Here is a 57671-nt window from a genome sequence, read left to right on the forward strand (position 1 = left end):
CTATTCAGTTCCAGGACCTCCCTTTCAAGGATATTATTGCAAAAGCCAAAAAGGAAAAAAAATTGGTTTTTATTGATGCATATGCTTCTTGGTGTGGCCCCTGTAAAATGATGGAGAAAAATGTTTTTCCTCAGAAATCGGTAAAAGACTATTACAATACCAACTTCATCAATGCAAGATTTGATATGGAGAAAGGAGAAGGAAGAGACATTGCCGCCAAATATGGAGTTCGCTCCTACCCTACTTATCTTTTCCTGAATGGTGAAGGCGAGCTTGTTTCCAGAAATACCGGCTATATGGAGGAAAGTCTATTTGTAGCAATGGCTCAGGATATCAATTCACCAGGGAACAATAAAAATTCTCTAAAAGACCGATTTGCTAAGGGTGAAAAGGATCCTACATTCTTGATCAATATTATGAAACTTAATTCTGATACTGATTATGAATTTGCCAAGAAAGCTTCAGAAAGATATTTTGAAAACAAAAAAAATACTGAAGAGTTTTCGAAAGACGAAATTGGATTTTTATTATTTTTCTTAAAATCAACTGAAGACTCCAATTATAAAACTTTTTCTGCGAGAAAGGCAGACATTGTCAAATTTCTTCCGGAAGAAACTTACAACGAATTTGATGCTCAACTGAAGCTATCAAAAATTGTAGAACAATCCATTGATGATAAAAATAAAAGAATCAATGATGAGTATTTTCTGAAAACGGCAGAACCATTAGTGGGCAAGCAATTAGCTACAGCAAAGCTTAACCAGACTAAACTTAGCTATTACGAACAAAATGCCAATTTTCCTGAGTATGAAAAAGCAGCCTTGGATTATTATAAAAACTCAGATTCATTTAATCCTGATGAGTTGCTAAGAGCGTCATGGGTATTTTTAGATCATGTAAAAAACCCATCCTCATTGAAAAAAGCCACTGAATGGGCAGAAAAATCAGTGATGAGAGGAGAAACCTCTGAAAACACTTATATTCTTGGTAAGCTTTACTTTTTAACTGGCAACAAAGAAATGGCAAAAAATTATGCTGAAATGTCTAGGAATATAGCCACTCAGTCCAATAAGGACTCTAAATTAGCAGAAGAATTATTAAATCAAATAAAATAACACATATTGATGAAGTATAGAGTATTAGCAAGTGTATTAGCTTTCTTGGCTATAGGATCTCTGAATGCACAGGAACAGGAACAAAGTGGGGAAAAGAGTTTATATGTAAAGGGAAATGCTCTTTTTTTACCATTAGGTATTGTTAATCTTGGTGTAGAAAAACAAATCAGTCCCAAATATACTATTCAAGGAGATGTCTTTATTTCTCCATGGAAGTCATTCGCAGGACATGAATTACAATTTTACTCCGCTTCAATTGAAGGAAGATATTATTTCAAGGAAGCTTTCAAACATTGGTATGTAGGTGCCAATCTTTCCTTTGCTGCCTATAATGCACAAAAATGGAATTATTGGAATAATGACACTTCTGTTGCTGATAACGGAGACATTCTTATCAATTCTAATCTTTATCAAAAAGGATTTTCTGTAATGTTGGGTATCACTGGTGGTTATCAGTTTCAATTATCAGACCGTTGGAATCTTGATTTGTATGCTACAGTGGGAACCTCTCAAGGCTTTTATAAAGGCTATGACCGTTCCACAGGAAAGCGCTATGACAACGCTGAAAAATTTAATAAAAGTGGAGAAATTATGCCTTACAGAGGTGGAGTAATGATCTCTTATAAATTTAAATAGAGTAATGAAGTTATTTGGAAAAAACCATATTATCATTTCAGTGATCACTTTTGTGATCCTTTTTTTAATGAACTATCTTGGGAATGATCTTCCTGACAAATTGCAAAGAGCTTTATTGACGGCTTTTGCAGGTGTTGTGGGACTGACTATTGGACTTTTTATATTAAATAGGGGCAAGAACGATAAAACTCCGCCCCAAAATTTTGATTAATCTTCATAAACCACATATCGGATTCTGATCTTTTCAAAATCCTCTAAATCCTTTTTCCATGACGCCTTAATTTCCGGAATTGATTTTCCAGCAATAATCTGCTTTCTGAATTCATCAGTTCCGGACAGGGTATCAAACCATAAGTTCTTTAAAAAGAAATCTAATTGTGGATTCTTATAGTTTTGATAGGCCTTTATTACCCATTCCAAATTAAGTTCTCTTAAATCTTTAGGATAATTAGATAAGTTTTCTCCATAGCAAAGCTTTCCGTTCAAGAAAGGATCTTTTGCGCCATAACTCGGTTTTGGAGTAAATTGATAAGGTAAGCTTTCCGTCCATGGAGAACCATAAATCTGAAAAGGCTGCTCTGTTCCCCTTCCTACAGAAACCTGGGTTCCTTCAAAAAAACATAAACTCGGATACAAGTTAATGGCTTTATCATTAGGTAAATTAGGTGATGGCTTATCTAATATTGGATAACGCTGTTTTTTGTGATAATTTTTCATTGGAATTAAGGTGTATTTCGCCTGAACTTCATTTTTCAGCCACTTTTCACCGTTTACCATTTTTCCGTACTCACCTATTGTCAATCCATAGACTACAGGTACTTCATGCATTCCTACAAAACTTGTCCATTTCTTTTTCAAAACAGGACCATCTGTATATCCATCATGAGGATTCGGACGATCTAGTACCATGACTTCTACATTATTTTCAGCCCCGGCCTCCATTAAATACGTTAAAGTTGAGATGTATGTATAAAACCTCACTCCAACATCCTGAATATCAAATACAACAATATCTATCCCTGCCAGTTGTTCTGGTTTTGGTTTCTTATTGCTCGCATACAAAGAAACAATTGGAATTCCTGTTTTAACGTCTACTCCATTTTTTACTTTAGCTCCTGCATCAGCGTCTCCTCTGAAACCATGCTCAGGCGCAAAAATAGATTTGATCTTAACACCATTTTTAACTAAAAAATCTACCAAATGGGTTTTGTCACTCATCAAGCCTGTTTGATTGGTCACTACACCAATTGTTTTTCCTTTTAATAAGGGTAAATAAAGCTCAGGTTGGTCCGCACCGGTTTTAAAATCCGATTGAACTTGGGTTTGAGAATAATATTGGTTGAATACTCCTAAAAAAATTAGGCAAATCAGAAGTAAATTTTTAATTTTGAAATCTAAATTCATAAGCTTGAAGTTTCCTTTATATTTCTCTAGAAAAATAGCATTTTCCAAAGATAACAAAAATAACCTATCACGGGTTATCATCTTCATTGGCAGGCTTTCTGTAGCTCTTGGAATCATTGTTTCCCTGATTACTGTGGCCACCGGATTAGGTTCCAAAAAGGCTATTAAGGAGAGACTTGCAGATTTCAGCGGACATATTACAGTAAGATCTACCCGATCCAATTCCTCATACAATACTTCAGTACTGGATAATCAGGGATTAAATATCTCGAAAATAAAAGAGCTTCCTGATGTGGAAACGGTTCAAAAGTATGCAACCGTAACAGGTATTATGCGTAATGAACATAATTTTGCAGGAATCATTTTTAAAGGAATAGGAAAGGATTTTGACAGCTTAAGGTTTAAAAAATTTCTTCTCGCCGGTACTACACCAAAGGTTACTGAAGTAGGATTCAATAATGATGTTGCCATTTCACAAAAAGTAGCCAATGATCTTCACCTAAAGGTAAATGACAGCATTGTTACTGTATTTTTAAAGACTGATCAAAAGCCAATCTACCGAAAATTCAAAATTATCGGAATCTATAGAACTGATATTAAAATGATTGATGAGCAGTTCGTTATTGGAGGGATTAATCATGTAAGAAAAATTCTGGATATGAAAGGCGACGAGATTGGAGGTATTGATATTTTCCTGAAAAACGTCAATGATATCGACAAGGATTTTCCTGAAATTGAAAAACTGATCGGCTATAAAAACTATGCTGAAAAAGCCACTGAAAAGTTTCCACAGATCAATGACTGGATCAGTATTTTTGACACCAATATTGCACTGATTATCATCATCATGCTGATTGTGGTGGTTATCAATATTATCATGGTTCTTCTAATTCTTATTATTGAAAGAACAAATTCCATCGGGTTGCTAAAGACATTAGGAGCCAGTAATGCACAGATCAGAGCTACCTTTATCAACTATACGCTTATCATTATGATTCCGGGGCTTTTGTATGGAAACGCTATTGGATTAGGATTAATTCTAATTCAGAAATTCTTTGGGGTTATCAAGTTGAATCCGGAAAACTATTATGTAAGTACAGTTCCGGTGGACCTCAACCCTATTGCCATTGTTTCCATTTCATTAGGGATTCTGGCTATCTCAGCACTTGCTTTAATTATTCCGAGTTATCTAATCAGTAAGATCTCTCCGGTGAAAGCAATTAAGTACAATTAATTATTAAAAGCTGGTGGGCACTGATCATTGAAACTCCTTTCAATGTTTCAGTTTCGTCTGCCAATCATACAGGGCAAAGATAATTTTAAAAGCATTATCTTTGCACCGCATATAAAACATTTATGAAATACGCAAAAAATATCCTTGAAACGATAGGTAATACACCGCTGGTAAAACTTAACAAAGTGTTAGGTGAAGACTTTCCAGCACTAGTTTTAGCAAAAGTTGAGACATTCAATCCCGGAAACTCCGTAAAAGACAGAATGGCTCTTAAAATGATAGAAGATGCCGAAAAAGACGGCAGATTAAAACCTGGAGGAACCATCATTGAGGGAACTTCCGGAAATACTGGAATGGGGCTGGCACTTGCTGCCATCATCAAAGGCTACAAATGTATTTTTGTAACCAATTCTAAACAGTCTAAGGAAAAGTGTGACATTCTTCGTGCTGTAGGAGCAGAAGTAATTGTTTGTCCTACAGACGTAAAACCTACTGACCCACGTTCTTATTACTCAGTTTCAAAAAGACTGGCTAAGGAAACTGAAAACGGATGGTATGTAAACCAATATGATAACTTATCCAACAGAACTGCTCACTATGAATCTACAGCTCCTGAGATCTGGGAACAGACTGAAGGTAAACTGACTCACTTTGTAGCAGGTGCAGGAACAGGAGGTACTATTACAGGATGCGGAACATTCTTCAAAGAAAAGAACAAAGACATCAAGATCATTGGTGTGGATACTTACGGATCTATTCTTAAAGAATTTCACGAAACCGGAGAATTACACTACGACCATGCTTATACTTACATTACAGAAGGTATTGGGGAAGATATCATTCCTGAGAACTATGACATGGCTGTAATTGACCATTTTGAAAAGGTAACAGATAAAGACGGTGCCATCTATGCAAGAAAACTGGCTAAGGAAGAAGGTATTTTCTGTGGATACTCTGCGGGAAGTGCAATTGCTTCATTAATTCAAATGAAAGATCAGTTTACGAAAGATGATGTCATTGTAGTTTTACTTCACGACCATGGTTCAAGATATGTAGGAAAAATCTACAATGACGAGTGGATGAAAGAAATGGGCTGGTTAGAATAAGTAACTTTCCTTTTACTACTTTTAATATAAAATAAAAATCAGAGCGTTTGCTCTGATTTTTTTATTGTTTGTTGATATTTTCCTTTAAGATTTTCTTTAGCAAATTATACTCTTTCTCACTCATAGATCTCTGTGGAAACATATAATTATATTTACCCTCTAGAGAGATGAATTCATTATTACTGTCAAAATATTCAAAATCTTTCCATTCACTGGTTTCCTTTTCTCCATCAATATTCACTGTGAAAAAATTCTGATCAAATCTGATCTCATATATCTTACATTTTTCAAGCACGCTTAAATAATGATTGACCTGTTTTTTCCATCTTGAAACCTTGTTAATGCTTACAGACAAGAAAACGGCACAAAGCAGGAATATAAAACTCAAAAAGTATAAAATTCCTTTACTGTTCTCACTTAAGCTATCTTTCAAAAAAAATACAATGACTAAGATAACAGCAGCTGCAATGGTTGTTATTGTTTTACTCTTAGTTGTAGGTGAAAAAAGCAGACTACCCTGGTTACCACTAAAATAAATATCCTCAAAATTCTTTCTGTCAGTTCTTAATGTAATAACCTTTTCCTCACTCATAATACATGGTTTGTTTTAAAAAGCTACAAAACTAAGCTAAATATCTTCATATTGGTCACTTATTGCAGAAAGTTTGTTCATCAAATCCCTGTTTCTACGCTTTAAAGCTTCCAGTTTGTTCAGCATATTATGAATAACTTCCAAACCTGGCAGATTGATTTCAAGATCATAGTGCCAATTGGTAAACTTTTCCAAATCAGGCAGATCTTCATACATCAGATAGTGAATATTGTCTTCCACCTGTATATTCAATAAACCATATTCTACAAGGTCATCAAAAAATGTGATTTCTATATTGTATATTCTTACGAGTTCTTCCCGTGATATTCTTTCACTCATAGCCTAGGAATTTTTAAGTTGTTCAAAAAGTTCTTTCTGCTTCTCTGTAAGATTGGTAGGCAGTTTCACTTCGTAGGTTACAAAAAGATCGCCGTGTTCGTTCTCTTTTTTGTAGACAGGAAATCCTTTTCCTTTCAATCTTACGGTAGTTCCGGTTTGCGTTTCCGGTTTCACTTTTAGGTTTACACTTCCATCCAGGGTATTTACCTTTACATCACCCCCTAAAACCGCAGTGTACATATCAATAGTCACCTTTGTTTTAAGATCATCACCAATTCTTTCAAAATCAGGATCCTCAGGAATATTGAATGTAATATACAAATCTCCGCTTGGTCCTCCGTTTACTCCCGGATTCCCATGTCCTTTCAGTTTAATCTGCTGCCCGTCATAAACTCCGGCCGGAATGGTGATTCTTACCTTCTTCCCATTGATTTCAAAAGTTTGTGGATGTGTTATTGCAGCATCTCTTAAATTTAGATTCAGCTCAGCCTGTACATCTTTTCCTTTGAACTTACCTGATGCTCTTCCTCTTGAGCTTCTGCCAGTGCCTCCTGCACCACCAAACATATTTTGGAAGAAATCTGAAAAATCCTCGCCCTCTCCAAAGTCAGCACCTGAGAAGCCTCCGCCTCCGTAGTTTTGTTGCTGATATTGTTTTTGCTGTTGCTGTTGGGCTTTTTCGTATTCCTCACCATGCTTCCAGTTTTCACCGTATTTATCATATTTGGTACGGTTTTCAGGATTACTGAGTACTTCATTAGCTTCATTCAGCTCTTTGAATTTTTTTTCAGACTCCTTGTCATCGGGGTTCAGATCAGGATGCAGTTTTCTAGCCAATTTTCGGTAGGCTTTTTTAATGTCATCTTGTGTTGCGTTTTTATCTACGCCTAGAATTTTATAGTAATCTATATAAGCCATAGAAACGAAGTTTACCCAAATTTATGAAATTTAGGCTTGAAAATTGCATAGCAGAGTGTTAAAAATAAACTTATCTTTGATAAAAAGCGCCACATGAAAGAGGTATTAAAAAACTACTCAGGAATCATATTTTTACTTTTAGGAATCACTATTGGAAGCATTATAGGAATTGTAGCTCCTGGGGTTGTGGAATACATAAAACCATTGGGAGACATTTTTCTTAATCTTCTTTTCGTGAGTGTAGTACCCTTGGTATTTTTTGCAGTATCGAATTCCATTGCCTCTTTAGAACAACAATCAAGGTTCGGAAGAATCATTCTTGTGATGGCACTTACCTTTTTATTCTTTATTTTGACAGCGGCTATTTTTACGATCTGTGTAGTGTATCTTTTTCCTGTTTCAGGAGTTTCCGGAAGTTCAGAGATCGTAACTGAAGCGGCTAGCGATGAAACTTGGGGAAATAGAATTGTGAGCTTTTTCACTGTGGGAGAATTTACCGCACTCTTTTCAAGACAAAATATGCTTGCACTGCTTATTTTTGCGTTCTTGACAGGTTTTGCAGCCAGAAAAACTGGAGAAAGTGGACAGCCATTCAGAGTTTTTATTGCATCAGGATATGAAGTAATGAAAGAACTTCTTTTATTGGTTATGAAGCTGGCTCCCATTGGCCTAGGGGCTTATTTCGCCTATCAGGTAGCAACGTTAGGACCACAGCTTTTTGGATTTTATGCTAAACCTTTAGGGTTGTATTATGTGGCAGGAATTATCTATTTCCTTGTCTTCTTTTCCATCTATGCATTCATGGCGAGTGGAAAAAATGGGGTTAAAAGTTTCTGGACGAATGCCATTTATCCTACTCTTACAGCAATAAGTACCTGCAGCAGCTTTGCAACTATGCCAGCGAATCTACAGGCAGCTTCCAAGATTGGAATTCCCAATTCTATTGCTAACCTGGTGATTCCTATTGGTACTACCTTGCATAAAAATGGATCCTCAATGTCTTCTATTATTAAGATCTATGTAGCTTTTTTAATTATTGGAAAAGATTTCTTTGATCCTGCCAATTTACTTCTGGCTTTAGGAATTACGGTTTTTGTGAGTATTGTAGCCGGAGGAATTCCTAACGGTGGATATATTGGTGAAATGCTGATGATCTCTGTCTATAAACTACCTCAGGAAGCTATTCCTGCTGTAATGATTATCGGAACCCTTGTAGATCCTTTAGCAACAGTTCTTAATTCTGTAGGAGATATCGTTGCAGCCATGTTTGTGAATCGGTTTGTAAAAGTCACCTGATTAAAAGTTGACCATTAATCCAATGTACAAATGCCTTTATTCTAAAAGAGATCTACCCTATTCACTTCGCTGTACAGGTTCAAGGTTTTCATATTCTTCGGGAGTGAAAAGCCTGTAATGAACTTTAAATGTTTTCCCCAAAGGGGTTTCCAATGAAAATCCACCAGGTCCGAAACCATCTGTAACATCGAGTGTAAAGTGGGAATATTTCCAGTATTCAAAGAGGTCGCGGTCTATCCAGAACTCATATCCGTTAATGGTTCCTATCATGGCATCATTCATCCTTGGAAAGAATCCTCCTTTTTCGAAGCATTGTGGTTGTGTTCCCTCACAACATCCCCCTGCCTGATAAAACATGAGTGCCCCATACTTATTTTCAAGTTCATGAATGACTTCAAGCGCCTTTTCTGTTGCAGAAAGCCTTGTTATTTTTCTTTCCATTATTTTATTTTTTCAAATTTAACAATTGAATCTTGTTATCTGAATAAAGAGGCTCGGCAAAAGTATTTGCCGAGCCTGCAGCTCATTGTTTAGTTTGAGTTTGCAATATCCAACACAATCCGTCCATCAATCTGTCCTTTTTTCATTTTATCAAAGACATCATTAATATCTTCGAGTTTGGCTGCAGTTACTGTTGCTTTCACCAGTCCTTCATTGGCAAAATCCAAAGCTTCCTGCATATCTTTTCTGGTTCCTACAATAGAACCTCTAACGGTTATTCTTTTTAAAACAGTTTCAAAAATAGGAAGCTCAAAAGATCCGGGAGGCAATCCATTCAAAGCAATGGTTCCTTTTCTTCTCAGAACATCTATTCCCTGTTTAAAAGCAATAGGCGAAACAGCTGTAATTAATGCACCATGCATACCGCCAACTTCTTTATGCAAATATTCTCCGGGGTCTGTATTTTTTGCATTCACTACAAGATCTGCACCCAGTTTTTTAGCCAGTTCCAATTTATCATCTGCTACATCAATGGCAGCAACATGCATCCCCATCGCTTTTGCATACTGAACCGCTACGTGGCCCAATCCTCCGATTCCTGAAATAGCTACCCATTCTCCGGGTTTTGTTTCTGTTTCTTTGAGTCCTTTGTAAACGGTTACTCCTGCACATAAAATTGGAGCAATCTCCAGAAAGTTAACATTGGACTTCAGATGTCCCACATACCTGGAATCTGCAATAACGTATTCTGCAAAACCTCCGTCTACACTGTATCCGCCATTTTTTTGAGCCTCACAAAGTGTTTCCCATCCTGTAATACAATAATCACAACACCCACAGGCACTATATAACCATGGAACTCCTACTGCATCTCCTTCTTTAACAAAGGCTTCAGGTCCGCAAGCCACCACTATACCTACACCCTCATGTCCCGGAATAAGGGGCATTTTAGGTTTGGCAGGCCAGTCTCCATCTACAGCATGCAGGTCTGTATGACAAACGCCACAGGCCATTACTTTTACAAGAACTTCATATCTGCCAGGGGCTCTTACGGGTACTTCTTCTATTTTCAGGGGCTGTCCGTAGCCTTGAACTACGGCAGCTTTCATTGTTTTTGGAATCATATTTTATTTTTTTGAATTGAGTTTTTACTGGTTAATAGTTTCCTACTCATCCGAAAAATTCCGGATAAGAAAGGTAATATTTGCGTGAGGGATAGTAAGGGCGGCGAGGAACGAGCCGGTGCGGAATGGAATGGAGCACCGAAATGAAATGAAGCCCTGCATAGCCCGACCGTTTTGCCCTGGATAAAGCCAAGGCAATCGGGCACGTCCTAAAATTAATATTAAAAGAAACCTAACTTGTTTTTATTATAGGAGATCAACATATTTTTGGTCTGACGGTAATGATCAAGCATCATTTTATGATTTTCTCTTCCTATTCCAGACTGCTTGTAGCCTCCAAAAGGTGCTCCTGCCGGATATGAATGATATTGGTTTACCCAAACTCTTCCTGCCTCAATCTGGCGCGGAATATTGTATAACTGATGGGCATCTCTCGTCCAAACTCCTGCTCCCAATCCGTAGATGGTATCATTGGCTATTTTTATGGCTTCTTCTTCGTCTTTAAAGGTTGTAAATGCCAGCACAGGGCCAAAGATTTCTTCCTGGAAAATTCTCATTTTATTATTTCCCTTGAAAATAGTAGGCTGGATGTAGTACCCATCTTCAAGATCTTCTCCTAGGTTATTTACATTGCCTCCTACCAAAACTTCTGCTCCTTCTTCTACTCCTAGCTGAATATAAGACAATATTTTATCTTTCTGAATCTGAGAAGCCTGTGCCCCCATCATGACGGTTTTATCCAATGGGTTTCCTACCTTAATGGCCTTTACTCTTTCAACGACTCTTTCAATAAAGGCATCTGCAATTCCTTCTTGAACGAGTAACCTTGACGGACATGTACAAATTTCACCTTGGTTAAGAGCGAAAAGTACAGCACCTTCAATGGCTTTATCTAAAAATTCATCGTCTGCATCCATTACAGAATTGAAAAATACGTTGGGCGATTTTCCACCTAATTCTAATGTCACAGGAATGATATTTTCTGTTGCATACTGCATTACTAAACGGCCTGTAGCTGTGGATCCTGTAAATGCAGCCTTGGCAACTTTAGGATTTGTAACCAAAGCTCTTCCTAGTTCTGCTCCAAAGCCATTAACAATATTGATGACTCCGGCTGGTAATAAATCTCCAATGAGTTCCATTAAAACCATAATAGACACGGGTGTGCTTTCTGCAGGTTTTAAAACGACACAGTTTCCTGCCGCCAATGCCGGAGCTAACTTCCATACTGCCATCAATATTGGGAAATTCCAAGGGATGATTTGTGCGATTACTCCAAGTGGTTCGTGTACAATTAAGGATACAGTGTCTTTATCCAATTCGTTATGCGAGCCTTCATCTGCCCGAATTACGGATGCAAAATATCTGAAATGATCTATTGCAAGTGGCATATCCGCCGCCAAAGTTTCTCTTACAGCCTTACCGTTATCAATGGTTTCTACTGTAGCAAGATATTCCAGGTTTTGTTCTATTCTGTCTGCAATCTTGTTGAGAATAATACTTCGCTCTGTAGATGATGTATTTTTCCAGGTTTGGAATGCTTTTTCTGCTGCATCTACAGCCAAATCCAAATCTTCCTTGGATGAGTGGGCTACCTGAGTGAATTTTTTACCATCCACCGGTGAAACTACATCAAAATATTGTCCTTTAACCGGTGGTGTAAATTTACCTCCAATATAGTTATCGTATCTGTCTTTAAATTCTGGACGCTGTAAAAGAGTCGTTGATTTTGGTTCTGTAATTGTGCTCATATTAGTATTGTTTATATTTTTTCGATGATGCCAAATTACATGTACAACCCAAAAAAAACATAGCACAATCGTATAAAAAAGGTGCAGAATAGTGTTAGGCCTATAATTTTATCATTTTATTAACAACAACATAGGTTCATATTTTATATATTTGGAATACCAGTTTTCAAAAAATATTTAGAAATGAATAACAATAGCAAGTTTTTATTAAACACTCCTGAATTAACTCAGGAGAGGCATCTATTGAGTCTTGTTGAAAACCAGACCACATTCAATCTAAACAATTGTGAATTCAGTATATATGAAACCCATCAAGCAGCTTTTGGGGTAAAGCTTCACTTTGAAAACATTGCATTTACAGCTATGTTAAGAGGGAAAAAGCATATGAAACTGGATAATAAGACTAATTATTTTGATTATTTTCCGGGAGAAAGCATTCTGGTTGCTCCAGGGGAAACTATGGTAATTGATTTTCCTGAAGCTGATGAAACAGCTACACAATGCATCTCCTTAAGTTTAAATCCTGATTTTATAGAAGATTCTCTCAATTATTTAAATTATCACCTGCCAAAGGTAGATGAGTCTTCACAATGGAATATTCAACTGGACGAATATTTTCTTTTTAATAATCAGGCATTGGCTTCTGCAACCAATAACATCATGAGGATTGCCATGGATGATAATTCTCAAAAGGATATTATGGCTGATTTTGCACTGAAAGAGCTTCTGATAAGGCTTATGCAAACACAGGCAAGAAGTCTGGTAGAAAAAAATATTGTAAAAAACAGATCAAGAATGGGGTTTGTGGTGGATTATATTAAAAGAAATCTACACCAGAAATTGTCTATTGACAGTATTGCTAAACTTGCGTATGTGAGTAAATCCAATTTCTTTAAAATGTTTAGGGATGAACTGGGAGTCTCCCCGAATGATTTTATTCTACAGGAAAGAATCAGCAAGGCAAAAGAATTATTAGCGGGACAAAACAGCATTAAAGAAACTGCTTTTCAGACCGGTTTTTCTGATACCAACTATTTCACAAGGGTATTTAAGCAACTTGTAGGAGTTACTCCAAAGAGTTATCAGAATGGAAAATTATTCTCCAGATAATTGTTCATGATAATTTGTAATTCTTAAAGTTTATTGATAAAAAAAAGCCCCTGAAGTAAAAACTTCAGGGGTATTTTTATAATGATTAATATTTATCATTTTGTAAAACATTCGGGTTTGCCGAAGTTTCCTTAATAGGAATAGGTAAAGTATACCTATAATCACCATTAGCAAGATTCTTAACCGGAATGATGTCATCTGTAGGGTTTCTGTCCATTTCTACATTTGCCAATACTGCAAGTCTTTTCAGATCGACATAACGGTGCCCTTCAAGTGCTAATTCAACTCTACGTTCTTTCAAGATGTCAGCGTAAGCAAACTGTGCACCTGTATAGCTAGGTGTTACAGCAGAACCAAGGTAATTTCTAGCCTCTCTTACTTTCTGAATTAAGTCATGAGCTGCTGAAAGATTACCTGCAGCTACTTCAGCTTCAGCAATAATGAAATACATTTCTGACAATCTGAAGACTTTAACATCATTTCTTGTAGATGCACTTAATTTCCCTGGGTATTTATCAATTACCAATCCATCATTTCTGGTATTACCTGCAGATGCAGAAGCATAGTTATCGTTTGGTTTTGATGAAGGATCTACGTAAGCATATTTTCTGATGTCTCCTGGAGTATTTTTAAATATGTTATATAAGTTTCTTCCCCAGAACCACATTGGAGATCCACCAAGGTTAGATTGGTTTGTATTCCATTTTCCACCGATAGCAGCACCTGCTCCCAATGGAAGTCTATTAAGAGTAAATATAGCCTCTCCATTATCAGTATCAGCCCACATTCTTCTATATGGATTGAAAGAACCTCCTACAATACCATTTCCAGTCTTCTCATCAATTCCTCCATAGAATGCGATATTCCATTTGTCAACTGGTGGCTCATTGAAAGGCCCAGATTGGAACACAGAACCATCAGCTTCAGTAACAAGAACCTGAGAATTCGTTCCTGTCATTGGCGTTGCCTTTGTAAGTGATAAACCAGATCCGTTGATTACTAATTCTGCATTTTTCTTAGCTAGTGTCATTTCACCTCTATAAAGGTTAAAACGAGCAGCAACAGCATTTACAAAATTCTTATCTACCTGATATCTTCTTGGATTTGTAGAGTTTCCTAAAATATCTCTGGCGTAGTCTAAATCAGCATTAATGAAATCATACACATCCTGATTTTTAGCTCTTGGCAATTGAGCTTCCGTAGAAGGAACATCCTTCAGAAGAATAACTCCCAGAGCGTTAGGATTTTTCATATCACTAGAGAAATAAGCCTCTAGCTGTACATAGCAATATGCTCTGATTGCTCTAGCCTGTGCAAGAATTGCATTATATGAATTCTTCTCTTCAATAGAAACTGGTGTAATTTTCTTTGCCCCTTCAAGAAGTCTGTTAACTCTGTTGATTACTTTATAGTTATTCATCCAGATCCCATCACTAGCAATGGTACCTACTGTTCCTCCTGTAATAACAGAACTAGACGGATCAAGGAAATGTCTGTGTAGTGAATATTCTTGTCCTCCACTACCAGATCCTGGTTTTACTTCGTCTGTAAATACTGCTGTGAAGTAAATCTCATCAATTGGATCTAACTGAGCGTATACAGATCCATTTAAAACTTCATTAAGGTTAGCAACACTTGTAAACAGGTCTTGTTCTTGTAACTCTCCTGCTTGTTTTATATCTAGTGCATCCTGACAGCTGTTCAGCGTAAATGCTGCAGATGATAGGGTTGCTATAACTAATATTGTATTTATAATTCTTTTCATAATTTTTCTCTATTAAAAATCAACATTTAAACCTACCGATACGGTTTTTGGGTTAGGGTAAACATTTAGTGAAAATGAAGTAATCGGCTCCGGATCAAATCCTTTCCAATCTGTCCAGGTATAAAGGTTTTCTGCCTGAACAAATACTTTGATTCCTCTTACTGGCAGTTTACCTAACTGACTTTTGCTAAAGTTATATCCTAGAGTAATATTCTTAAGTCTGATAAAGTCTGATCTGTGTAAAAATCTGTCTGAAGAACCCAAAGTTAGGTTGCTTGCTTTTAAAGCTGGAACATCTGTATCTCTATTTTGAGGAGTCCATGCGTTTAACAAGTCTGCAGAAAGGTTTCTGTTAGCAGCTGCACTTGGATCAAATACCCAAGACTGTAAGTTATCATAGATCCATCCTCCTTGTTGGAAAGAGAATAAGGAATCAAAGAACCATCCTTTGTGTTGGAAGTTAAATCCGAAACCTCCTGTAAACTTAGCATATCTTGATTTTCCTGTCAATACTCTGTCTGCAGATGTAGGAGCTTCAGTGATGCTTCCATTTTTGTCAAGGAACTGTAAGTTTCCGTTATCACGATTTACACCAACGTATGAATATAATTGATATTGACCAGCAGGTCCACCAATAGCATTTACTACATCTCCTGCAAGGTTTTCGCTATTCATAGAAACAATCTTGTTAGAGTTATATGCTGCGTTTGCGAAAACGGATAATCTTGTATTTTCGTTTCTGATCACGTTATATTTGATCATCCCTTCAATACCTTTGTTATCAAGAACTCCGTCGTTACCTCTGATTGAGTAATAACCCGTAACTGCTGATTTTTGAAGATCGTTGAACATTCTTGATGTTCTTTTCTGATAGTAATCAACACTACCTTCGATTAATCCTTTAAAGTTAAAGTCTAATCCGATGTTACTTTGTTTTACCTGCTCCCACTCTAAGTACGGGTTTGATAAGTTAACAAAGTTATATCCTAATAAATTCTGATATCCTGAAATACCGTTATACAAATCAAGGAAGTTATTTGGAAGTAATGCTAATGGGTTAGAATTATCAGTAGCAATTCCTAAATTCTGGTTACCTGTAGTACCGATTGAAGCTCTTAGTTTCAATAATCTGAATCCTGAATTAGCCATGAAATCTTCTTTGTCGATATTCCATCTTGCTGCAACTGACCAGAAAGTCTCCCATCTGTTTGTAGGAAGGAAACGATAAGATCCGTCTCTTCTTACAACTCCACTTACACCATATTTATCTTTGTAATCATAATCTAATGTTCCAAAATAAGCTAAGGTACCTGCTGTTACTTTTGAAGCCGTTACAGAAGGTCTGTAAAAGTTAGGAGTATCAGGGTTGAAAGGAATATAACCAGTTCCTGCACCAAACTCCCACTGTAATGGGTTTAGACCATTTTGTCTTTGAAAATTATTACTTACATGTGCTTTGATATAGTCCATATAGGCACCAGCACTAATTGTATGATCTCCAAAAGACTTATTGAATGAAATATTGGTAATACTGTTGAAAGTTAAATCTCTTGTTGTAGAAAACTCTTCACTACCTCCGTATTTAGCCTGATCTCCGTTTGCCACACTAATAGCAAGGTATCCTAGTGGTGATCTCGCGAAAGTTCTTTCGTATTGCTTATATTCAATACCTGTTCTGTTTCCAATGCTAAGGAAATCTGTAATCTTATAATTTACATTGGCATTCGCAGAAATACTTAGTTCTGCAAACCTGTTTCTGATTCCTCCGTTGATGTTATCCTGAAGAATCCATTGTCTGTTGTTAGAAGCATCACCTTTGATAGCATTATATAACTCTTGTCCATTCGCATATGGAGAAGGGTCAATATATGGTCTTGAAAGTACTCCTCCAAATAATGGGTTTTGAAGAGTGTTGCTGGAAATTGTAGTATTCGTTTCATCATCCAACTGATTTCTTTTGGAATATCCTAAACCGATGATAGAACCAAAAGTCAACTTTCCATTTTTAGATTTACCGTTAAGATTATTTCTCATTGTAAATCTCTTGAAGTCTGTAGATCTCACAGTTCCTTCACTTTCTAAATATCCAAGGGAGAAGAAATTATTGATATTTTCTCCACCTCCGGTAATAGACAAGTTATGCTGCTGAGAAATACCGACATGGGTAAATTGCTTATTCCAATCTGTATCTGTTCCCCAGTTATTGATCTGGTCGTTCGTTAAAGATTTTCCTTTACCTGTTTCTAAATTTTTCTGAATATATAACAATTGCTGAGCATTTGCCATATTATAGTTTGTTTGAGGCAGCTGGCTGAAAGAAGTTAATGCATCATAGGAAACCTTTAACCCTGAGTTAAACTTCCCTCCTTTTGTAGTAATTACAACAACTCCATTTGCAGCTCTGTTACCATAGATTGCCGTTGCTTGGGCATCTTTCAGGATACTGAATGTTTCAATATCATAAGAGTTCAAGTTTCTGAACTGAGAACCTGAAGTAATTACCCCATCTACCACGTATAAAGGATCCGTAGAACCATTAAGTGAGCTTGTTCCTCTAATCAGAATATTGAATTTCCCAGAACCTGGAGAACCAGAGGCCGAGTTAACAACAATACCGGGAGCAGTTCCCTGAATTGAACTTAATACTGAGATGTTAGGTCTGTTTTCCAAAGTTTCGGCACCTACTGTCACCGAAGAGCTGGTAGTTTTAGCTTTGGTAGCTGTTTTACTATATCCTAAAACAACTACTTCCTCAATTTTAGTCTCTTTGTCCTTACTGTTCTTAGATTCTTTTTCTTGAGCAAATACAGCTTGGCCTGTGAAAAACAAGACCCCGGCTGTCAAAACACGCAATTTCATATTCATATTAACAGATTTTAATATATTCAAGGGACAAATATGTTAATAAATATTAACAACATCAATTTATCAAACCTTGAAAACCCTTTACCAGAACAGGGTTATCCGCATCAATCTCTAAAAAACACTAAAGAAAAAATTTAATTGCTTTTAAAATTTTAACAAAAAACAAAGCATTTTAAACAATGAGGGAATTTTAATAAAAAATGAAATAAAAATCAAAGTACATCATTTCACATAATAAAAAGAAAAATATAAACACAAAATATTAAAATCGACGAAAAATATAAAATACATTTTACCTAAATTTTAAACAAAACGGAGAAAAACAAGTACTACTTTTCATCAATTTATCTTAAAAACAACCTTATAAAAAACAGGGAGACCACCTTAAAAGGCAGTCTCCCTACAGTTAAAATTAAAAATTTGTTAATATATACGATTTAAAAATCGGTTCAAATTGATAGGTATTTTAGAAATATTTTCATGCTTCTTTTTACCATTTAAAAAATTATATTTTTTGCAAAATAACTTTTATCCTTTTTCAACAAACCTTTAATATGTTTGTTTTACCACTGTGGATTTTGCTGAGCCGCAAGCGTTGGATTGTTCACGATCTCGTCATTTGGAATAGGCCATAATATTCTGAAATCTGTTTTTGGAATCATAGCAACACCTAACGGTCCTGTATATGGAGTACCCAATGTAAAGGCAGATCCCGGAGGTGTAGAATTGGCTACCTTAGCAGGAATACCAGGCGTAGGTACCAAGTCATCATAAAGTAATCTATGAATATCACCCCATCTCATTCCTTCTCCTAGGAACTCAATTCTTCTTTCTGTAATAATGGCATCTACAAGATCTGTTGCATTCGCAAATGAAGCAGCAGTATATTGTTGAGTAGCCGGAGTTGCCAATGATCTGTTTCTCACCATATTCAGATACGTAATAGCTGAAGCCGTATTCCCCTGTCTTGCATAAGCTTCTGCCATGGACAAGATTACTTCCGCATATCTCATGATTGGAGAACCATCTGATAAGTTGGTAACATCTTTATATTTATTTACATATTTTACTCCTGCAGTAGAAGTTCTTACCATTGCTGTTTCAGCTCTTCTCTTATCATCCAACAACCATCTTGGGTTTCTCCAGATAATAGGACTGATACATACCAATGATCTATCTCTATACATAGACGCTAATCCAGCATTAGTACCAGGGTTGGTATTGGCTGAATTCTCAATGGAGAAAACAGATTCAGAATTGTTGTAGTTATTAGCCAAAATGAATGGTACATCTGGAGTAGCAGTAAGCGTATAAGCAGAACTTAATTTTGCTCCTTCTGTAAGTACTTTTGTCCAATCTCTCATATTTAGGTAAGCTCTCACCTTCAAAGCAATTGCAGCTTCTTTAGTTGCTCTGGTAATTCTTGCATTACCTGATCTTGTAGATTTACTTGCCGTTAGTAATTCCGCTTGGTCCAAATCAGCAAGAATCTTAGTATAGGCTTCTGCTACAGTTCCTCTTCCTACCTTAAGCCCCTCTTCAATAGCAGCAGGGCTGGTAATTGCGGTAGTACGGTAAGGGATTCCCGGATGACTTGCATTGGCTGTAAAATTATATGGACGAGAGAAATGCTTTAATAATTCCAAGTGAGCTAATGCTCTTAAGAAGTACATTTCACCTAAATAATTATCACGTACCGCAGGGGTAATTACTCCTGTTTCGCCTGCTTTTTTCAGACCATCTATTGTAATATTTGCTTTATTAACCAACCCATAGCCATTCATCCAATAATGTGAATTATTAGGAGAACCACCATCATAAGTTGCCGTATATGTTAACTGGTAAAAAGTAGCTGTATTAACCATATCTTCACCGCGCACGTCATTTTGCTCAACATAAGCAGCCCCAAACACATATCCTCTAGGAGTGTTGGCAGCATCCGGCGCCGTTTTATAAATACCATTCTGCGCCGCATTGTAAACCCCCATCACAGCCAAGTCCACATTCACTGCAGAAGTAAAGGCAATATCCTCATAGAGGTTATTATAAGGTTGTAAATCTAAGGTCTCTCTGTCTGAGCAAGAACTCACCATCGCTATTAATAATGATACCGATAAAACAGACAACCCCCTTCTTATTATATTATTATTTTTCATTGTTATTTTATTTTATAGTGAAACATTAAAGCCCATACTGAATACTCTTTGACGAGGAGTTCCATTAAAGTCTACCCCGGCATTCTCCATTTCAGGATCAAGGCCTTTATATTTAGTAATGATGAATGCGTTCTGAGCCTGGAAGTAAATCCTTAGATTTCTCACCCCAATAGACTTAAGAACATCTTTAGGGAAAGTATATCCTAAACTAATCACATCAAACTTAATGAAGCTTCCATCTTCCAAGAATCTTGAAGTAGCATTACTTGTTTGGTTACTCAATGTGTTATCTCCAAAGATCAACCTAGGTGTCAATCCATCTCCTGGATTTGAAGGGCTCTGCCATCTTCCTAAAATTTCCGTTGAGTTGTTGTTGAAATTCAAGGTCATCAAATCTCTTCTAGTAGCATTGAATACCTTGTTACCACCACTGAACCTAACCGTTGTACCTAAGTCAAAGTCATAGAATCTGAATTTAATACCAAGCGCTCCAAAATATTTCGGTAATGTATTCCCCAATACTTTTTTATCTGATAAGCCTAATGTGGAAGATTTACTTACATCATTAGGATTCGAAGGATCGAAAACCGCATAGGACCCTTGTCCTACAAGTCCTTGAACCAAGCTTCCATCAGCTTTATAATAAACTGGGTTACCATTAGCTGCATTCACTCCCCAATAATCAAATCCGTAGATTGATCTTAAAGACTCTCCTACACGGATAATATTGTTTGCACTGGAGAAAATATCAGCATTATTATTAGCAAGAGCCAATACCTTGTTGCTCATTAATGTAAGGTTGGCATTCACATCCAATCCGAATCTCTCAGTATTAAGAACATTGTAGTCCACTGAAAATTCAAATCCTTTGTTCTTCATATCTCCAATATTCTTGAAAATACTATTGTTAGGAACTCCCAATGATGGAGCCAACGGAGCTTCAATAATCATGTCCGTAACTTTGTTCTCAAAATAATCAAAAGTAAATTTCAATCTATTACTGAACAAAGCCAGGTCAACCCCTAAATCGTATTTGTTACTTGTTTCCCATTTTAGATCTGGGTTATAAATTTGTGAATAAGCCACCCCAGTGTAATCTGCATATTTGTAATTGCTAAACAATCCTAAATATGGATAATTACCAATATCTGTATTTCCAACTTTAGCATAAGAAGCTCTTACTTTAAAATCAGAAACTACATTACTGATCTTTTCCATGAAGTTTTCCTTACTTATCGTCCATCCCACAGATACTCCTGGGAAATTACCCCACTTGTTGTTCATTGGTAATGAAGAAAGTCCGTCTCTTCTTATGGAAGCCTGTAAGAAATATTTACCTGCATAGTTATAGTTAAATCTTCCAGCATATGATAATATTCCCTGCTCTGTAATTCCTCCTCCTGACTGAGGCGTACCCACGGAGTTGGAAATAATTCCATTATTAAAGAAAGGAGTGGACAGGTTTGTTCCACCGCCATAGAAGCTTTGCAATTTCTGCTTTTGATACTCATATACTGCTACAGCACCAATATTATGCTTTTCTCCAAAAGTCTTATTGAATGTCAAGATATTTTGGATGTTGCCTCTTAGATAATCTGAAAAGTCATTTCTGATATATCCATTAGATCCACGTCCATCACCATGTATAGGGTTCCAATATACAAACCCTTTGGTTTGAGACTGGTCAACACTTACCTGGAATCTGTAAGATAAATAAGGTAAAAATCTAATATCTGAATAAAGAGACCCGATCAATCTATTTACACTTGATCTCATTTTATTGTTATTAAGGGCATATACGATGTTCGTAATATTATCCCCTGCAAGCAATAAATTCTGCCATCTACCTACTACCCTTGGATCAGTCGCGTCAATGTTATATCCGGTTGGGCTTTTTGGGTCAAAGATTGGCGTATTTGGCAATTGCTTAATAGCATTGTAAATATTCCCTGAAAGTGATGATGCACCCGTATTTAGTCCTACATAATCTGTTTTTGTAAAGCTAAGATTTGTTCCAATCTTCATCCATTCAAATGCCTGATGATCAACATTAGCTCTTGTAGAGAATCTCTGCATTTCGTTAGGAATAGCAACCCCTTCCTGTTTGGTATACCCTATGGAAGTATAATAGCTTGATTTTCCGAATGAACCTGAAGCTGATAATGTATTATCTGTTTGGAATGCAGCAGATCTTAGAACTGCTTTCTGCCAGTCAGTATTATATTCTGTACCGAACGCGATTGCCGTTTGGCCTGCATTCGATCTTTTCTCATTAGAAATAGCAATAAAGTCAGGAGTTTGAAGTAAATTATACAAGCCTACTGGCATTGCATATCCTGCGTAATTGCTAAAGTTAAGGCTTAGTTTCCCTCCTTTTCCTTTTTTAGTGGTTATCAAGATCACCCCATTCGCAGCTCTTGAACCATAGATTGCTGTTGCAGCACCATCTTTCAAGACTTCAAAGGATTCAATGTCATTAGGATTAATATCCCCCAAACCATTGGTAGCAGTTTGACCTCCTACATCTCCGGAAAAGATAGGAATACCATCTACAATATACAACGGTGATGTACCTGAAGTAATAGATGCAATTCCTCTAATTCTTACTCTTGGAGCTTCCCCCAAAATACCGGTTGTACTGGTAATCTGAACACCGGCTGCTTTACCTGCCAACTGCTGTTCAAAACTTGGAGCAGCAATACTGGCTACATCAGCAGCTTTAATAGATGTAACAGCACCTGTAACTTCTTTTTTCTTCTGGGTTCCATACCCCACCACCAAGACTTCTTCAATTTCTTTTGTGGAAACCGTGTCTTTTTTCACCTTTTGTGCCATCACGCCTTGCCCTATAAAAAACAGGACTCCAGCACTTAGCACTGATAATTTTCCATTCATATTAACAAATTTTAAGATATTCCGATGACAAATATGTTAATAAGAAAGAATAGATTCAAATGAAAATATCCTATCAAACAATCGATTGAAGTGAAAAATATTAATTAAAAATAGTAATTAAATTAATAATTATAGTTAAATTCAAACAATTATTGCAATTAATTAAAAACAATTTAACTTTAACAAAATATTAACAACAATTAAAAAAAATACTATGTTACATTAAAATTAAAAAACTAGTGTAAAATTTTCATTAAAACAATAATTTAAATGAAAAATATTCAATATTTAAAATAATGATTTGTTATAATTTTAAGAAAAATCATAACAAATTGATAATAAAATTTCCCAAAAACATACAAAAAAGTAAAGCATCTCAATATTTGAGATGCTTTTTATAATTTTATACTACTAAATATTATTTCTTATAGCTATAGTATCTTGCCCCATTCAAAACAGGATTCTCCTCTTCAATAGAATCAAGGCCAAATCCATTGTAGCCTGCATTTACAGATTCATTTAACCGTTTTCTGTGGAGTTTTTCGTAAGTTTCAAAATCAATAGCTGTTCTATTATTAAGGTTGTCGAATAGATTCCACTTATCCACAACTTTTTTCCAGTTTTCAGAGACTTTACCAGCAAAAACTTTCGACTTAGATCCACTGCCATAGCCAAAGAACCCAATCTCCTTTCCAGATAAATCTTCGTTTTCGTTAAAAGAAGTTTGTAAACCGGAAAGGAATGCCATAAAAATAGAAGCTGTATACATATTTCCTATTTCGGAAGAAGCTCTTTGAGTCTTTTCTATCTTTTGATTAATTAATTGTACATAATCCTCAGATTTCGCAACTGCTTTCTGCTGATCCGGTGTTTCATAAGAAAATCCGTTTTCAATACTATAGATCTCTGTAAATATTCTTTTTCCATGGAAAGCATAAGGAAGATGAAAAACAATATACTTCCAATCCTGATAAGGTTTTTCTTTACCAGTAACATCTTTATAATGTTGATATGCTTCTCTTATTCTATCCTGATAACACTGATTGGAATACTGGCCATCAAAAACCGGCTCATCTGTAAAAATTTCAATTTTATCAGGATAAACATCAGGAGCGCCTATTAGGTCTTTCTTTTTATACTGTCTTCTTGGTTTGAAAAAATCAAAAACACTTTCTGTAGCAACTCCCCAGTGATTGTCAATTTCCAATAGATCCGGCTTTGCAGAGATTAAAAGTGAAACTGCACCACCTCCTTGTGTATATTCTCCGGAGGAAGCCAATTCATATTTTGCATAGTCGCTGGCAATCACCACTGCTTTTTTATCAGGATTTACCCTTACAAAATCTAAAGCATTATGAAGAGCATCTACCCCACCTACACAGGCAAAAGTCATGTCTACAACATCACAATTCCTGAAAACCCTTTCACCAAAATCCGCCTCCAACACTCGCTCAACCATCTGCATCGCATAGGAAGCCGTTGGCTTAGCAGCATCCAATGCACTTTCTGTTCCCAGATAAATTCTTGCAATATCTTTGGGATTGATACTATAATCTTTAATTAACTTTAATAGCGCTTCAGCTGCAAAAGTTGCAGCATCTTCATGTACGTCGGGAAGCCCCATTTTATGAAGTCCTAACCCTTTCTCCAATTTGGCAGGTTCTATACCTCTTTTTTCAGCTAAATCTTTAATTTCCAAATACAAAGAAGGTACATAGTAGCTTGCCGCCTCAATTCCAAAACTCATAATTTTCTAAATTTTAAACGAATTTATGAAAGATAACGCAAAAAACAGCGGTAAAAACCACTGTTTTTTATAACATTAATAAGAAAAGCCGACAAATTCTGTCGGCTTAATATTTTACTTATAATTTTCTATTGCTTTATTCAAGGCATCAATCTGCTTATTGATACTAACTGAATTCTGTGGATTTTGTTTTAATAGTTCCATCTTTTTACTCAAACCATCTTTCAGCATTTGAACCATCATCATTTTAGCTTGTGGGTTATCTGTCATTTGATTTTTGGCGTACCCTGCTATTTTAGTAATGCTTTCAGTTGCCGCTAGGTTATCTGAAGTCATGATCCAGTTGAAGCCATCTTCCGCAGCTTTTCCTAATTCCGGGTTCTGGAATTTAATAAACGGATAAAATACTGCAATTCGAGCAATATTTGACATTTGGGAAGTCACCTTATTCTTTACAATAATTGGAAGCAATTGTGCCTGTAATTCCTCTGAAGCTCCTTCAAGATCAATTTTGTCTGCAAAATTATTTGCTTTTGATGGATCTACGGCAAGAATAGCACCTAGAGAGTTTCCTTTTACAGCATTTGAAACAGCACTCATTCCTTTTTCAAACATTGGAAGATATTTTTTATCTTTCGTTTTTGCTAAAGCAGCAATAGCAGCAGCCTGCGTTAATGTTTTAGGATCATTAGAAGCTAATTTTTCTACATCAGCACCTAAAGCTTTCATTTGTTCAGGACTTGAAAGATCCATTAATTGTAAAGCCTGAATTCTCACTCTAAAGAATGGATCCTTAAGAGCTGCAGACAATAATTTTATAGCAGCAGGGCTTTTTAACTGGTCTTTTATTCCTGCTAAAGCATTATATTTATTTTTAAACTCCTTGGAGTTTGTAAACTGCATCAGGTTCTGCTCGGGAGTCTTCGTGTCCGTAATCTCTGCCAGTAGAACTCCATCTGCATTGATATTTACCAAATCCGGAGTTTTGGAAACATCAAAACTGAACGTATTCTTTGCTTCAGCATTTACCCAAACATTGTATCTCTTCGGTTTTCCGTTATCATATACATCAATTGCCAGAGGAAACTCAAAAAGTGGATCCTGAGTCTGATTAATCGTAACAGACACTTGTTTTTTTACAGGTTCAAAAGTAAATGAATAGTTGATCTTCGGGTTACCGTTTGCAAAATACCATTGGTTAAAGAACCAGTTCAGGTCTTTTCCTGACACTTTTTCAAAGGAAAGTCTCAGTTGATGAGCTTCTGCATTCTGATATTCATAGGTTTTCAGGTAATCATTCATTCCGGCAAAGAAAGCATCATCTCCAAGATAGTTTCTCAACATATTTAAGATCCCTCCTCCTTTCTGGTAGGTTACCAAATCAAAAACATCTTCACGAGATTCATAATTGAACCTCACAAGGTTCTTCTTAAAGTCAGATGGATTATGGATATATCTGTTCACATCAGTCATCAGGTGATAGTCAGCCTGATCTTTCCCGTATTTATATTCGTTCCAAAGGTATTCGGAATAGTTAGCAAAAGATTCATTTACGGTAAGGTTACTCCAGCTTTCTGCTGTAACCAGGTCTCCAAACCAATGGTGGAATAATTCATGAGCAATGGTGTCTTCCCATGTATTTTCATCGATAAGCTGTCCCGGTTTTTGAAGAATATCACTTCCGTGGAGTGTTGCGGTAGTATTTTCCATCGCACCACTTACATAATTTCTACCGGAAATTTGTGCATATTTTGCCCAAGGATAATCATAGTTCAGTTTTTTGGAGAAAAACTCGATCATTTCAGGTGTATTTCCGTAAATCTGCTTGGCATAAGGTTCATATTCCTTTTCAATGTAGTAATCCACAGGAATATTTCTCCATTTATCTTTTACGATGGCATATTCACCTACTCCCATAAAGAAAAGATAGGTAGAGTGTCTTTTATCCATTACCCAATGATCTGTTCTGAGTCCATTGGCTTCTTTCTGAGAATTTTTTAAAACTCCGTTTGAAAGTGTCACATATTTATCAGGAACCGTCATATAGATTTCCTGTGTGGTCTTTTGGTTGGATTTATCAATTGTTGGGAACCATGCTGAAGAAGATTCAGTTTCTCCCTGAGTCCAGATCTGTGTAGGCATATCCGGTTCTGTTCCTTGTGCATTAATGAAATAAAGTCCTTTTGCATCATTAATAGCCATACTTCCCTGCTGTTTTACTTCGTTTGGACGGGATGTATATTTGATGTAAACTGTATAATCCTGATTTTTCTGATAGGTTTTATCCAAAGTAATTTTCAGGACATCATCTTTATAATCGTATTTTAAAGGAGCTTTTTTACCGTTGTTATCAAGGGCAACTTCATGAATTAGCATTCCCTTTGCATCAAGTACCAGTTCATTAGTAGCGTAGAAGTATGGTGAAGCAGTAAGCCATTCCTCTCCATTCATCTGTTCTTTCTGATAATCGAAGTTTACCTTCAGTTTGGTATGTTTAAGTTCCGTTACTTTGGTATGGGTAGCCCTGTACACTTTTTCTCTTCCTGAAGTTTCAGTTTGTGCTGATACATTGGTGGAAAATAAAATTCCAAGTACAGCAATTGATAAAATGGCCTTTCTCATCTGTCTACTTTATTATTATTTAGAATTATTTTTTTATTATGATGTCAAAAATATCATTAACAAGAGTTTCGTAATCCCCTGTTTTCAGTTGTTCCTTTGTTTTGGCAAAGGCTTTTTTCAGTTCACTTTCCGGGTTTTCATCATCTACTACTTCTGCTGAAGTAACTCCTTTCAATTGAAGTATTGCATTCTTAAGGACTTCCGGATCTACATTCTCTTCAATATTTATTTTTAAATACTTCATGATTTATATTTGTAATTAGATATACTACTAATCCCCTTTTTAAAAGGAATTATAATCCGTTATGGATCTTCTTTCAAATTTAAAACTTATTTTAGAAACAATATACCTGTTTTAGGCATTTTAAGTATTTAAAAACAAGGCTGAAATCATTTCACCCTGTTTATTTTTCCGTTTTGGTAAAGAAATACGGTTGTACAATCCATTTTTCTTTCCACGTTATAAACATGGATTTTTTTGGAATCTATGCCATTCATTTCAGATAGCATTGGACTTTCCCAGTTATTGTAGAAAATAGGTTCTCTAAAAGTAAAGTGCGGATTGGTCTTTAATTCATTTGATATATCATATTTCAAACAGATTTCTCCATTTTCAATATGGTTTCCCTTAAGAGCAATGTTTAATTTGCTGAATAATTCATTGTTAAACCGGCTTGCATAAATCCATGAATTTTTAACACTGATATCTGTGATCATAAGAAGAAAGGCAAGGGTTGCAAAACATACGCTGATTATCTTATTTCCTAATTTCAGCTTAACCAATACATATACAATTCCTGTAATCACAAATAGCGTATAGAAAAGCCTTATGGCTCCAAGGTTTCGATTATCAAATCCAAAAACAGTAGGAATATAGGATGAGAAAAGAAAGATACTTAATCCCAGCAGTATTGAAATCAGGGAAATGATTCCTAAGTTTTTAAAACGATGTAATTGACTTTTAAAATCATAAACAGAAAATACCTTATAAACGACTGAAGACACAATCAATGCGGATATTATTTCTACAATATGAATATTTCTAAGGTTCAGTAATCCTTTATACATTCCCACAAAAAGATCCTTGAAAAACAGTTTAACGGAATAAACAGCTACCTGTACAACTCTTTTAAATTCAAAAATTCTTCCTACTTCATCTCTTTGATAGGAATTAGCAAATAACTCCGGCTGGATAACCTTTCTGAAAAGGACGATGGTACCTGACGTAAGCAGTAAGAATAAGATTCTTTTTTTATTATTCTTGATTAAAAATAAATTCAAAAGAATCAGCGGAAGAAAAATTTCGTAGCTTAAAATGGAGGCAATAAAAAACAGTGAGCTAAGTATTATATTTTTGCGAACGTAGATAAAGTAAATGCTTAATGAGAAAAAGATAGTTGCCAGATTCGAGTTAAGCATAATGGAAGAAAATTGAATACTTGTCCCAATTAAAGAACATGAATATAGTAAAGTAACCAAACTAGCTAATTCTTTGGACAAAATATTTTTGGCAACCCAATAAATGACAATTAGAGAAAGAGGAAAAAAAAGTACACCTAAAAGATAGATGTATTCATTAGACTTGGAAAAAAAAATCAAGGTTCCCGTGACAAAGCCAGACACAGGTCTTGCAGCCATGGTTGTGGAGTCCAGAAAAGAATAAATGTAACTGAAATACGACTCAGAAATTTGCTTTGATTCGTAAAGTTTACTCAGGTCGTCTGAGACTATTATTTTCTCTTTAAAAACAGCCAGGCATATATAAAGATTGTAAACAATTATTAAGATATTCAGAAATATCAGATAACTATTGTTTAATTTTTTTTCCATATTATTTTTCAAAATTTGTGGTGAAAACTACATTTTCACAAGCGTCAAAAATAATGGAAATATACCAATTACAAAAGGATATTAAAAATATCCGGTGACATATTAAATTGCTACCGGAGCTTTGATGCCCGGATGTGGATCATAGTTTTCTAAAGTAAAGTCTTCGAAATCGAAATCAAAGATATCTTTAACGTCAGGATTCAGCTTCATAGTCGGAAGTGCTCTGGTTTCTCTTGAAAGCTGCCTGTTTACCTGCTCAAAATGGTTGTTGTAAATGTGAACATCTCCAAAACTGTGAACATAATCTCCTACTTCCAAATCACAAACCTGCGCTACCATCATCAATAATAGTGCATAACTTGCAATATTGAAAGGAACACCAAGGAAAACATCTGCACTTCTCTGATAAAGCTGAAGAGACAATTTCCCATCTGCTACATAAAACTGGAATAATGCATGACAAGGGGCCAATGCCATATTTGGAATTTCTGCTACATTCCATGCAGAAACGATTAATCTTCGGGAATCCGGATTTTTTTTGATCTGATCAATAACCTCAGTGATCTGATCTACAACTTTACCATCAGCTCCATTCCAGCTTCTCCATTGCGCTCCGTAAACGGGTCCAAGATCACCATTCTCATTTGCCCATTCGTCCCAGATGCTTACCCCGTTATCTTTAAGGTACTTGATATTGGTTTCTCCTTTCAAAAACCAAAGCAATTCGTAGATAATGGACTTCAAATGCACTTTTTTAGTGGTTACCAAAGGAAAGCCTTTTGACAGATCATATCTCAGCTGATATCCGAACACACTCCTTGTTCCGGTGCCTGTTCTATCGGTTTTATCAGTTCCGTTGTCTAAAATATGTTGTAAAAGATCCAGGTAATTTTGCATTTTGAAAGGAATTTTATGGTTCAAATTTACTAAAAAAGCATTCAATATTTGAATGCTTTTTAAAATAGATGCTCACGTTTTTTAGTAAACATTTGTATATCTGTTATCTACAAGTTATTGAAATAATCTATATCATGTTATGGAACTACAATACGGAAACACTAATTTTTTCACTGTTTCCATTGATGGATTTCAGCAGTCCATAACTGTGTTTATCTATAAATCTATCATCAGAGTAATCCAGATTTACAGGACCGAATTTTATAAGTTTCTGAAATTTACTCTGGTCGATAATATCCTTTGTTCCATAATCGATGGAAATATCGCCTATTTTTTTCAACTTACCCATTCTGCTGTTATCGATGACATCATCGGGCCAATAATCTACGTTAAGGTCTCCTATTTTCTTTACTTTACCTGCTTTTTCTCTGGTAAAGGCAGAATCATCCCAATAGTCTACAGAAATATTTCCTATACTTTTCAGTTTACCGTTTTTGGCACTATCCCAGCCCAATTCATCCCAATAATCTATTTTGACACTGCCAATACTTTTAAGCTTTCCATATTTAATCTTATCGAAAGTCTTATCATTATAGTATTCAATTTTACCATTCAGCTCCGGAGCATTAAAATCGGAAATTAACCCCTCAGAATCAAGGGTAATAACAAAATCGTTTACCGTAATTTTTACAGATTCCAGATCATAGGTCTTCCCTGAAACAATGGCTCTCATCTGTGCATTAATCGCTAAACTGCCCAATAAAAAAGCAAGGAGAAGTACATTTTTAAATTTCATAATAGTAAAGATTGATCTACCAGATGTTTTCAATATTCTGATTGATATTGTTGATGGTAAATGTTTCTCCCATTTTCTTGCCAAACATTGCTTTCACTAGAGGAGATTCTGATGAAACTGTCATCATTTTCTGATTTTCAAAAATAATTTCTCCCATTGAAGCCGCCACATAGAACAACCCTTTATTGGTTTTCACCAAAGCTCCGTTCTGAACTTTTTCAGAAAGATCAGCTGTCATTTTTTGTAGAACAGCCTGTTGATTCAGGACTTCATTAAGCTGACGCTGCAGATTATTAATTTCCTGCTGAAGCATTTCTCTACCCGTTTCGTATTTATCTCCCATCGAACTTTTTGTGTCGTTATTAGAGGCACGTGTTTCATTGATCAGGTTTTCGAAATACTGAATCTTATCTGTTAATTTGGCTTTGAGTATGTTTATTATTTCCTGTTTGTTCATTGTAATGATATTGTTTGGTTGTGAGAGGTAAAAACCACTCATCAAAATCATAAATTTTAATTCCCCTCCGACAGAGGGGAATATGGTGCACTTAAAATTCTGTAATTAGGATTTTATAATTTCAGCCAGAATTTCAATGGCCTTAATTTTCATTTTTCAAATACAGCATAATCTGAAACCTTGAAATTGAAATCTTTACTTTCATCAAAGTTTCTTTTAGTTTTTTCAAAAACGTTTCTGAATGTTCCTGATATATTTCCATCTTCAATGGTAAAGTTGACAGGTTCTTTTGACATATTTAAAATGACCAGCACTTCATCTTTTCCATTTTTTCTTACGTAGGCCAGAATCTTGTCATTGGCAGTTGTATTGAGAAGATAGGTGGTAACATTTGAATCTCCGCCTCTCAAAGCAGGATTGGATGCTTTTAAATCTAATAGTGTTTTATAGAAGTCTGCAACCTGGTAAGTTTTACTCCACTTGATGACATCTTTCTCAAAAAACTCCAGCCTTTTCATGTTGGGAAGCTCCTGCCCAGAGTATAATAGTGGAACCCCATTCCATGTTGCTGAAAATACGGCCATAGGTTTTGCAATGACTGCATATTTTTCATATTCTGTTCCGTTCCATGAGTTTTCATCATGATTAGCTGTAAACCAAGCCCTCATTGACTTATCGCCAATATTGGAATATTGTACCAATAAATCTTTCAATTCCTGAAGAGGTTCATTTTTTTTGTAATAATCTGCGGATTTATGCATCCACTTCCAGGAATAGCTTGCATCAAATACCTTTCCGTACTCAGGACTTTCCAGCTCATCAAATTCTCCTAACCAAAAGAGAGGTTTTACTTTTTCTACTTCAGGACGTGCCTGTTCCCAGAAATCAACTTCTACCCATGAAGCGAGATCACATCTGAAACCATCAATATTGGTTTCTGTTACCCAGAACTTCATGGCTTCAATCATTGCCTGACGCATTTCCTGATTTTTATAATCCAGCTCAATGATATCATCCATTCCTGATGCAATATGAAATTTTCCGTCAGGATCTTTTAAATAAAATTCAGGATGTGTTTTTGTCCAAACATGATCCCACCCTGTATGATTGGCTACCCAGTCTATGATCACCTTGAAGCCAAGTCTGTGTGCTTCGTTCACCATATCCTTGAAATCTTGCAGTGTCCCGAATTCCGGATTAATGGAGGTATAATCTGCCGCTGCATAAGGACTTCCCAGACTTCCTTTTTTATTTTGCTGTGCAATTGGGGTAATAGGCATAAACCAAAGTGTTTTTACTCCCATTGATTTCAGTCGGGGCATTTCTTTTGCAAATGCTTTAAAAGTTCCTTCCTGAGTATATTGTCTTATGTTTACTTCGTAGATATTAGTGTTATGTTTCCAGTCTTTTGGCAAATCTGTCATCTTCCCTGTATTTTTTTGAGTGGTACAGGAAACAATTCCCAGACCAATTATGGCTAATAAAATTAATTTTTTCATTAATCTATTTTTAACAAAAGTAAGAATTTTGGTCAGGAAAAGGGTAAAGAAGCGGAGAAAGGCGAAAAGATAAAATCAAGTTGCCCATTTTCAATAAAAAAGCCCCAGATTAAAAATCCGGGGCATATATCTTGTATGTTCTTACATCTTATCTTTCATCATCATTGTCATCTTCATCTTCAAAGACATCATCGTTGTAGTCTTCTTCTTCGTCATCATCGAAGTTGTCATCTTCATCTGAGAAGTTTCCTCCTGATCCAAAATCGTCATCAAAGCTAAAATCATCGTCCATAAGAGGCATTGCTGATTTCTTTTTAGATCCTCCAGCGTTTCCGCTTTTGCTAGGAGCTTTTAAAGGAACATTTCCAAACCTGAAAACGGTAATTGGATAGGTAACTCCTTTTTTATCCTCAATACTCTCTACAAGTTCACAATAAAACTCCCAAAGATCCAGTAGCCCATATTGGAATTGTGCTTTGTCTCCAGCATTTTCAAAAGCCTCATCAATGTACACATCTGACATAATCTCGCCATCACCATCATCACTCATATCTTCGAGTGGGACACTTTTTACGATTGTTCCATCACTCTCTAACAGATTAAAAGCAGAAAGCTCTTCTCCTTGCAGATTGAACGCACTTTTAATTCCTAAATGTAAATTCCATAACGTTTGTTTTCCTTTAACTTCAATATCACGGAAAATATCCTCTTTCGCATCTAATATTACGCGGATTTTGTAAACCATATCAGTTTCTTAAATTACTTTTTTGCCTTTATAATTATGATAAATCTCTGGTGCAAATATATAATAAATGACATGTGACAAAAAAATATTTCAGGATTTTTTAAATTATTTTTTTTTCTTACATTTTGACGAAATTATTTACTTTTTTCGAGCATAAAACTAAACTTTGTTCCCTCGAGATAAACACTTTCTACTGTAATATTTTCATTATGAGCTTCAAGGATATGCTTTACAATAGCTAATCCTAATCCTGAACCTCCTTCTCTTCTGCTTCTGCTGGTTTCTACACGGTAGAATCTTTCAAAAATCCTTGGGAGAATTTCAGATTTGATTCCCATTCCGTTGTCTATCACTTCTATCAGCACCTTATTTTTCAAGACACTTGTCTTTACTATAACCCTTGCTTCCTGCCTGTTCGCATAATGAATGGCATTTGAAATAAGGTTAATAAAGACTTGAGAAATCTTTTGTTTATCAGCTTCCACAAAGATTTGTGGATGAAGAGTCTGAATCTGTAAGGTTGTATTATGTTTTTCTGCTTCAAGATCAAGTAGATCAAAAATCTCTTTGATAAGAAGATTGACGTCAAATTTTGAAACTGTAAGATTAATTTCTCCGGCTTCAAGCCTGTTGATCATATCAAGGTCTGTAACAATGGCAATAAGCCTTTCTACAGATTTATCGATTCTTTCCAGGTATTTATCACGAATGGTAAGATTATCTACTCCTCCGTCTCTTAATGTTTCTACATAGCCCTGGATGGAAAATAGCGGCGTTTTAAGTTCATGGGAAACGTTTCCGATGTATTCTTTACGGTAGCTTTCCATCTCTTTCATCATGTCAATTTCTGTCACTTTCTGCTGATTCAGGTCTGAAAACCTTTCTCCCAGTTCCTTGATGGTAATATTTTCATCATGGTCGTGCACAATCTCCTGAGGAAGAATCCCGGAAAGTCCTTTTACCTGCTTCCTACCGTAATAATTGAACAAAAGCTCCAATACGACGCAATTGACAATAAAGATCAGGATAACACAGATTAAAAGCCCTGTTTTAAACAAAGGGGTTTCGTAATAGATGTCTTTAAGTGAATCGAAAACGACCACCAAAAAGAGCATTACCAGAGTCAAAAGACTGGAGGCAACAAGTGTAAGTCTGTAAAATTTCAATTTTACAAAGTTTTAATGATTGAACGTAAAGTTAAGGTTTCTAATTGATTAAACGATTAGTTTATATCCAATTCCTTTTAAAGTCTGAATGGTATTGATTCCTAACTTTTCTCTTAATCTTCTGATGTGAACGTCAATAGTTCTTTCTCCTACGATAACATCGTTCCCCCAAACTTTTTCCAGAATTTCTTCTCTTTTGAAAACTTTTTCTGTATTGGAAGCCAAAAGATAAAGTAAATCAAATTCTTTTTTAGGAAGCAGAAACTGCTGTCCGCTTTTGGAAACCCTGAAATTATCTTTATCAATAATAAGATCACCTATTTCGATCAGTTTTGCATTATCAGAAACCTGAGAGGTTAATTGTAGTAATGCGTTTACTTTAGAAATAAGAATTTTTGGTTTGATTAGTTTTACGACATAATCGTTGGCACCTGCCTGAAAACCGGCTAATTGAGAAAACTCTTCACTTCTTGCAGAAAGGAAAACAATCAATGTTTTTTGAAGTTCTTTCACTTTACGAAGTTCCTGACAAGTTTCAATGCCATCTTTTTCGGGCATCATTACATCTAGGAGGATCAGATCCGGAATTATTTCTTTTGCTTTTTCTATACCTTCGTTACCATTGGTAGCTGTATAAATATCATAACCTTCCTTTTCCAAATTGTAAGACAGAATCTCTAAAATGTCCAGTTCATCGTCTATTAAAAGAATTTTTTTGCTCATCTTCTAGTTTAAGAATTCCCACAAAAGTAACTATTTTCCGTGGTCTTCCTTATTTATGTTATGTTAACTAATTATTAAAAAACATATCATCAGTTTTGAATTTCAAAATCGATAATAAAAACAGTAAATAAATACATATAAATCAAATATACGAAACTATTATTATAATAAACAAAAAAAATATAATTATAAAAAACAAACATCAACAATAAAAAACAACCATCATCTATTAATACAAACTTCACAATTAATTAAGATTCTCCTAAACTTTTCCTGAAAAGTTAGCCCTTATTTTGCCCCTGAAAAAGAAGTAAAATGAAAAAACAACTCCAAAAGAGTATTACGCTACTTGCTTTGTTTTCTGCGGGCCTTGCTTTTGCACAGAGCCAAGTGTTAGAAGGCAGGGTATTGGATGAGAAAGACAACACTCCTATAGAGGGTGTAAAAGTAAAGGTGAATGATCAGGAAGTAACTACTGATATTGCCGGATATTACTCAATCAATCTATCCCCTGGTACCAATTACATTATAACGGTAAGCTCTAACGGATACAACAGAAAGGAAATAAGTGAAGTTATTGTAAAAAATGATGGTAACACTCACCTTGATATTGTTTTAGATAAGCCCACTACTAAGGAGAAAGAAATTGAGGGAGTTGTAATAAAATCAAATGCAAGAAAAGAAACCATAGCTTCTACCATCGGTTTACAGAAAAATTCTGGTGTAGTTTCTCAGGTTATTGGTGTTGAAGCTATTAAAAGAAGTCCGGATAGAAACACAGGAGAGGTTCTGAAAAGAGTTTCCGGTGTGAGTTTATTTGATGGAAAATATATTGTAGTAAGAGGTTTATCAGACCGTTATAATCAGGCCATGTTAAATGGTATTCAGTTATCCAGTACGGAGCCTGACAGAAAGACATTTTCTTTTGACCTTTTCCCGGCCAACGTTATTGAAACCCTGGTCATTAACAAAACCTTTATTCCTGAATATACGGGAGAATGGGGAGGCGCATTGATCCAGGTAAATACTAAGGATATTCCTAATAAGAATTTCTTTAATGCACAAATAGGTGTAGGAGGAAACTCTATCACGATGGGGCAAGAGTTCCATATGCAAAAAGGTGGAAAATGGGACTTTCTAGGAATTGATGACGGTTACAGAAAGCTTCCAACCAATATGCCTGCAAAAAATGCATTCACGATCTTAACTGAAGCTCAGAAAACAGAAATAGGTAAAGGATATACCAAGAACATGGGCTACAATAGTGTAGGTTATCCTGAAAACATAAGTTTACAGTTAGACGGAGGTTTCAATTCTAAGTTATTTGGAAAGGATCTGGGAGTAATTGCAGTATTAAATTACAGCAACAATAAGAGAAGAACTGAATCTACCAACCGTTTCTTTACCATCAACAATCAACTTGCTGATACCAACTTTGATTATTTCACTGAAAAATACAGCAATGATGTTACCTTGGGTGGAATGTTGAATTTTACTTTAAAACTTAACAACAACAATAAAATTTCCATCAAGAACATTATCACCAATAACTCGGTGAATCATATGTCTTTCAGATCTGGAAAGGATTTTGAATTTGATCCTATCAACGGAACGAATATCATAGCCAGAGAGACAGGATTTAAAAATACAACATTCTATAATTCTACTCTTACCGGAACTCATAAAATAGATGCCCTTGGCGGATTTACCGTAAACTGGTACGGAAGCTTCGGGATCCTAGACCAATACATTCCATTGCTACAGCGTTTGCAGTATAACCAATATACCAATATGGAGGGAAGTCCTTATCTGGCATTGATTTCTAATGGTCTTTCTCAAAAATCAGGAAGTGTTTTCTATTCTACACTAAGCGATTATTTATACAATGCTGGTGGTGATATTTCTAAGACATTTACTTTATTTGGACAAAAGCAAACCATCAAAGGAGGATATTTATTCCAGGTAAAAGACAGAATATACAATTCAAGACCATTCTCTGTAAGGCTTGAAAGATACAATCAAGGATTACTTTCTCAGCCTTTTGAAACTATCTTTAATCAGGAAAACTTTGGAACTGACGGTAGATTTACATTCGATGAAATTGCCGGAAATCAGTACAGATATATTGCCAATACAATTCTTAATGCAGGATATTTACAGTTTGACAACAACTTTACGCCTTGGTTAAGAGCCGTATGGGGATTAAGAGTTGAGAACTTTGACCAATTAGTAGGAAGCACGAAAAAAAGCGATGATCGTTTTGTAAACACTCGTGTAACAGACTTTTTACCTGCGCTTAACTTGACATTCAAAGTAAATCCTAAAATGAATGTACGTCTTGCCGGTTCACAAACTGTTGTAAGACCTGAGTTTAGAGAGGTTTCTCCTTTGGCTTATTATGATTTCGACTTGGGAGCTACTGTAATTGGTAGTAAAAATATTGAAAGAACTAAAATTACCAGTGCGGATCTTCGTTGGGAATATTACCCAAGAAACGGTGAGATCTTCTCTGTGGCAGGTTTCTATAAAAACTTCAAAAAGCCGATCGAGCTTTACTTCAACCAATCCGGGGTAGGAACAAGTAACACGTTCAACTACCTTAACGTAGACAAAGCTGATGCGTATGGGATAGAGGTTGAATTCAGAAAGAAACTTGATTTCATTTCTGCACTTAGAAACTTTACACTAGGTGGAAATGCTTCCAGAATCTGGAACAGAGTAACGGATGAAACTACGAAAATTGACAGACCGATGCAGGGACAATCTCCTTACACGATCAATGCCAGTCTTCAGTACGATACTGAAAAATCAGGATGGTCTTCTACGGTACTTTTCAACATGATCGGAAGAAGAATTCTTTATGTAGGAAATGATCAGGTTCCACCAATCTGGGAAGCTCCAAGACCCCTTTTAGACTTCCAGATTGCTAAAAAAATATGGAAAGATAAAGGAGAGCTAAAACTGAATGTTTCAGACATCCTGAACCGTCGTGCTAAGTTCTACCATGATCTTAATGACAATGGTAAATATGACAAAACAGATGCTCTTGCTATAGAAAGAGTAACAGGGACCAATATCAGTTTAACACTGGGGTACAAATTTTAATATATCCAATAAATAATCTAATAAAAATAATTTAATTCTTTATAACATGAAAAAGTTCGTTTTATATTCTTTAATGCTTAGCGCTCTAGTATCAACTACCGCTTGTAGAAATATAGAAGAAGATGGACCTACCATCGTTCAAGGTGGTGGCAACGGAAACGGAGAGACTGAAAACCTTATTCTTTCAGGAAAAATCACATCAAGTCTTACCCTTAAAGCTAATAAAATCTATAAGCTAAGAGGATTAGTATACGTAACTAACGGAGCTACTTTAACCATCGAGCCAGGTACAAAAATTGTAGGTGAAGCTGATAAAAACGGAGCTTTAATTATTACTAAAGGAAGTAAAATAATGGCAGAAGGTACTGCTGCTAACCCTATTATCTTCACTTCAGAAAAACCAAGTCCGAAAAGAGGAGACTGGGCAGGTGTTGTTATCTTAGGAAATGCACCTACTAACGCATCTTTCGGTGGTGCTAACGGAGTAGGAGAAATTGAAGGAGGTATCAATAACTCTGAAGGTCTTGGACTTTATGGTGGAACTAATGCTGCTGACAACAGTGGTATCTTAAAATATGTAAGAATTGAATATGCAGGATATGCTTTCTTACCAGACAAAGAGGTTAACGGACTTACATTCGGAGGTGTAGGTAACGGTACTACAGTAGATTACGTAGAAGTTGCTTATGCTAATGATGATAGTTTTGAGTGGTTCGGAGGAACGGTAAACTGTTCTCACCTTATTTCTTACAAAGGTCTTGATGACGATTTCGATACTGATAACGGTTTCTCAGGAAATATTCAGTTCGGTATTGCAGTAAGAGATCCTCAGGTAGCTGACGTTTCCGGTTCTAACGCATTTGAATCTGATAATGATGCTAATGGTTCTCCTCTAACACCTCAAACATCTGCTACATTCTCTAATATGACGATCATTGGGCCAATCAATTCTTCAAGCCCAGGTTCAATCAACTCATTATTCCAGAATGCATTGCAGATCAGAAGAAACTCTTCTATCTCAGTATTTAACTCTGTTTTCACAGGATTCCCGGTTGGTTTATTCGTTGATGCAACTAAAGGAACTCCAACAGATAATAATATTGTAGGTAATAAACTGTTTTTCGAAAATAACATTATAGCAGGAAGTACAACTCCTTTAAAATTCGGAGCTTCAACTTCTACCCCAACAAGTTATACATTGAACGACCTTACAACGTGGTTTAACGCTAAAGGAAATACAATCTTAGCTTCTACTGCTGATGTAAAACTTGCCGGTGCATGGGCTCCTGCAGGAACTACACCAAACTTTACTCCAGCTGCTGGTTCTCCACTATTAACAGGAGGAACATTTACAAATCCTAAAGTAGCTACTTGGTTTACTCAGGTAACTTACAGAGGTGCTGTGAAAGATGCCAATGATACTTGGTATGCAGGATGGACAAACTTCAATTTATAGAACAATATAGTAATTAGATTTTATTCAATAAAAAGCCTTCGGAAAGATTTTTCCGAAGGCTTTTTTTTACTCGATTTTCAAAAATGATCAACAATAGCCATATTGAATGTTAAAACGTGTTAACATTGAAAATTCAAATTCTTATAATTCCAGAGAGATAAAATAACTCCACCTTCCCATATTTGACTTAATTTTCAAGGTTTGCTTTAAAATCGGAATAATCTGGTGTATTTATTTGTCTGAACAAAATAAATTTCATTCTTATTAAATACAACAATATAGGAACATAACTCATAAAAAAGCCACCGGAAAATTCCGATGGCATTCACAAAAAACAAGTGTATAAAAAATATATATACATTTCATTTAACTTCTCCAAAACAGATTCCCATCATGCATCAGGGCTTCTATTTTAGAGATTCTGGAAACAGCTTCTGCAGAACATGAAGCATCTGTAAGCACAATGGCGGCTTCATCACCAGTCTTAGGCCATTGCTGATTTCCTTTTTCATCCAATGGAAGAATACTTTGAGTCGCAAATTGCAAAGCTCTTGACAATGCATATTCTGTAGCATATCCGTACAATTCTGCAATAAGATTGGCTTTCTGCAACATATTTCCGGACCCGAAAGTACTCCAGTAGTCCTGAACATTATCATTTCCAATCAGCACATTTACGCCATATTTCTTTAGCGTTGGAATCGGCATTATTGTTCCTTTAAAAGGTACAGAAGAAGCAATTCCTACCTTTCCTGCTGCCAGTCTTTCTGCAATCTGCTCAGCTTCTTTTGGAGAAAGATGTGCCAGTGCAAACGCGTGGCTAACAAAAGTTTTTCCCTGAAGTGCTGGATTTTCAATCGCCTTATCAATCAGATAATTGATTGTTTTCATTCCGGACTCTCCTACTTCATGAAGATGAATATCAATTCCTTTATGATGATCAAGAGCAAGTTGTACTGTAAAATCCATGACTTTTTCAATACTTCCGTCTATACTCAATGGATCTAATCCTCCTATAAAACCAACACTTTTTAGCTTGGCAGCTTCTTTCATTAAAGGAGCCGAGGCTGTATAATACACACCATGCTGTGGAAAGGCAACCAACTCTGCTTTAAAGGAATCTTTTTTATTTTCGAGAGCCTGTTCCAAATGCTCAAGAGATTGTAATCCTGAGGTAGGATCAATATTAAAGTGTGTTCTCGCAAAATGAGTTCCATAGTGCTGTTGAAGATTAATCAACTGCTCTGCCCTGTCCACTGAAGTTTTTAGCAATTCCGGAATGATTTCCTGTTCATAGGCAATCATATCCTTTACTGTTCTTCTTTTCGGAGAAAGAGCCTGCCATGGAAGACCATACAATGTTTTATCCAAATGGATGTGCATATCCCTAAAAGCAGGGAGCATTAAATATCCCTTGGCGTCTATTGCATCAGAAGCAGGATCATTTGCTTTTACAGTCTTGATCTTTCCCTCTTCAATTTCAATACTGAAAAGGTTTGTTTTTGTTCCGATTACTTCTTCATTTTCATATTCAAAACCTGTTTCCAGGCGGACATTTTTCAGGGAATATTTTCCTTTTGCAGTTAATTGATAGGGAAATTGCATTATTTAATATTTTAACACTACAAAATTACACCGGCTTCTGTTGAAAACCGGTGTATCAATTATGTCTTGTTTTGTATAAATTATTCCTTGAATTGAGAAGGTGTCATTCCGGTCTGAGCCTTAAAGAACTTAGAAAAACTGGCATGATCATAAAAACCAAGGTCGTAAACAATATCTTTTACAGACATTTCTGAAACTTTTAAAAGGCGCTTTGCTTCCAGTAGAATACGATCCTGAATAAGGGATGACGCGGAAGCATTGAGATTCTTTTTACAGACGATATTAAGATAATTAGCAGAAATATTCAGTTTATCTGCATAAAAAGAAACCGACCTTTCTGTCCTGAAATGTTCATCAATCAGATGCAGGAATTTTGAAATGATCGGGTTTGAATTATAAACTTCAAAATCCTTAAAGGCTCCCTCCATGGATTGGCTTACCAATAAACCGATCAACTCACTTCTCTTTTGAATAAGTTCCCAAAAGATGTTTTCTCCAGATAATTCTTTTTGAATAGCCTGAAATTCATATAAAAAAGTCAGAAAAACCTCTTTGGAAAGATTGATGACCGGATGGTTCTGATAATAAGAAGCTGAAAAGCGCAATGAAGGCAAAAAACTTTCAAACCAATCTCTGCTGATCATCAACTGGTAGCCTATTGTTTCTTTTTCGATCACCCATTGATGTACCTGATCAGGAAAAACAAGATGAATCTGATGATCTCCTACCTTATATTCCGTAAAATCTATAGTATGTGAACCTACTCCATGGTCGAAAAGGTTAATGATAAAAAAATCATGCTTGTGGGGATCATCAATGGAACGTGCGCCGTAAAGTTCATTAAACAGCAAATTACAGCCCTTAAGCTGGTTCTCACTAAACTCCTGAATTCCTAAAATGGGAAAATGATCTGTATGATAACTCACGCTACCTGAATTTCTCTTAAAATTAATAAAATTTATGAGAGAAAAAATTAAAATAGCCACAAAAGATACAATGCACCCTTTGTGGCCAAAAAACACTAACTAAATTATATATCTAAATTTTTAATTAGCAGACCATTACATACTGCTAACAATATTTTTTAATCTTATTTAGACTAAGAATTTAAAAAACAACATTCCCCTGATGCACCAACGATTCTACATCTGATATTCTTGATACTGCTTCTGCAGAACAGCTTGCATTCAACAAAACAAAATCTGCCTTATCACCTGTTTTAGGCCATTGTTGAGTCCCTTTATCATCCAAAGGAAGTACATTTCCCGTTGCCAGCTTTAAGCTTCTTGATAATAAAAACTCGGTTGAATATCCATACAGCTGTGCCATCAGGTTAGCTTTCTGAAGTACACTTCCGGTCCCGAAAGTATTCCAGTGATCCACAATACTGTCATTTCCTGTTAATACCGTTACATTATGTTTGTATAATGTTGGAATAGGCATAATCATTCTTCCAAAAGGAATAGTAGAAACAACCCCAATTTGTGCTTCGGCAAGTTTTTCGGCTACTTCTTCCTGTTTGGCGGCTTCTAGTTTAGCTAAGACAAAACAGTGGCTTAGGTAAGTTTTTCCCTTTAAAGATGGATTTTCATTTACTTTTTTAATAAGGTATTCAACCGTTTTCAATCCGGAATCTCCTGTTTCATGCAAATGAATATCTATTCCCTTTTTATTATCCAAAGCCAATTGAACCGTGAAGTCCATCACTTTTTCAATGTCTCCGTCTACATTAAATGGATCTACACCACCAATGAAGTCAATATCCATCTTTGCTGCCTCTTTCAGGTAAGGAGCTGAGTCTGTATAAAACACTCCATGCTGTGGAAATGCCACCAATTCAGCACCGAAGCCTTTCTTTTTATTCTCTAAAGCTTTTTGCAGATTTTTTAAAGACTGAAGCTTTGAAGTTGGTTCAATATTTACATGGCTTCTCGCGAATGAGGTTCCTTTCGATTGTAATAATTCAATCATTTTTTCAGCTTTAAATGTTGAATTCTTAAGCATCTCAGGAAGCATTTTCTGTTCAAGTTCAATCATTCCTTTCACCCCTCCTGTTCTCTTTCTTACAGCCTGCCAGTGATCTCCATAAAAAGTTTTATCCAAATGAATGTGCATATCTTTAAATGCAGGAAGCATTAATAATCCCTTGGCATCTATAGCTTTTGCATTAGCTTGATTGGGAGCAATCTTGATGATCTTTCCGTTTTCAACTTCTATGTAAAACAGATCAGTCTTGGTAGCAGAAACTTCTCCCTCGTCATATTCAAAACCGATTTCTAAACGAACATTTTTAAGGCTCAGTTTTCCCTTTGCTGAAATATTTTTCTCATCAAAAAAAGGTGATGCCGTCATAATATTAGGTATTAAGGTTAATCCCGCCATTGCCAATGCTGAATTTCTTATAAAATCCTTTCGGGAGATATTATTGTCTGAAGTCTTCATTTCCAATCTATTTATGACAAAAATAAAAAGAACTGTCCTGAACAAAGTGTATGGTTTATTACAAAATCTGTATGATTTATACTTTCTTGATTTTATACTAATACCATTGCAATATTTTTGGATTAGCAGATGGAAATAATTAATAAATCTGTTTAAACTTAACCATAAAAGTCACAAAAGTTTTTATTTTTTAAACACTTGAGTACACTTTAGAAAGTATAAGGAAATACTGCACAATTAAGTTCACATAAGATGAAAATCTTTAGTGTACTTCTTATACACAAAGTGTATCACTTAAATAACTTACGTGTTTAAAAAGCTTTTGTATTTCCTTTGTGGTTTAATAAAAAATTTAAACAGATTTAATATAAGAATTCTACCAATTAAGCATCATTCCATAACTTTCTTCTTATTTTTGAAAAAAAATTATATGAAAAAAATTATAAGCATTATTTCGGTATCTGCATCAATCTTTGTAACCGCACAAACAGGGATTAACACCCCAAATCCAAAAGCTACTCTTGATGTGACTGCAAAAAAAGAAATCTTAACCATTGATGGGCTATTGCCTCCCAGATTAACACGTGCAGAACTTACAGAAAAAGGAAACACTTTATATGGAATAGAACAGGATGGTGCCATTATATATATTACCAATCCTTCCGGAGGAGATAATTCAAGCCAAAGAGAATATATTGAAAGTAAAGGACTCTATATCTTTGATGCCGAGGCTGCCAATAAAGAAGGAAGATGGATGTGCTTATTCTGCTATGGTATTGTATAAAAAAACTTAATTACTCATAAAAAATACAAAAAGAGACTGCCTTGTAGGACAGTCTCTTTATATTTATAAATTAGAATATTCAAATTTTCTTACTGCTTCCAGTGTCATGTCAATTTCTTTATCCTTGATTGCATCACTGATGAAGTAAGTTTCATAACCACTTGGTGGAAGATACACTCCATTCTGAAGCATCTGGTGGAAGAAGTTATTGAACAATGAATGATTAGCTTCCTGTGCTTCATCAAAGTTGGAAACTCTATTGATGTGGAAGAACACAGACATCATTGATCCTTTTCTGTTGATTTTATGGGCAATTCCTTTTTCATTTAAAATCTTTCCGATCTCAAAATCTAAGGTTTCTGTTGTTTTATTTAATCTGTTGAAAAATTCTGAATCGTTTTTAATCAGTTGAAGAGTTTTTAATCCGGCTCTCATTGCCAAAGGATTTCCACTTAATGTACCTGCCTGATATACTCCTCCTTTCGGTGCCAGGTGGTCCATAATTTCGTTTCTTCCTGCAAAGGCTCCCACTGGAAGTCCGCCTCCGATTACTTTTCCATAGGTTACCAAATCTGCCTTAACATTGAAAAGCTCCTGCGCTCCTCCAAATGCTAATCTGAAACCAGTCATTACCTCATCAAAGATCAGTAAAGCTCCATTTTCATCACAGATTTTTCTAAGGTTTTGTAGGAAATTATTTTCCGGCAATACGCATCCCATGTTTCCGGCAACCGGTTCAATAATCACCGCTGCAATTTCTCCCTGATTATGACGGAATAAATCTTCAACCTGCTCAAAATCATTGTAACGAGCCAGTAATGTATCTTTAGCTGTACCAGCTGTTACACCCGGAGAATTTGGATTTCCAAAAGTTGCAGCTCCACTTCCCGCTTTAATCAGAAATGAATCTGAATGACCGTGGTAACAACCTTCAAATTTTACAATTTTATCTCTTTTAGTATACCCTCTTGCTAGTCTGACAGCACTCATACAAGCTTCCGTTCCCGAAGAAACCATTCTGATCTGGTCTATATTAGGAACGTTTTCAATGATGAATTTTGCAATCTCCGTTTCAAGTTCTGTAGGAGCACCGAATGAGAATCCTTTTTCTGCCTGAATTTTCAGTTCTTCCAATACTTCAGGGTGGGTGTGCCCTAAAATAGCCGGCCCCCATGAATTGATGTAATCGATATACGTATTATCATCTGCATCGGTAAGGTAAGCCCCCTTTGCCGATTTCATGAAAACGGGAACTCCGCCCACAGATTTGAATGCTCTTACCGGAGAATTTACTCCTCCCGGAATGTATTTATAGGCTTCATCAAATAAAGCCGAACTTCTTTGGTACTTCATATATTTGTTGCTGGCTGACGGTTCTTGATTGACGCGTAAATTTTACTGTCAATGATAAACCATCAACACAAATTAGTTTCTTGGTTTTTTATCGATCAAATAAATCAGCTGCCCTGCAGATGGCTGTTGTCCTTCATCCATTCTGTTTTTGGCATATAACTTATGTAATTTGATCCCGAATTTCTGGGCGATATCATGCATATCTTCACCTGATTCTGCCTTGTAGGTAGCCGTATTTCCTGCAGAGTTTTTAGATTCAAGGAAAACAATATCGTTTTTCTTCAATTCTTCATTCTCCAGCTCATTCCACTTCATCAGTCTGCTTTCGCTTACTTTAAATTTATTGGCAATGAATTGAACATTGGTATCTTCAGGAATGATGATATATTTCAAACCGTCATTCGGGTGGCTTTTGATAAGAATAGAATTAAGAATCTCAGCTTTTGTCTTGATTCTTTCTACTCTTTTTTGCTGTTGTGCATAGGAAGTCTGTTTGTACGGAACTTCTACGGTAACCGGTTCCTTGGCTTTCTTGATTGCCTTTCCAGGTTCCAACTGAGCCATAAATGTTCTGTCGTCTTTCAGATCCGGATACATTTTAAGGACAGCATACAACACTTCTTTAGAATTGGTGTTGTCGTATTCGTATAATTTATACTTTTCAATTTTCGTGATCAGGATTGAAGCATATCGTGGATTGGTTGCATATCCAGCTTTTTTTAAACCGGTAGCCCACGCTCTGTAATCCTTCATATCAAGCTTGAAAAGATTAGCGTAATATTTTCTAGTGGATAAAAATATGGAATGATCTTCATAAGATTGTCTTGGATCATCATACACACGGAAACATTCGTTGGGAGCATCGTCCGTATGTTTCATTGTTTTACCTGTCCAATCTTCTTTACATTTTATTCCGAAGTGATTCTTACCCTGTTGTGCTAATCTGCTTTGCCCACCTCCGGTTTCCAGGAGTCCCTGAGCAAGAGTAATAGAAGCCGGAATTTTATATTTTTCCATCTCCTCTACTGCATATTTAGCAAAATTCTGAATGTACTGATCTTCGGTTGCCCAGCCCTGGGCAGAAAGTTTTGATAAAACTAAAAGGCTTATTGATAGGAAAAGTCTTTTCATGTTTTTCAATTTTACTTATATAATTAAATTTCTATTCTGTTTTTCTAAAAGCAAATTTGCTCCCTCAATTCCCTGCAATCCACCTGTATGAAAGCACAAAATTCTACTGTTTTCAGGAAAATACTCTTCATCAATCAGTTCAAATATCTTCTGCATCATCTTTCCTGTATAAATCGGTTCTAAAGGAATTTCATATTTTTCTTTGAAATCATTGATAAAACGGATATTTTCATCACTTATTTTACCATAACCTCCAAAACATGAATCTATTAGATTAAAATTATGTTTCAAAGTTAATTCAAAAATTTTATTTTCCAGTGAAGCATCGTCAACAACCTTACATCCTATAACTTTCTGATTATCTTCACAAAATTTTGAAATTCCGGCAATGGTTCCTCCGGTTCCAACTGCGGTGCAAAGGTAATCAAAATCTTTTGTTTGCTCATTGAGCATCATTTTTACGCCTGCCACAGCCTCTTCATTGGTTCCTCCTTCGGGAACAATCAGTGCTTCAGGAAACTCATGTTGCAGAAATTCAGTTAGCTTTTCTTTATGTCGATATTCTTCGCGGGTGACAAATTTCAGGTTCATCCCGTTTCTTTTAGCAAAAAGCAATGTTGGATTATCACGCCATTTGTGCTCCAATTCTTCTCCTCTTATGATACCCAATGTAGGAATACCTGCCAAATTCCCTACTGCTGAAACAGCAGCAATGTGATTGGAAAAAGCACCACCAAAAGTAATAACATAGGGCTTTTCCGGATTCTTTTCCAGGTAATGATTGACATTGTAAAATAGCTTCCAGTATTTATTTCCTGAAATCTGTGGATGAATAAGATCTTCTCTTTTTATGAAAAGTCTTACATTTTTATGAATTGAAATTTCCTGAATGGGAATCTGTTCTGTCGGGAATTTTAATAGCATTTTAGTTTTTTGTACTATTCATGGGTTATTATTGCAAAAATAGGAAAAGATTTAATTTTAAATAACCACACTGCTGATGCCTGTAAGTATTAAGTTTTGGCTAAAGCCAGATGAATTTTAATTTATTCATTGGTTAAAGCGGATTAAAGCCCACCCAAATTGAATATTATGACAGCTATTGATATTTAGTAATAAGATCCATCGTCATTCTAAAGATATTTTCTAAAGTTCCAGAGTTTCCTCTTTTTAAGATAATTCAAATTGTGTTCATTAGCGTAGGCTTCTCTTTCGAATGATATTCTTTTATAGGCCTGGTATCCATCTTTTAGTTTAAAGAACCAATAATAATATTCAATAACATAGAAAATATAGAAGAATATAATGAGCATTTCCAACTGTTGTCTAAGATGGATCTTTTCGTGATTGATAAGTACATTATTTTCCTTATCTTCGGGTTTCCTAATGAAGATAAAGGGAAAAAGAGCAATGCCATTAATTTTTAACTTTTTTAGTGGCTTTTGGCATACAATTATCATAGTAACAAATATAAAAAGTTTTTTGACTTGCTTTTAACTTATGGCCCATTATGACATCAAAGAAGGTGAAGACTTCTACTATAATGAACAGGGATACAAGGTTTTTACAGAAAAATTCCATTTAAAAAGGGGACATTGCTGTAAAAGCGGCTGCAGACACTGTCCTTACGGGTACGATAAAAAGACTGATACATTCATTAAAAATGATAAAAAAAATAAATAAAATGAAAAAATATATTTTTATTTTGTTGGCATCGGCTACATTGGGATTAACTTCATGTAGTCCTTTTCAGGTACGTTCGGATTATGCTGAAACAGCCAATTTCAATTCTTTTAAAACGTATAAGATAAGAATTGATGATTTAAAATTGAATGATATTGATAAAGACAGGGTTTTGAATGAACTTTCAAGACAACTTCAAAGCAAAGGGCTTCAGTCCGGAGAAAATCCAGATCTGATTGTCAATGTAAAAGCTAACCATAAGAAAGTTACGGATATCAATAGTTCTTCTCCTTACGGAATGTGGGGATGGGGCGGACCATTCGGATGGGGTGTTGGAATGAACAGAACATGGACAACCAATTATAATGAAGGAGCGCTGATTGTTGACCTCATCGATTCAAAGACGAATAAATTGGTTTGGCAGGGTATCGGAAGCGGAATTTCTGTAGATTCTCCAAAATCTAAGCAAAGACAAATTCCTGAAATTCTGGCTGAGATCATGAAAAACTATCCGCCACAGAGAAAATAAGATGTAATTTTATTATTATATATTACCAGCACTTTTTGTGCTGGTTTTTTTATGAGAAACTGTGTATTTACTATCCGTAAAGCCTGTCTTAATTCTTTGGTAATACACCTGTATTTAAAGCCGAATGCGGTACATTCAAAATTAACAATTATGTAATTTTTTATTCATAAAAATGTAGTATTCTTGTTTAAAATTATATTATATGAAAAAAATTATCTTATTCTCTGTATTTTCGGGGCTTGCCTACGCACAGGCACCTTCGGGATATTATAACTCAGCCAACGGACTCAATGGCGCTGCATTGAAAACGGAATTAAGCAGCATCATTAGTAACGGGCATCAGGACAAAGGCTACGGCGGACTGTGGACTGCTTATAAAACTACAGATATTGATAAGGACTATGAAAATGACGGTTCTATTCTTGATATCTACTCAGAAAAGCCTGTAGGAACTGATCCATACAAATATACTCCGGGTTCTAACCAGTGTGGAACTTATTCTACGGAAGGAAACTGCTATAACAGGGAACACATTGTTCCTCAAAGTTTATTTAATCAGTCTTCACCAATGGTATCTGATGTTCACTTCATCAGAGCTACAGATGGAAAAGTAAACGGAATGAGAAGCAACTATCCATTTGGAAAGGTGGGAAGTGCTACTTTTACTTCTCAAAACGGATCAAAGCTTGGAAGTTCCATTTCTTCAGGATATGCGGGAACGGTTTTTGAGCCGATAGATGAATTTAAGGGTGATGTTGCGCGTATGATCTTTTATTTTGTAACGCGTTATCAAAGTAAACTTTCTTCTTTTTCTTCAGGAAATATGTTGGGAAGTTCTACATTCCCGGGACTTCAAACGTGGGAGCTGAATGTTCTTCTTGCATGGCACAATCAGGATCCGGTTTCACAGGCGGAGATTAAAAGAAATAATGCTTCTTACAGCTATCAGGGGAACAGAAACCCTTTTATTGATAATCCAAGCTATGTTAATCTTATCTGGGGTTCTCAACAACCGACTGGTGATACTCAGGCTCCAACAACGGCTACAGGTTTAAATGTTTCCGGAAAAACAGCTAACAGTATTTCTCTTGCATGGAATGCTTCTACGGATAATGTAGGGGTAACGGGTTATACTATTTATATGGATGGAAATCTGAAAACAACGGTAAGCTCTACTTCTGCTACAATTTCAGGATTGAATCCTTCCACTACCTACAATTTTTATGTGGTAGCTAAGGACGCTGCAGGAAATTCTTCTTCTAACAGCTCTACGGTTTCCGGAACAACAAATTCAGGAGGGACTACAATTCCAACTACGGACTGTGTAAATGAAAATTTTGAAGCTATTCCGGCAGCCAGCTCTACTTACACTTCTAAAACATGGAGCAATAATGGTGTTTCCTGGACAGCTACAGATTCAAGAACTGATCAAACAATCAACAACAAAGCGATTACGATAAGAAATGGTTCTTTAACGTCTAACAGTTCATCTAATGGTGGTATTGGATCTTTAACGGTCACTACACAAATGAAGTTCTCAGGAACCAATGGGACTTTTGATGTGAAAGTAAACGGTACAAGTGTAGGAACTATTCCTTACAGTACAACAGCGACAACAACTACTATTAACGATATTAATATTACAGGAAACGTAACGGTAAGTTTGGTCAATAATTCTGCAAGTAACAGAGTGGCTATTGATGATCTTAAATGGACGTGTTATTCTGGTGCTGCGGGAAGACAGGCGAAAAGTATTGCTCCAAGCTATAAGATCTCTCCCAATCCAATTACCAATCAGGAAATTTTTGTAAGCGGCGATGTTCAGAATATCAAGAAAGCTGAAATCTACACATTACAGGGAAAGGTTCTTCAGACTATTGACAGTCCTTTTAGAAATGGAAATTCAATCAAGACCAGAAATCTTGGTCAGGGTGTATATATTTTGAAGCTGGATGGTTCTACGATACAGTTTTTGGTAAAATAACTCAGGTATATTTATTATAAAAGGCCGGTCTCTTTTGAGACCGGCCTTTGTTTTTTATCATTCAAATTATTTTTATTGGTCTTTTCTGACCGGATCTAAGGTAGGGTCCCAAAGTCCTAATTTGTATTTTTTATTGAGGTATTTCACAGTGCTGTTGCGTGATACTAAAAATTCTCTGGCTATAGCATATTCATCAAAGTTGATGGCGAAATGTTCTCTGTACTTTTTTATTTGAGGAGTAATAATAAGACTGTCAAAAGTTTCTTGCGCCGTTTCATTCTGATGGAAACTCAAAGAATCCCAAAGTTTTTTTTGGGCTTTAAAGCATGAATCTTCTATCTGATATTCATATTTATTAATGAAGATACCGGCCTCGGTATTTTTATCATCCAGTTTTTTAAGAAAGGAATTTACATACTTCAGGGTATCTCCTGTAGGTTTATAATTTGCAATTACAGTTCTAAGTTCATCGTTTGCTTTTGTCTCTTTTTTCTGATTTTGAGAACAGGACAGAAGCAATATACACCAGGCTCCTATTAATGCTATATTCTTTACCATATCAAAGATTTCACTTAGTAAACTTTAAATTCTTTTTCTCCTTGTGGGATATAAAAATATCGGTTGATGAACATTCCTCTCATCCCTCCATCATAATCAACTTTTGCCCACAAGGCAGTGTTTCCTCTTAATTGATTGTCTGTGGTATCAAGCATTAATGCCGCCAATTTACCTCCTGCAAAAAACTGTAGCTTATATTTTTCTATAGGCTGCATCTTAAAAGTAGAAGATGTATATGCTTGGTTAAGCTCTTTCCAATTATTTTCAATTTCGTTTTTATTACTGTATCCGGATACAAACAAATCTTTGAAACTATCATACTCAAGCTTCGCAATATTATCCAGTTCTTTGTTCTGATAAATACTCCAGATCTCTTTATATTTCTTCAGTAATTTTGCTTCCAACTCTTTTTTATCCATTTTTTGAAGATCCTGTGCATTCTCAAAAGCTGAATGTAATTGATAGGGAACCTCTACTTTGACATCAAAACTTCCTTCATAATAATTTTTCCCTGCGCCTACAAATTTTTGATTAGAATAATTATCAACTATTTTTACTTCTGTTGAAGGAGTTTTAAATTCTTGTACTACAACATCTCCCTGGCTTTCATTTTTCATATCAAAAGATTCCAGATTCAACGTTAAAGAAGTCTCTTCAGATAAAACAGCTGAATTGACCGGATATAATTTATAAGTTATTTTTTGAGTACCATTTTTAAAAATAAAAGGATTTATCTCAAAGGCAGAACTCGTTGGCTTTTTAAATTGTTTAAAAGCTGGAAAGTCATTAATAAATACTTCAAAATAACATTGATTATTCTCATACCTGAAACCATAATTAGGTTCGATAGGATAATTCTTTACCTGCTTTGATATTTCTGTGACAATATTATCTGCTGTAATATTGGGATTTTGCATAGTCTTATTTTTTTCTTGTGAACAGCTTTGTAAACTGATTAATGTTAAAAGTATTGGAATAAATCTTTTCATTTTATTTAAGGTTTAAATAATTGAATCTCATACATTGGCATTTCAAAAGGTTCTATTAATGTAAACGGAGCCGGTTTTCCTTTATTGGTAGATGCATCAAAAACATCGGTAAATCTATTTTTAATTTTAAGCTCTCCCAAGTATGTTCCTTCAATACCAGAACAATATAATGTTTTTTTAACAAAGAGTCCTTTTCCGCCTTTATTATCAACTCCATATCTCAATCGGGATCCGCATGAACCTTGAATTGTTATATTGAGTTTTCCTTGTATTGAGGTTTGTAATGGATCAAATTCAAACTCATATTTGTATGACCCTAATACCGTTGCCGTGAATTTTATCTGGTCTTTAAGCAGGACTTCGTCTTTTGCTGTAAAAATACCATTCTTTAGCTTATCAATTATGGAGTATGTATTGGTAAGAAGGCTATATTTCACATTATGTTCAAACATTATATCGCCTTTTACCTCTATAATTCCTTTTATCTCAGGTACTCCTTTATTTTTGAAATATTCTGCAATGCTGTTATTATTCTCTTTATTTAGGTCTAATTTTTTCTTAGCTACCTTATCTTTAGGATACATTGCCCCTTTTATGTCTTGTATCGTTTTCGTTATCAGCTGTAACAGATCAAACTCTTTTTTGAAACTGATAGCAATTAAAGGATCTGCTTTTATATTCACTTCATAGACTACTCCTAATTTACCGTCTTTTTGCTTTTGATAATACATTCCTGCATTTATTGCTATTGCCGGTGGAATAAGCTCTACTCCTGCATCTTCCATTCTTTTCAGAACAGCGTCTGCTCTTCTTGCCATTTTAGCGAATTTCTGAAGCTTGGTAGCAATGTTTCGACCTCTTGTTAGATAGATCATTAAAAGTTCGACAAGAATTCCTATCACTACAAAACCATAAATAATGGCTGCTGCTGCAAATCTCGTATAGTCGGTTTGCTTAATAAGGTTGGTTTGGGTACCTACAAGGGAAAGTTCCTGCCCTGATTTCTCTACGGTACGGTTATGAATGGTGTGGATTCCGTAGAAATAGCTTTTTGCCTGGCTTTCAATATATTTCAACAGGGTATGCTCCATGATAAAGTTGGCAGGGAACAGCCTGTATATTTTATAGAATGTTGTATTCTTCAATTCATTAAGAACATCAGAAATCCCTTGCTCCAGAGTGAAATTTTTCTCATGAAAGTAATAAGGCATTACTTTGTCTTCGCTATTGTACTGAAAATGCCCAATCCAGATAATATCCGGATATACTCTTACTTCCAGAGTAGCGTTTTTCTTACTGGCATAATAAGCACAGCTATTGATGTAAAAGGCAAATTTATAATCAATTTCTGAAAAAGGATTGAGAAATTTCGCCAACATTAACACGTAGTTCTTGGGAAACTGAGCCTGTTGTGAAAATACGGTTTGCTTTACCTTTTCTCCTTTTTTAGGGAGTAAGTCTTTACCTCCTGTTTCATTAATATAGATGGTAGTTTTATCATGCTTTTCTTTTCTGAAGCATCCTTTATTTTCACGATCAATTACACTGACAGTAATTTCTTTATTTTTTTTGGCATCCGGACCGATAGTTTCATAGATCAATGCGGCTTGGTTGTACTCTAAATAGCTGAAATCAATTTCTACTCTACGGTTCTTTTTATAAGCCTCTTCGGTTTTTCCTGATACGGCAGGGTTTACTTCACCATATCCTCTCGTCTTTATTCTGTTTTTAAGAAGTCCTCCTTTTACAAAAAAATCTTTTACTGCTTGTGCTCTTCTTTCAGAAAGGCTCTGATTATAATCCAGGGTACCTCTATCATCTGCATGCCCGGAAAGGGTCATATCCAGATGTTGATTGTATAAAAGAAAGTCTAATATTGCTTGTAAAACATCTCTTTCGTTAGGGCGTATTTCTGCTCTATCAAAAGCAAAATGAATTCTGCTGGTCACCAGCTGAGTTTCGGAAGTTATTTTTTTAAATTTTGTACTCCCTTCTTTAAAGACTACAAAATGTTCTCCATTATCATCTACATTAATTTGTCTAAATGTACATTTATGGGTATTCTTTTCATTTTTATCGGGTAAGCCTACTTTGGTTGGGGTATTGGTTACAGAACTTTCTATGCCTTTACTTACCACATTATTCTGAATCCTAAGAAAACGTGCGTGGACCTTGTCTTTGCCATCGGTTACTTCAAGCCCCGAGGCTGTTTTTACTCTTACGTAAAATTCCTCCTTAGCTTTAGGTTTGCCTATTTTACCATACCATTGATACGTATTTCCTATTTTAAGATTAATCTGTCCATCGACAACGTCTACGTTATAATAGGTAAAAATCAGTTTATCATCTTTAAGGCCTTTTCCTCCTTCTACAACTTTGTAAACGTCTACAAATACTTTTTCACCATTCAATCCTTCTGTATCTAAACGAAGATGAATAATATGTCCATAAGAAAACACATAACTTTGTCTTTCGTCTTCACCTCCTCTTTGCTTGCACCATGCACTTTTGATAATTCTGGGTTCAGTCCAGCCTTTTACATACAATCCCGTGGTATTGGAATCTCTTTTTCCGGAAAGACTTGCTTCTATATAGTAATAATAGCTTCCACAATATTTTTTTGCAATCTTAAACTTATATCCAACTGCAGATGCTTTTTTCTCAATAACACCCTGTCTGTCTGCCGTTTGCTTTATCCATACTACCGGTTTTTTCTTTTCTTCAGCAGTAGTACCCGGCAGCCAATCATTCACCTCAAAAGTAACCTCCTTATCGGCTAAAAGTGTCACTCTTTTTCCCAGCACTGTCATATCCGGATGATAAGGACCTTTAAATTTTATTGTTTTAACTCCTTTTGCCATTTCTGTTATTTTAAATTACATCATCGCCCTCACCAGAAGGCTGATCCTTATACATTGATTCTGTATTTACCAAAGGATTAATCTGCTGTTGTACATCCTTATCGGCATTTTTAAAGTTTTGTTGACTGGCTTCTGCCTTTTGACCATGATCTATGATTTCTATACAAGGCGTTCCGGCAACGGCACAGATTGCCTTGCTGTCTTCCAGAATAATGTATCCGCCATTGCTGAGCTGTACCTTTTCATAGAATTTTTGCCATTCGGTGACCATGATTTTGCATGGTGGCGGCGGGCCTCCATTTTTTGTGCAGTTCCCGAATGTATTTTTCTCAAAGGTTGCTCCTCCAATTTCCTTTGTGGTAACAATTAGTTTTTTAGAGGCATTTTTATCGTTCGCATATTCTTTCTGATGAGAAAGTACCTTAAGCTTATCCGGAGCCTGTCCGAACTGGCACTTGCACATCGCTCCCTGTACTACAATATGTTTTTCTGCCATAACTATTGTTCTTTATTGGATACTACAAGTCTTGTGAGGTACTGATTTCCGAATTCAAGGCGAACAAAATTAGTATTCATCTTGAAAGTAACTACCGTTAATGCTTTTGAAGAGTTTTCATCGGTGTCTACCGTTGTCTGGTAAAGCTGTGCATTATATCTTGCAAATTTTGTTTGACATTCTGTAGGTGAACTTTCATTGAAAATTAAACCATAAGGTAACCCTGATACTTTTTTATCTCCGTAATACTGTAAAGCATAGTATTCTTCTCCATCATTCATTTTGGCATAGATCATATTGAAAACTTCTTCGATATCCCAGCTTGAATATTTTCCGCCTTTACAGGTTTCACATTCAGGCTCGCTTGGCTGTATCTGTAGGAGTTTTGTAAAGGTATCAGCAGTAGTAGGAAGGGAAATAAATTGTTTTTTACTAAATAATCCCTGTAGTTTTTTGGAGGTTGTTTTCTCTATCAATCTTCTGTTTTCAATCTCTGCCATCTGGGCTTCTGCTTGTACTTCCGCTTCTTCCATCTGATCAGATGTAGGAGCAGCAGCATCTGCAACGGCTTGGGCTGATGAAGTTTTGGATCCTTTATTATTCAATAGAAATTCCTTGATTTCTTTTTCCAGCTTGCCTGTTGATTTGGTTTGTTTTATATCAACTTCTTTCTTTGACCAGCTATCAGGTGTTATATTTTCAAGGGAAATGCTAACCTTTGTACTTTTTTTGGAAATTTTAGCAAGAGTCACATTCCAACTTGCTCGTTGAATAAATTGCTTAGGTTTTGCTCCTTTGTTTACTGCAAGTTCCAGATAAGGATTTTTGTAACCTGCATCATATTTTAGGTTATGGAGATCAATAGTTGTTGAGAAACCGCCATCAGAAGCAGCTGCCGCATCCGCCATCCCGTCATTTTTTGTAAAATCATTTTCGAAATCAAAAATGATATTTTCCAGGACTTCTATGTTCTTGGGTACTGTAAACTCTACTTTTTGCCCGAAAGACATGCTGAAATATATTATAAAGATCAGCGTAAGTATTTTATGATTTAATTTAAGATTCATTTTGTTCGTTTTTTTATTTATTCTGATATCGCAGTAACTACTGTCGATATTTTCTTTTCTTCTGTTAGCATAATACTGCATTCCAGATACAGTGTTTCGGGCAGAAATGTTTCTCCGTTCAGATAATATTGTATCCTGAAATCCCCGTCGTTATTCATCGTCGGATCATCTGAAATAATCATTGAAAAAGGATAGTTATTGATAAAATCAGATGTTGTTCTTTCATCATTCAATTTTCCTTCTCCTGCTATATTGACGAGATCGTATTCATCTTTTAATGGATCTACTTCTATCTGTATTTTGTACTCAGGTTCTATGGGATTATTGACAACCGGAAAGCTTTCTTTTCCCTCTATCTGGTAATTTTGTCCAAAGCTTTGATACATTCCGAAGAATAAG

The 57671-nt window shown here is 35.7% G+C and carries 48 protein-coding genes (2 of these 48 cut by a window edge); 13 read left to right on the forward strand and 35 right to left on the reverse strand.

Features of this window, described 5'->3' with window-relative positions; all coding sequences use genetic code 11:
• The 3 genes in view from C1638_RS05070 to C1638_RS05080 are tightly spaced (at most 9 nt apart) and all read left to right on the forward strand, a layout consistent with a single transcriptional unit that may run on beyond the window.
• A protein-coding gene (locus C1638_RS05070; RefSeq protein WP_109618765.1) for a thioredoxin fold domain-containing protein crosses the window boundary here: on the forward strand, positions 1 to 1115 show its 3' portion. The gene continues 61 nt to the left of window position 1, outside the view; the window shows 1115 of its 1176 coding nt (coding positions 62–1176); the start codon falls outside the window, past its left edge; it ends in the stop codon at positions 1113 to 1115.
• Positions 1116 to 1124: 9 nt separating this feature from the next.
• On the forward strand, positions 1125 to 1751 hold the full coding sequence (locus C1638_RS05075; protein ID WP_109618767.1) for a DUF3575 domain-containing protein: 627 nt from the start codon (positions 1125 to 1127) through the stop codon (positions 1749 to 1751).
• A gap of 4 nt (positions 1752 to 1755) precedes the next feature.
• On the forward strand, positions 1756 to 1962 hold the full coding sequence (locus C1638_RS05080) for a hypothetical protein (protein WP_076352406.1): 207 nt from the start codon (positions 1756 to 1758) through the stop codon (positions 1960 to 1962).
• Here C1638_RS05080 and C1638_RS05085 read toward each other — a convergent pair.
• Complete coding sequence (locus C1638_RS05085) at positions 1959 to 3155, reverse strand: exo-beta-N-acetylmuramidase NamZ family protein (protein ID WP_109619093.1); 1197 nt, start codon at positions 3153 to 3155, stop codon at positions 1959 to 1961. The two genes, C1638_RS05080 and C1638_RS05085, sit on opposite strands and share 4 nt — an antisense overlap.
• 4 nt (positions 3156 to 3159) lie before the next feature.
• Between C1638_RS05085 and C1638_RS05090 the strand changes: the two genes are divergently transcribed.
• Positions 3160 to 4389 carry an ABC transporter permease gene (locus tag C1638_RS05090; RefSeq protein ID WP_109618769.1) on the forward strand — a complete coding sequence of 410 codons (1230 nt, stop codon included), beginning with the start codon at positions 3160 to 3162 and terminating at the stop codon, positions 4387 to 4389.
• 122 nt (positions 4390 to 4511) lie between these two features.
• Positions 4512 to 5495: a PLP-dependent cysteine synthase family protein gene (locus C1638_RS05095; protein WP_109618771.1), complete on the forward strand. Its 984-nt coding sequence runs from the start codon at positions 4512 to 4514 to the stop codon at positions 5493 to 5495.
• 61 nt (positions 5496 to 5556) lie between these two features.
• On the opposite strand, the gene C1638_RS05100 is transcribed toward C1638_RS05095, so the two are convergent.
• From C1638_RS05100 to C1638_RS05110, 3 genes are read right to left on the reverse strand one after another with little or no spacing between them, the layout of a single operon-like run.
• Positions 5557 to 6087, reverse strand: a complete 531-nt coding sequence (locus C1638_RS05100) for a hypothetical protein (RefSeq protein WP_109618773.1) — start codon at positions 6085 to 6087, stop codon at positions 5557 to 5559.
• 36 nt (positions 6088 to 6123) lie between these two features.
• Positions 6124 to 6426 (reverse strand): chaperone modulator CbpM, encoded by a 303-nt coding sequence (locus C1638_RS05105; RefSeq protein ID WP_076352410.1) that lies wholly within the window; start codon positions 6424 to 6426, stop codon positions 6124 to 6126.
• 3 nt (positions 6427 to 6429) lie between these two features.
• Positions 6430 to 7344, reverse strand: coding sequence for a DnaJ C-terminal domain-containing protein (locus C1638_RS05110; protein ID WP_109618775.1), 915 nt, complete (start codon positions 7342 to 7344; stop codon positions 6430 to 6432).
• A gap of 93 nt (positions 7345 to 7437) precedes the next feature.
• Here C1638_RS05110 and C1638_RS05115 point away from each other — a divergent pair, with 93 nt between their 5' ends.
• On the forward strand, positions 7438 to 8640 hold the full coding sequence (locus tag C1638_RS05115; RefSeq protein ID WP_109618777.1) for a dicarboxylate/amino acid:cation symporter: 1203 nt from the start codon (positions 7438 to 7440) through the stop codon (positions 8638 to 8640).
• 57 nt (positions 8641 to 8697) lie between these two features.
• Here the strand turns inward: C1638_RS05115 and C1638_RS05120 are convergent, their stop codons facing one another.
• The 3 genes from C1638_RS05120 to C1638_RS05130 all read right to left on the reverse strand — a co-directional run bounded on the left by C1638_RS05120 (position 8698) and on the right by C1638_RS05130 (position 11956).
• On the reverse strand, positions 8698 to 9081 hold the full coding sequence (locus tag C1638_RS05120) for a DUF779 domain-containing protein (RefSeq protein WP_109618779.1): 384 nt from the start codon (positions 9079 to 9081) through the stop codon (positions 8698 to 8700).
• A gap of 89 nt (positions 9082 to 9170) precedes the next feature.
• A complete protein-coding gene (adhP, locus tag C1638_RS05125; protein WP_109618781.1) occupies positions 9171 to 10205 on the reverse strand; it encodes an alcohol dehydrogenase AdhP in 1035 nt (344 codons plus the stop codon).
• 221 nt (positions 10206 to 10426) lie between these two features.
• Positions 10427 to 11956 (reverse strand): aldehyde dehydrogenase family protein, encoded by a 1530-nt coding sequence (locus tag C1638_RS05130; RefSeq protein WP_109618782.1) that lies wholly within the window; start codon positions 11954 to 11956, stop codon positions 10427 to 10429.
• 183 nt (positions 11957 to 12139) lie between these two features.
• Here C1638_RS05130 and C1638_RS05135 point away from each other — a divergent pair, with 183 nt between their 5' ends.
• Positions 12140 to 13066 carry an AraC family transcriptional regulator gene (locus tag C1638_RS05135; RefSeq protein ID WP_109618784.1) on the forward strand — a complete coding sequence of 309 codons (927 nt, stop codon included), beginning with the start codon at positions 12140 to 12142 and terminating at the stop codon, positions 13064 to 13066.
• 85 nt (positions 13067 to 13151) lie between these two features.
• Here the strand turns inward: C1638_RS05135 and C1638_RS05140 are convergent, their stop codons facing one another.
• The 15 genes from C1638_RS05140 to C1638_RS05210 all read right to left on the reverse strand — a co-directional run bounded on the left by C1638_RS05140 (position 13152) and on the right by C1638_RS05210 (position 35229).
• Positions 13152 to 14831 (reverse strand): RagB/SusD family nutrient uptake outer membrane protein, encoded by a 1680-nt coding sequence (locus C1638_RS05140; RefSeq protein WP_109618786.1) that lies wholly within the window; start codon positions 14829 to 14831, stop codon positions 13152 to 13154.
• A 12-nt stretch (positions 14832 to 14843) separates the two neighbouring features.
• A complete protein-coding gene (locus C1638_RS05145; RefSeq protein WP_109618787.1) occupies positions 14844 to 17696 on the reverse strand; it encodes a SusC/RagA family TonB-linked outer membrane protein in 2853 nt (950 codons plus the stop codon).
• A gap of 563 nt (positions 17697 to 18259) precedes the next feature.
• Positions 18260 to 19852, reverse strand: a complete 1593-nt coding sequence (locus tag C1638_RS05150) for a RagB/SusD family nutrient uptake outer membrane protein (protein WP_109618789.1) — start codon at positions 19850 to 19852, stop codon at positions 18260 to 18262.
• A 12-nt stretch (positions 19853 to 19864) separates the two neighbouring features.
• Positions 19865 to 22747: a SusC/RagA family TonB-linked outer membrane protein gene (locus C1638_RS05155; RefSeq protein ID WP_109618791.1), complete on the reverse strand. Its 2883-nt coding sequence runs from the start codon at positions 22745 to 22747 to the stop codon at positions 19865 to 19867.
• 418 nt (positions 22748 to 23165) lie between these two features.
• A complete protein-coding gene (locus C1638_RS05160) occupies positions 23166 to 24494 on the reverse strand; it encodes a hydroxymethylglutaryl-CoA synthase family protein (RefSeq protein ID WP_109618793.1) in 1329 nt (442 codons plus the stop codon).
• Between the two features lie 114 nt (positions 24495 to 24608).
• Complete coding sequence (locus C1638_RS05165; protein ID WP_109618795.1) at positions 24609 to 27116, reverse strand: M1 family metallopeptidase; 2508 nt, start codon at positions 27114 to 27116, stop codon at positions 24609 to 24611.
• A 25-nt stretch (positions 27117 to 27141) separates the two neighbouring features.
• Positions 27142 to 27360, reverse strand: coding sequence for a hypothetical protein (locus C1638_RS05170; protein WP_109618797.1), 219 nt, complete (start codon positions 27358 to 27360; stop codon positions 27142 to 27144).
• Between the two features lie 146 nt (positions 27361 to 27506).
• Positions 27507 to 28946, reverse strand: a complete 1440-nt coding sequence (locus tag C1638_RS05175) for a hypothetical protein (RefSeq protein ID WP_109618799.1) — start codon at positions 28944 to 28946, stop codon at positions 27507 to 27509.
• A 102-nt stretch (positions 28947 to 29048) separates the two neighbouring features.
• Complete coding sequence (locus C1638_RS05180; protein WP_109618801.1) at positions 29049 to 29843, reverse strand: thymidylate synthase; 795 nt, start codon at positions 29841 to 29843, stop codon at positions 29049 to 29051.
• Between the two features lie 145 nt (positions 29844 to 29988).
• Positions 29989 to 30639 carry a hypothetical protein gene (locus C1638_RS05185; protein WP_109618803.1) on the reverse strand — a complete coding sequence of 217 codons (651 nt, stop codon included), beginning with the start codon at positions 30637 to 30639 and terminating at the stop codon, positions 29989 to 29991.
• A gap of 16 nt (positions 30640 to 30655) precedes the next feature.
• Positions 30656 to 31096, reverse strand: a complete 441-nt coding sequence (locus C1638_RS05190) for a hypothetical protein (RefSeq protein WP_109618805.1) — start codon at positions 31094 to 31096, stop codon at positions 30656 to 30658.
• 149 nt (positions 31097 to 31245) lie between these two features.
• On the reverse strand, positions 31246 to 32595 hold the full coding sequence (locus tag C1638_RS05195; protein ID WP_109618807.1) for an alpha-amylase family glycosyl hydrolase: 1350 nt from the start codon (positions 32593 to 32595) through the stop codon (positions 31246 to 31248).
• A 148-nt stretch (positions 32596 to 32743) separates the two neighbouring features.
• Entirely contained in the window at positions 32744 to 33340 is a 597-nt protein-coding gene (locus tag C1638_RS05200; protein ID WP_109618809.1) for an IS1096 element passenger TnpR family protein, read from the reverse strand.
• 134 nt (positions 33341 to 33474) lie between these two features.
• Positions 33475 to 34506 (reverse strand): sensor histidine kinase, encoded by a 1032-nt coding sequence (locus C1638_RS05205; RefSeq protein ID WP_109618810.1) that lies wholly within the window; start codon positions 34504 to 34506, stop codon positions 33475 to 33477.
• A 48-nt stretch (positions 34507 to 34554) separates the two neighbouring features.
• Complete coding sequence (locus C1638_RS05210; protein ID WP_076352431.1) at positions 34555 to 35229, reverse strand: response regulator; 675 nt, start codon at positions 35227 to 35229, stop codon at positions 34555 to 34557.
• Between the two features lie 315 nt (positions 35230 to 35544).
• Between C1638_RS05210 and C1638_RS05215 the strand changes: the two genes are divergently transcribed.
• Both C1638_RS05215 and C1638_RS05220 read left to right on the forward strand, forming a co-directional pair.
• Positions 35545 to 38334: an outer membrane beta-barrel protein gene (locus tag C1638_RS05215; protein ID WP_109618812.1), complete on the forward strand. Its 2790-nt coding sequence runs from the start codon at positions 35545 to 35547 to the stop codon at positions 38332 to 38334.
• 46 nt (positions 38335 to 38380) lie between these two features.
• Positions 38381 to 39790 (forward strand): beta-helix domain-containing protein, encoded by a 1410-nt coding sequence (locus C1638_RS05220; RefSeq protein WP_109618814.1) that lies wholly within the window; start codon positions 38381 to 38383, stop codon positions 39788 to 39790.
• A 366-nt stretch (positions 39791 to 40156) separates the two neighbouring features.
• Here the strand turns inward: C1638_RS05220 and C1638_RS05225 are convergent, their stop codons facing one another.
• The 3 genes from C1638_RS05225 to C1638_RS05235 all read right to left on the reverse strand — a co-directional run bounded on the left by C1638_RS05225 (position 40157) and on the right by C1638_RS05235 (position 43837).
• Entirely contained in the window at positions 40157 to 41395 is a 1239-nt protein-coding gene (locus C1638_RS05225; RefSeq protein ID WP_109618815.1) for an amidohydrolase, read from the reverse strand.
• Positions 41396 to 41475: 80 nt separating this feature from the next.
• Positions 41476 to 42321 (reverse strand): AraC family transcriptional regulator, encoded by an 846-nt coding sequence (locus C1638_RS05230; RefSeq protein WP_109618817.1) that lies wholly within the window; start codon positions 42319 to 42321, stop codon positions 41476 to 41478.
• Positions 42322 to 42502: 181 nt separating this feature from the next.
• Positions 42503 to 43837 carry an amidohydrolase gene (locus C1638_RS05235; protein WP_109618819.1) on the reverse strand — a complete coding sequence of 445 codons (1335 nt, stop codon included), beginning with the start codon at positions 43835 to 43837 and terminating at the stop codon, positions 42503 to 42505.
• A 430-nt stretch (positions 43838 to 44267) separates the two neighbouring features.
• Here C1638_RS05235 and C1638_RS05240 point away from each other — a divergent pair, with 430 nt between their 5' ends.
• Positions 44268 to 44621, forward strand: coding sequence for a phage tail-like protein (locus tag C1638_RS05240; protein ID WP_109618820.1), 354 nt, complete (start codon positions 44268 to 44270; stop codon positions 44619 to 44621).
• A 63-nt stretch (positions 44622 to 44684) separates the two neighbouring features.
• On the opposite strand, the gene hemL is transcribed toward C1638_RS05240, so the two are convergent.
• From hemL to C1638_RS05260, 4 genes are all read right to left on the reverse strand, one after another.
• Positions 44685 to 45974 (reverse strand): glutamate-1-semialdehyde 2,1-aminomutase, encoded by a 1290-nt coding sequence (gene hemL / locus C1638_RS05245; RefSeq protein ID WP_109618822.1) that lies wholly within the window; start codon positions 45972 to 45974, stop codon positions 44685 to 44687.
• Positions 45975 to 46046: 72 nt separating this feature from the next.
• Entirely contained in the window at positions 46047 to 47105 is a 1059-nt protein-coding gene (locus C1638_RS05250; protein WP_109618824.1) for a glucosaminidase domain-containing protein, read from the reverse strand.
• Between the two features lie 15 nt (positions 47106 to 47120).
• Entirely contained in the window at positions 47121 to 48029 is a 909-nt protein-coding gene (locus tag C1638_RS05255) for a 1-aminocyclopropane-1-carboxylate deaminase/D-cysteine desulfhydrase (protein WP_109618826.1), read from the reverse strand.
• 209 nt (positions 48030 to 48238) lie between these two features.
• Complete coding sequence (locus C1638_RS05260) at positions 48239 to 48565, reverse strand: hypothetical protein (protein ID WP_109618828.1); 327 nt, start codon at positions 48563 to 48565, stop codon at positions 48239 to 48241.
• Positions 48566 to 48605: 40 nt separating this feature from the next.
• On the opposite strand from C1638_RS05260, the gene C1638_RS05265 reads away from it, so the two are divergent.
• The 3 genes from C1638_RS05265 to C1638_RS05275 all read left to right on the forward strand — a co-directional run bounded on the left by C1638_RS05265 (position 48606) and on the right by C1638_RS05275 (position 51301).
• Complete coding sequence (locus C1638_RS05265; protein ID WP_034745671.1) at positions 48606 to 48788, forward strand: C1orf53 family protein; 183 nt, start codon at positions 48606 to 48608, stop codon at positions 48786 to 48788.
• Position 48789: 1 nt separating this feature from the next.
• On the forward strand, positions 48790 to 49317 hold the full coding sequence (locus tag C1638_RS05270; protein ID WP_109619095.1) for a DUF4136 domain-containing protein: 528 nt from the start codon (positions 48790 to 48792) through the stop codon (positions 49315 to 49317).
• A gap of 202 nt (positions 49318 to 49519) precedes the next feature.
• Positions 49520 to 51301 (forward strand): endonuclease, encoded by a 1782-nt coding sequence (locus tag C1638_RS05275; protein WP_109618829.1) that lies wholly within the window; start codon positions 49520 to 49522, stop codon positions 51299 to 51301.
• Positions 51302 to 51373: 72 nt separating this feature from the next.
• On the opposite strand, the gene C1638_RS05280 is transcribed toward C1638_RS05275, so the two are convergent.
• From C1638_RS05280 to C1638_RS05305, 6 genes are all read right to left on the reverse strand, one after another.
• Positions 51374 to 51859 carry a hypothetical protein gene (locus tag C1638_RS05280; protein WP_109618831.1) on the reverse strand — a complete coding sequence of 162 codons (486 nt, stop codon included), beginning with the start codon at positions 51857 to 51859 and terminating at the stop codon, positions 51374 to 51376.
• 14 nt (positions 51860 to 51873) lie between these two features.
• Positions 51874 to 52776, reverse strand: coding sequence for a hypothetical protein (locus C1638_RS05285; protein ID WP_228428037.1), 903 nt, complete (start codon positions 52774 to 52776; stop codon positions 51874 to 51876).
• 77 nt (positions 52777 to 52853) lie between these two features.
• Positions 52854 to 55709, reverse strand: coding sequence for an OmpA family protein (locus C1638_RS05290; protein ID WP_109618835.1), 2856 nt, complete (start codon positions 55707 to 55709; stop codon positions 52854 to 52856).
• Between the two features lie 10 nt (positions 55710 to 55719).
• Positions 55720 to 56205 carry a DUF4280 domain-containing protein gene (locus C1638_RS05295; protein ID WP_109618837.1) on the reverse strand — a complete coding sequence of 162 codons (486 nt, stop codon included), beginning with the start codon at positions 56203 to 56205 and terminating at the stop codon, positions 55720 to 55722.
• A gap of 2 nt (positions 56206 to 56207) precedes the next feature.
• Complete coding sequence (locus C1638_RS05300) at positions 56208 to 57272, reverse strand: hypothetical protein (RefSeq protein WP_123838337.1); 1065 nt, start codon at positions 57270 to 57272, stop codon at positions 56208 to 56210.
• A 17-nt stretch (positions 57273 to 57289) separates the two neighbouring features.
• Positions 57290 to 57671, reverse strand: partial view of a hypothetical protein gene (locus C1638_RS05305; RefSeq protein ID WP_109618841.1) — the end only. Its footprint extends 659 nt past the window's final position; only the last 382 of its 1041 coding nucleotides appear in the window; its start codon lies beyond the right edge, outside the window; its stop codon occupies positions 57290 to 57292.

Origin of the sequence: Chryseobacterium oncorhynchi (assembly GCF_002899895.1) — a bacterium.
Classification (GTDB): Bacteria; Bacteroidota; Bacteroidia; order Flavobacteriales; family Weeksellaceae; genus Chryseobacterium; species Chryseobacterium oncorhynchi.

Coding starts and splice junctions, on each gene's coding strand:
- C1638_RS05075 (WP_109618767.1), top strand. CDS start 1,125: ATGAAGTATAGAGTATTAGCAAGTGTATTAGCTTTCTTGGCTATAGGA.
- C1638_RS05080 (WP_076352406.1), top strand. CDS start 1,756: ATGAAGTTATTTGGAAAAAACCATATTATCATTTCAGTGATCACTTTT.
- C1638_RS05085 (WP_109619093.1), bottom strand. CDS start 3,155: ATGAATTTAGATTTCAAAATTAAAAATTTACTTCTGATTTGCCTAATT.
- C1638_RS05095 (WP_109618771.1), top strand. CDS start 4,512: ATGAAATACGCAAAAAATATCCTTGAAACGATAGGTAATACACCGCTG.
- C1638_RS05100 (WP_109618773.1), bottom strand. CDS start 6,087: ATGAGTGAGGAAAAGGTTATTACATTAAGAACTGACAGAAAGAATTTT.
- C1638_RS05105 (WP_076352410.1), bottom strand. CDS start 6,426: ATGAGTGAAAGAATATCACGGGAAGAACTCGTAAGAATATACAATATA.
- C1638_RS05110 (WP_109618775.1), bottom strand. CDS start 7,344: ATGGCTTATATAGATTACTATAAAATTCTAGGCGTAGATAAAAACGCA.
- C1638_RS05115 (WP_109618777.1), top strand. CDS start 7,438: ATGAAAGAGGTATTAAAAAACTACTCAGGAATCATATTTTTACTTTTA.
- C1638_RS05120 (WP_109618779.1), bottom strand. CDS start 9,081: ATGGAAAGAAAAATAACAAGGCTTTCTGCAACAGAAAAGGCGCTTGAA.
- adhP (WP_109618781.1), bottom strand. CDS start 10,205: ATGATTCCAAAAACAATGAAAGCTGCCGTAGTTCAAGGCTACGGACAG.
- C1638_RS05130 (WP_109618782.1), bottom strand. CDS start 11,956: ATGAGCACAATTACAGAACCAAAATCAACGACTCTTTTACAGCGTCCA.
- C1638_RS05135 (WP_109618784.1), top strand. CDS start 12,140: ATGAATAACAATAGCAAGTTTTTATTAAACACTCCTGAATTAACTCAG.
- C1638_RS05140 (WP_109618786.1), bottom strand. CDS start 14,831: ATGAAAAGAATTATAAATACAATATTAGTTATAGCAACCCTATCATCT.
- C1638_RS05145 (WP_109618787.1), bottom strand. CDS start 17,696: ATGAATATGAAATTGCGTGTTTTGACAGCCGGGGTCTTGTTTTTCACA.
- C1638_RS05150 (WP_109618789.1), bottom strand. CDS start 19,852: ATGAAAAATAATAATATAATAAGAAGGGGGTTGTCTGTTTTATCGGTA.
- C1638_RS05155 (WP_109618791.1), bottom strand. CDS start 22,747: ATGAATGGAAAATTATCAGTGCTAAGTGCTGGAGTCCTGTTTTTTATA.
- C1638_RS05160 (WP_109618793.1), bottom strand. CDS start 24,494: ATGAGTTTTGGAATTGAGGCGGCAAGCTACTATGTACCTTCTTTGTAT.
- C1638_RS05165 (WP_109618795.1), bottom strand. CDS start 27,116: ATGAGAAAGGCCATTTTATCAATTGCTGTACTTGGAATTTTATTTTCC.
- C1638_RS05170 (WP_109618797.1), bottom strand. CDS start 27,360: ATGAAGTATTTAAAAATAAATATTGAAGAGAATGTAGATCCGGAAGTC.
- C1638_RS05175 (WP_109618799.1), bottom strand. CDS start 28,946: ATGGAAAAAAAATTAAACAATAGTTATCTGATATTTCTGAATATCTTA.
- C1638_RS05180 (WP_109618801.1), bottom strand. CDS start 29,843: ATGCAAAATTACCTGGATCTTTTACAACATATTTTAGACAACGGAACT.
- C1638_RS05185 (WP_109618803.1), bottom strand. CDS start 30,639: ATGAAATTTAAAAATGTACTTCTCCTTGCTTTTTTATTGGGCAGTTTA.
- C1638_RS05190 (WP_109618805.1), bottom strand. CDS start 31,096: ATGAACAAACAGGAAATAATAAACATACTCAAAGCCAAATTAACAGAT.
- C1638_RS05195 (WP_109618807.1), bottom strand. CDS start 32,595: ATGAAAAAATTAATTTTATTAGCCATAATTGGTCTGGGAATTGTTTCC.
- C1638_RS05200 (WP_109618809.1), bottom strand. CDS start 33,340: ATGGTTTACAAAATCCGCGTAATATTAGATGCGAAAGAGGATATTTTC.
- C1638_RS05210 (WP_076352431.1), bottom strand. CDS start 35,229: ATGAGCAAAAAAATTCTTTTAATAGACGATGAACTGGACATTTTAGAG.
- C1638_RS05215 (WP_109618812.1), top strand. CDS start 35,545: ATGAAAAAACAACTCCAAAAGAGTATTACGCTACTTGCTTTGTTTTCT.
- C1638_RS05220 (WP_109618814.1), top strand. CDS start 38,381: ATGAAAAAGTTCGTTTTATATTCTTTAATGCTTAGCGCTCTAGTATCA.
- C1638_RS05225 (WP_109618815.1), bottom strand. CDS start 41,395: ATGCAATTTCCCTATCAATTAACTGCAAAAGGAAAATATTCCCTGAAA.
- C1638_RS05235 (WP_109618819.1), bottom strand. CDS start 43,837: ATGAAGACTTCAGACAATAATATCTCCCGAAAGGATTTTATAAGAAAT.
- C1638_RS05240 (WP_109618820.1), top strand. CDS start 44,268: ATGAAAAAAATTATAAGCATTATTTCGGTATCTGCATCAATCTTTGTA.
- hemL (WP_109618822.1), bottom strand. CDS start 45,974: ATGAAGTACCAAAGAAGTTCGGCTTTATTTGATGAAGCCTATAAATAC.
- C1638_RS05250 (WP_109618824.1), bottom strand. CDS start 47,105: ATGAAAAGACTTTTCCTATCAATAAGCCTTTTAGTTTTATCAAAACTT.
- C1638_RS05255 (WP_109618826.1), bottom strand. CDS start 48,029: ATGCTATTAAAATTCCCGACAGAACAGATTCCCATTCAGGAAATTTCA.
- C1638_RS05260 (WP_109618828.1), bottom strand. CDS start 48,565: ATGATAATTGTATGCCAAAAGCCACTAAAAAAGTTAAAAATTAATGGC.
- C1638_RS05265 (WP_034745671.1), top strand. CDS start 48,606: ATGGCCCATTATGACATCAAAGAAGGTGAAGACTTCTACTATAATGAA.
- C1638_RS05270 (WP_109619095.1), top strand. CDS start 48,790: ATGAAAAAATATATTTTTATTTTGTTGGCATCGGCTACATTGGGATTA.
- C1638_RS05275 (WP_109618829.1), top strand. CDS start 49,520: ATGAAAAAAATTATCTTATTCTCTGTATTTTCGGGGCTTGCCTACGCA.
- C1638_RS05280 (WP_109618831.1), bottom strand. CDS start 51,859: ATGGTAAAGAATATAGCATTAATAGGAGCCTGGTGTATATTGCTTCTG.
- C1638_RS05285 (WP_228428037.1), bottom strand. CDS start 52,776: ATGCAAAATCCCAATATTACAGCAGATAATATTGTCACAGAAATATCA.
- C1638_RS05290 (WP_109618835.1), bottom strand. CDS start 55,709: ATGGCAAAAGGAGTTAAAACAATAAAATTTAAAGGTCCTTATCATCCG.
- C1638_RS05295 (WP_109618837.1), bottom strand. CDS start 56,205: ATGGCAGAAAAACATATTGTAGTACAGGGAGCGATGTGCAAGTGCCAG.
- C1638_RS05300 (WP_123838337.1), bottom strand. CDS start 57,272: ATGAATCTTAAATTAAATCATAAAATACTTACGCTGATCTTTATAATA.